33 protein-coding genes and 1 tRNA gene are annotated in these 57671 nt (G+C 43.0%); 28 read left to right on the top strand and 6 right to left on the bottom strand.

The features are described 5' to 3' along the window. Positions 1–190: 190 nt before the first annotated feature. The 23 genes from Q1W14_RS02990 (at position 191) to Q1W14_RS02880 (ending at position 40970) form a co-directional block, all read left to right on the top strand. Entirely contained in the window at positions 191–3712 is a 3522-nt protein-coding gene (locus Q1W14_RS02990) for a TonB-dependent receptor (protein WP_300699157.1), read from the top strand. Positions 3713–3725: 13 nt separating this feature from the next. After that, positions 3726–5549 carry a RagB/SusD family nutrient uptake outer membrane protein gene (locus Q1W14_RS02985; RefSeq protein WP_300699155.1) on the top strand — a complete coding sequence of 608 codons (1824 nt, stop codon included), beginning with the start codon at positions 3726–3728 and terminating at the stop codon, positions 5547–5549. 134 nt (positions 5550–5683) lie between these two features. Continuing rightward, positions 5684–6331: a hypothetical protein gene (locus Q1W14_RS02980; RefSeq protein WP_300699153.1), complete on the top strand. Its 648-nt coding sequence runs from the start codon at positions 5684–5686 to the stop codon at positions 6329–6331. 118 nt (positions 6332–6449) lie between these two features. Then, positions 6450–7772, top strand: a complete 1323-nt coding sequence (locus Q1W14_RS02975) for an ATP-binding protein (protein WP_300699151.1) — start codon at positions 6450–6452, stop codon at positions 7770–7772. Between the two features lie 415 nt (positions 7773–8187). Continuing rightward, entirely contained in the window at positions 8188–11583 is a 3396-nt protein-coding gene (locus Q1W14_RS02970) for a TonB-dependent receptor (RefSeq protein WP_300699149.1), read from the top strand. Between the two features lie 22 nt (positions 11584–11605). Beyond that, complete coding sequence (locus Q1W14_RS02965) at positions 11606–13291, top strand: RagB/SusD family nutrient uptake outer membrane protein (protein ID WP_300699147.1); 1686 nt, start codon at positions 11606–11608, stop codon at positions 13289–13291. Between the two features lie 131 nt (positions 13292–13422). After that, positions 13423–14715 (top strand): M57 family metalloprotease, encoded by a 1293-nt coding sequence (locus tag Q1W14_RS02960; protein ID WP_300699145.1) that lies wholly within the window; start codon positions 13423–13425, stop codon positions 14713–14715. Positions 14716–15687: 972 nt separating this feature from the next. Continuing rightward, entirely contained in the window at positions 15688–16965 is a 1278-nt protein-coding gene (locus Q1W14_RS02955; RefSeq protein ID WP_300699144.1) for a metallophosphoesterase family protein, read from the top strand. A 28-nt stretch (positions 16966–16993) separates the two neighbouring features. Further along, positions 16994–18772, top strand: a complete 1779-nt coding sequence (locus Q1W14_RS02950) for a hypothetical protein (protein WP_300699142.1) — start codon at positions 16994–16996, stop codon at positions 18770–18772. Positions 18773–18924: 152 nt separating this feature from the next. Beyond that, positions 18925–20091: a DUF1343 domain-containing protein gene (locus Q1W14_RS02945; RefSeq protein WP_300699140.1), complete on the top strand. Its 1167-nt coding sequence runs from the start codon at positions 18925–18927 to the stop codon at positions 20089–20091. A 60-nt stretch (positions 20092–20151) separates the two neighbouring features. Next, positions 20152–21624 (top strand): sodium:solute symporter, encoded by a 1473-nt coding sequence (locus Q1W14_RS02940; RefSeq protein WP_300699138.1) that lies wholly within the window; start codon positions 20152–20154, stop codon positions 21622–21624. Between the two features lie 9 nt (positions 21625–21633). Further along, the gene (locus Q1W14_RS02935; protein WP_300699136.1) at positions 21634–24738 is read left to right on the top strand and encodes a xanthan lyase; all 3105 of its coding nucleotides are present in this window, start codon (positions 21634–21636) and stop codon (positions 24736–24738) included. 24 nt (positions 24739–24762) lie between these two features. Continuing rightward, positions 24763–26622 (top strand): PQQ-binding-like beta-propeller repeat protein, encoded by a 1860-nt coding sequence (locus tag Q1W14_RS02930; RefSeq protein WP_300699134.1) that lies wholly within the window; start codon positions 24763–24765, stop codon positions 26620–26622. Between the two features lie 22 nt (positions 26623–26644). Beyond that, positions 26645–28108 carry a glycosyltransferase family A protein gene (locus tag Q1W14_RS02925; RefSeq protein WP_300699132.1) on the top strand — a complete coding sequence of 488 codons (1464 nt, stop codon included), beginning with the start codon at positions 26645–26647 and terminating at the stop codon, positions 28106–28108. Positions 28109–28151: 43 nt separating this feature from the next. After that, positions 28152–29087, top strand: a complete 936-nt coding sequence (locus Q1W14_RS02920; protein ID WP_300699129.1) for a DUF4922 domain-containing protein — start codon at positions 28152–28154, stop codon at positions 29085–29087. Positions 29088–29098: 11 nt separating this feature from the next. Continuing rightward, entirely contained in the window at positions 29099–30451 is a 1353-nt protein-coding gene (locus tag Q1W14_RS02915; protein ID WP_300699128.1) for a SpoIID/LytB domain-containing protein, read from the top strand. Between the two features lie 16 nt (positions 30452–30467). After that, positions 30468–31790 carry an MFS transporter gene (locus tag Q1W14_RS02910; RefSeq protein ID WP_300699126.1) on the top strand — a complete coding sequence of 441 codons (1323 nt, stop codon included), beginning with the start codon at positions 30468–30470 and terminating at the stop codon, positions 31788–31790. Positions 31791–31806: 16 nt separating this feature from the next. Beyond that, positions 31807–33045, top strand: coding sequence for a DUF1343 domain-containing protein (locus Q1W14_RS02905; RefSeq protein ID WP_300699124.1), 1239 nt, complete (start codon positions 31807–31809; stop codon positions 33043–33045). 245 nt (positions 33046–33290) lie between these two features. Continuing rightward, positions 33291–36194, top strand: coding sequence for an FAD-binding and (Fe-S)-binding domain-containing protein (locus Q1W14_RS02900; RefSeq protein WP_300699122.1), 2904 nt, complete (start codon positions 33291–33293; stop codon positions 36192–36194). Positions 36195–36212: 18 nt separating this feature from the next. After that, positions 36213–37397 carry a DUF5009 domain-containing protein gene (locus tag Q1W14_RS02895; protein WP_300699120.1) on the top strand — a complete coding sequence of 395 codons (1185 nt, stop codon included), beginning with the start codon at positions 36213–36215 and terminating at the stop codon, positions 37395–37397. A gap of 4 nt (positions 37398–37401) precedes the next feature. Continuing rightward, the gene (locus Q1W14_RS02890; protein ID WP_300699118.1) at positions 37402–38262 is read left to right on the top strand and encodes an ATPase; all 861 of its coding nucleotides are present in this window, start codon (positions 37402–37404) and stop codon (positions 38260–38262) included. 18 nt (positions 38263–38280) lie between these two features. Beyond that, the gene (murQ, locus tag Q1W14_RS02885; protein ID WP_300699116.1) at positions 38281–39096 is read left to right on the top strand and encodes an N-acetylmuramic acid 6-phosphate etherase; all 816 of its coding nucleotides are present in this window, start codon (positions 38281–38283) and stop codon (positions 39094–39096) included. 14 nt (positions 39097–39110) lie between these two features. After that, entirely contained in the window at positions 39111–40970 is a 1860-nt protein-coding gene (locus Q1W14_RS02880; protein WP_300699114.1) for a serine hydrolase, read from the top strand. Between the two features lie 43 nt (positions 40971–41013). Here the strand turns inward: Q1W14_RS02880 and Q1W14_RS02875 are convergent, their stop codons facing one another. From Q1W14_RS02875 to Q1W14_RS02850, 6 genes are all read right to left on the bottom strand, one after another. After that, complete coding sequence (locus Q1W14_RS02875; RefSeq protein ID WP_300699113.1) at positions 41014–41652, bottom strand: HU family DNA-binding protein; 639 nt, start codon at positions 41650–41652, stop codon at positions 41014–41016. A gap of 465 nt (positions 41653–42117) precedes the next feature. Beyond that, a complete protein-coding gene (locus Q1W14_RS02870) occupies positions 42118–42750 on the bottom strand; it encodes an FKBP-type peptidyl-prolyl cis-trans isomerase (protein WP_300699111.1) in 633 nt (210 codons plus the stop codon). A gap of 26 nt (positions 42751–42776) precedes the next feature. Then, the gene (locus Q1W14_RS02865) at positions 42777–44318 is read right to left on the bottom strand and encodes a glycine--tRNA ligase (RefSeq protein WP_300699109.1); all 1542 of its coding nucleotides are present in this window, start codon (positions 44316–44318) and stop codon (positions 42777–42779) included. A gap of 94 nt (positions 44319–44412) precedes the next feature. Beyond that, positions 44413–45537, bottom strand: coding sequence for an OmpA family protein (locus Q1W14_RS02860; protein ID WP_300699107.1), 1125 nt, complete (start codon positions 45535–45537; stop codon positions 44413–44415). A 179-nt stretch (positions 45538–45716) separates the two neighbouring features. Next, positions 45717–48584, bottom strand: a complete 2868-nt coding sequence (locus tag Q1W14_RS02855; protein ID WP_300699105.1) for a hypothetical protein — start codon at positions 48582–48584, stop codon at positions 45717–45719. Positions 48585–49042: 458 nt separating this feature from the next. Next, positions 49043–49990, bottom strand: a complete 948-nt coding sequence (locus tag Q1W14_RS02850) for a site-specific integrase (RefSeq protein ID WP_300699103.1) — start codon at positions 49988–49990, stop codon at positions 49043–49045. Between the two features lie 446 nt (positions 49991–50436). On the opposite strand from Q1W14_RS02850, the gene Q1W14_RS02845 reads away from it, so the two are divergent. The 5 genes from Q1W14_RS02845 (at position 50437) to Q1W14_RS02825 (ending at position 57542) form a co-directional block, all read left to right on the top strand. Then, positions 50437–52623 (top strand): cation:proton antiporter, encoded by a 2187-nt coding sequence (locus Q1W14_RS02845; protein WP_300699101.1) that lies wholly within the window; start codon positions 50437–50439, stop codon positions 52621–52623. A 125-nt stretch (positions 52624–52748) separates the two neighbouring features. Then, entirely contained in the window at positions 52749–55427 is a 2679-nt protein-coding gene (locus tag Q1W14_RS02840; protein ID WP_300699100.1) for a DNA gyrase/topoisomerase IV subunit A, read from the top strand. Between the two features lie 22 nt (positions 55428–55449). Beyond that, on the top strand, positions 55450–56343 hold the full coding sequence (locus tag Q1W14_RS02835) for a DUF3316 domain-containing protein (protein WP_300699098.1): 894 nt from the start codon (positions 55450–55452) through the stop codon (positions 56341–56343). A 31-nt stretch (positions 56344–56374) separates the two neighbouring features. Continuing rightward, entirely contained in the window at positions 56375–57385 is a 1011-nt protein-coding gene (locus tag Q1W14_RS02830) for a S41 family peptidase (protein WP_300699096.1), read from the top strand. 75 nt (positions 57386–57460) lie between these two features. Then, positions 57461–57542, top strand: a tRNA-Leu gene (locus tag Q1W14_RS02825). The last annotated feature ends 129 nt before the right edge of the window (positions 57543–57671 follow it).

Below are 57671 nucleotides of genomic sequence, written 5' to 3'. Positions count from 1 at the left end.
ATTAGTACCACGAGAACTGGCAGTCCAAAAAGAGTAGAGATATTACAGAATAAGTTATCAACCTTTAATAAGCAGAATGCCTATGATGAAAAACAGTTTAAGAATGTGATAGTTATAACTATACTAATTCAATTCGCCTCTAGTACTAATTTTTAGAGAAACCTAATTTAATTAAAATCATCTATCATTTATGAATGAAGAACGCAAAAGACGAGGATTAGCGAACAGCAAGTTCCTCACGGCAGTGGCAATAAGTTCACTGTTATTAAGCAGTGGTAATATGATGGCTACCCAAACCGCTCCAAGTGATATTCCTGGAGTCACAGAACAGCTACAATCCATTACTATTACAGGTACTGTTTTAGATCCAACGGGTGAGCCGGTTATTGGTGCCAGTGTAGTAGAGAAAGGCACAACTAATGGTGGTATTACTGATTTGGACGGAAAATTTAGATTGAATGTAAAATCGGGATCTACATTAAAAATATCCTATGTAGGATATCAGACCCAAGAAGTTAAGGCAACTAAAATGATGAAAATCATTTTAAAAGAAGACAGTGAATTACTGTCCGAAGTGGTAGTTGTGGGATACGGTTCGCAAAAAAAAGAGAATCTATCTGGTGCAGTTTCTTCGGTCAATGTACAAAAGACTCTGGAAGGTCGGCAGATAGCCGATGTCGGTCGTGGTTTGCAAGGTACCACACCTGGTTTGTCAGTTGTTATCCCAAGCGGTGAAATCGGTTCTGATCCAACTATAAAGATACGTGGACAAATTGGTTCTATTGATGGTAAGACTACCCCACTAATTTTGTTAGACAATGTGGAAATTCCTTCTTTACAGATGGTAAACCCGAATGATATTGAATCTATTTCTGTATTAAAAGATGCAGCATCGGCTTCTATCTATGGTTCAAAAGGTGCTTTCGGCGTTGTATTGATTACCTCTAAGAAAGGTGCCAAGACCGAAAAAGTGGAAGTTTCTTATTCCGGAAACTTCGCTTGGCAGAATATTTCCAAGAAAATGGAAATGGCAGGTGTTGATGGGATCCAATATAGAATTGATGCGCTGAAGCGTTCTAGTGGTACCATATTAGGTGCATTCTGGTATGTGGATGAAACCAGTTTGGAGAAAGCTAAAGAATGGGACAAGCAATGGGGTGGAAAACTGGGCGTTAATGATCCGTTTGTTTATGGTCGTGACTGGTACGTTGATGCTTCTAACCGTAAGTTTTCCATGCGTACTTTCGATCCATATGATTACATGATTCGCGAATGGACACCTTCTCAGTCACATAACATTTCATTGAACGGTAAAAGTGGTAAAACACAATTCAGTATCGGGTTAGGCTATTTGGATCAAAATGGTTTGATGAAAGAAGCCAAGCATGACGACTATCGTCGTTGGAACGGTTCGGTACGTTTAACCACTGAAGTCAATAAATATATTACTGCCCGTGCAGGTGCTAATTACTCAAAACGTAACAAGCGCTACGCCTATGCCACAAACTCCACAACGGCTGACCCGTGGCTTTACTTGTATCGTTGGGATACGACTTATCCGATGGGTTATGATGAAAATGGGAATGAGATGCGCAGTCCGGCTTTTGAGGTTCATAATGCCAACACGGCCAATAAGGAGGATAATTATTTGAGTTTCAATGTAGGTACTACCATTAACATAACTAAGGATTGGAAGGTTGACGTTGACTACACGTATGCCAGTGAAGACCAAGTCTGGAAAAAGAACGGTACTAAGTACACAGGCGCCGATACTTGGGCTGCTGCAGTCAAGAGAATAGATGAGAATGGCAATCAAATTTATGTAAATAACATGGGGCAAACCGTGCCTGCAGGTACTGAAGGTGCTATGCTAGCATATGACCTACCCTACCGTCAATACACAGCAGACAGTACTAACCCCGACCACATACGCCGTGAAGTAACAAATGCAAAGCGGCATACATTGAATATCACAACCAATTATAACTGGCAGATCAACGAATCCAATAACTTGATAGCATTGATTGGTATGAACCGCGCTGATTGGGAATCGGAAGATAGTTGGTCGCAAATTACGAATCTGACAGACATCAATAACCTCAGTTGGGACAAGACACTTGGCACACAGACAGCCAGCGGCAACCTCTATTGGGATGGTCAGCTAGGTTTCTTTGGTCGCCTTAACTATTTTTTGATGGATAAATATATATTGGAAGCCAACCTTCGCTACGACGCTTCTTCAAAATTCCCTGGTTACCTGCAATGGCGTTGGTTCCCCTCTTTCTCTGCAGCATGGCGCATTAACGAAGAAAAATTCATGGATTGGGCCAAACCGGCTCTTTCAGCTTTGAAGCTCCGGGGTTCTTGGGGTGTAGTTGGTGACCAAACTGTTTCCAGTTCTCTGTACGTACCTACTATTGCACAGGGACAGACGAGTTGGCTCGATCCAAGCGGTAATAAACTTATTTACGCTGGCTCTCCAGCAGCTGTCGATCCCAGTATCACTTGGCAAGATATTGTTTCTTTAAACTTTGGTTTTGATGCACGCTTTTTCAATGGCGAACTGGGTGTTACATTCGATTGGTATCAGCGCGATACCAAGAATATGATTGTACCAGGTGAAGGCGTAACATATACATACGGCGCCGGTTCACCCAAAGGCAACTTCGGCTCTTTGAGAACACAAGGTTGGGAACTTGCTATTGACTACAATCACCGTTTCAGAAATGGATTGGGGGTAAATGGTTCATTTACGTTGTCCGATGAAAACGGAAAAATCACTGAATATGGTGATACCAAAAGTATTGATAGTTGGTATGTAGGTAAGACTTATGGTGAAATATGGGGATACCGCACTGACCGACTTTACCAGAAAGACGATTTTGTTTACAACAATGGTCAATTGGTCACAACTTGGGCTTTGAATGGAAAAGAAGTAGCCGCCGATACTCCGGGAGCTAAAAAGATGAACAAACTAAGCGATCCGAATGGTGTATATCAAGACTATTTTCAATCAGGAACGATTGCTTTCGGTCCGGGCGACGTGAAGTATAAAGATTTGAATGGTGATGGTAAAATTGATAATGGTTCTAAATCAGTAGCTATTATAACAGACAAAGATGATCCGAATTATGGCAAACGTGATACCGGTGATATGGAAGTGATCGGCAATTCTACTCCGAGTTTCCAATGGGGACTTCGTCTGGGTGCTGACTACAAAGGCATTGATTTCTCAATCTTTTTACAAGGAGTAGGTAACCGCAAGATTTGGGGTGCAGGTTTCCTTGCTATTCCAGGTTTCAACACAGGTGACGGTTCGATGCCTCAAACCTTCGCCGGCGATTATTGGAGAGAAGACCGTACAGATGCCTTCTATCCGGCTGCTTACAATATGGGCGGTTCAAATGAAAGTTTTAATTTGCAGAAACAAGACCGTTATTTACTCGACATGTCCTACTTCCGCATTCAAAACATTACTTTAGGCTACACGCTCCCTGCTGTATGGACTAAAAAGGCTATGATCAACAAAGCCCGTATTTACGTTGCTTGCGAAAACTTCTTCACTTTCGACAACCTGCGAGGTTTGCCTATTGACCCTGAAGAAGTTTCAGGATTCTCAATGTTCAATTCCGATAATTATAATAGCGGTCGTACGGGTGTAGGCACTCCTACCATGAAAAATATGTCTGTAGGTATTCAGTTAAACTTCTAAATAATACATTTATATGAAAAAATATATATTTCTCATACTTTCCGTGGTAGTTTTAGCATTCGCTTCTTGCGATGACGTGCTAGATCGTCCGCAGTTGAACACACCCACGGATGGCACTTTCTGGAAAAGTGAAATGGACGCCCGTATGTTCGCTAACGGATTTTACCGGAACTTCTTTGTTGGTTATGCCGACAATTGGGCAACTGCATATACTCCTTTGCGTAGTCAGTCTTTCTCTGATGATTTAGCGTCCTCAGGTAAACAAAGTTCATTCGAGAATTCGCTTCCTAGTAGCCGCGGTAGTTCAAGTACAGATGATTTGGCTGGATTTCTAACTCAGTATTCCGGTCCTAACTGGAATTTTACGTGGATTCGTAAGGCGAATATATTTATGGAACGCCTGGAAGTCAATATGAAGGGAAGTGTATCTGACGAGGCATACAAACACTGGCACGCAGTAGGTGCCTTCTTCAAGTGCTTTGCTTATGCCCGTATGGTTAGCGTATTTGGTGATGTACCCTACTATGATACCACTTTTGCCAATAGCGATAAAGAAGCCATGTATAAAGATCGCGACAGCCGGGTGGTTGTTATGGATAAGATACATGATCTGTTGAAAAATGAAGTGTTGGTCAATTTGCGTAAGGATGACGGAGCTAACACACTAAATCTATATGTTGCTGCCGCTTTCGCTTCCCGATGGATGTTATTTGAAGGCACTTGGCAGAAATATCATGGCGGTGACCAAACGGCTGCCAACAGATACTTACTGTTGGCCAAAGAAGCTGCTGACATTGTAATCAATAGCGGTAAATATGCCATTGACACTCCTTTCCGTGAAGTGTTTGGATCTCAGGATCTGAAGGGCAACAAGGAAGCTATCATGTATCGCCATTATACATTCGAGATGCTCAAGCACCACATAGCTTCTTATTCCAATGGCGTAGAAAGTCAGGCACCGGCCCCAAATTTGGCATTGGTAAAATCGTTCATTTGTCAAGATGGCAAAGTTTATCAGCAATCAAACCTTGAAAGCGCAAATGTATTGAGCATTGCTAATCTGATAAAGACTCGCGACCCACGTTTTGAAGCCACATTTGTTGATCATGTAAACAATAACTCCGTCACACTGCTCTATGCATGTAAGTTTATTGACCGTGAGGCATTGGCTATGGATAATCCTAAAAACAATCCTATTTATGACTCCAATACCAATACTAACGATGCTCCGGTTATCCGCTATGCCGAAGTACTGTTGAACTGGATCGAAGCCAAGGCAGAGCTAGGAGGTGTAACACAGGAAGATATTGACAATTCGATAAACAAGCTGAGGCAACGTCCGCTGGATGCTACAGCTGAAGCAAAGGGTATGAAGAATACGGTTGATATGAAATTAAGTGATATAACTGCCACCTTCGACCCTGCTAGAGATGCTGATGTTGATCCGCTTATTTGGGAAATTCGCCGTGAGCGCCGCATGGAAATGTTTTATGAGCCTTGCCGTTTGCACGACATTAAGCGCTGGAAGAAACTGGACTATATGAATAATGAGAAATATCCCGATACAATGGTAGGTCCTTGGGTAGATATGCCAAAAGAAATCCCGGCTTACTTGGCGGATGAATATATTGGTAAACGTCAAGTAAAGAAAGAAGACGGAACAATCGTTACTTTCGATGGAACAAATGCTGCCGACATGGTAGGTTATTACATTCCCACAAATGCACAACCACGTGATCTCTTCACCGACCGAAGCTATTGCTCGCCTGTAGGAGAACAAGAGGTAAATTTATATAAAGAAAAGCACTTCAAATTGACCCAAACAACGGGGTGGTAACCACTATCGAACTAAAATCTGGTAAGCGAATCGGATTCCTCTTTTATTTGGATTTATGAAAGAGAGATAGCGCTTGCCTGTTTATATTTAAATTAGGCAGGCGCTATTATTTAACTATCAATACCTTAAGAGTTATGAAATACTTTTTCCTTTTATTTAGTCTGATTTTTTTTGTTATTTCTGCCAATGCACAAAGCAAGGCAGGTTCTCCTTATCTATTTGAAGATTTCCAAGACGTAACAGTCTTCTTCAAAGATGGCTCGCAATATCATGAAAAGATGAACTATAACCTGTTGACTGAAAAGTATTACTTTATTGATCGAGTTGATAAAAAAGTAAAAGTACTAAGTAATCCGCAGGATGTACAAATTATCAAGTTCGGTAATCGGGTTTTCTACACAGATGGGGAAAAAGGCATCGAAATCTTGCCTACTAATCCGGTGCTGTATGTACAGTACAAAGGCAATATGCGCAAAGAAGCTTCTAAAGGCGCCTACGGACAAACTTCGGAAACATCTTCCATAAGAACTTATGGAGGTACTTACGGAAGTCGTGGAGAGCGAATTGATTTCGATGCCGAAAAGCTGATACTCGGAAGCCGTTACAACATCTATTGGATTGAATGGAAAGGAAAGAAGAAGCCTTTCAAGAACTTCAAGCAATTCCTGAAACTTTATTCCAAACATGAAGAAGAATTAAGAGACTTCATTAAAGAAAATGGGGTAGATTTTAATGATGTGCAGCAGATGTCAAGACTCTGTATTCATGCAGGATCATTATAAGTCTACAGATAATCTAGTTAAAAAGAAGAATACTATATGAAAAAAATGCATTACTAAAGAATTTAACTAACTTTGTAACCGCCGTAACTGTTACGGATGTAACTAAAATAATGAGCTTATGAGATTTTATGATCGTATCAATGAATTAGCTGAGCTACAGCGTATTCAAAAGTTGTCTTTTAATGATTATTCCCGTCTGACGGTGGTAACGGGTAGAAGACGTATCGGTAAAACAAGTCTGATAATGAAGGCAGTCGAAGGCATGCCTACGGTGTATCTATTTGTAGGGCGCAAGAATGAAGCAACACTTTGCTCCGAGTTTATTCCTGCAATACGACTGTCGCTCAATTGTTATTTTCCCGAAGAAATCAAAACATTCCGTTCACTTTTTCAATATTTGATGGAGCTGGCAACCAATACGTCGTTCAATCTTGTGATTGATGAATTTCAGGAATTCTATAATATCAATGAATCCGTGTATAGCGATATGCAAAATATTTGGGATCAATATCGCAAGAAATCCCGGATGAATCTGATAGTGTCCGGCTCCATTTACTCACTGATGCAGAAGATATTTCAGAATTCAAAAGAACCTTTGTTTGGCAGGGCAGATAATATCATTAAACTTTCCGCTTTCGATTTATCCACGTTAAAGGAAATTATGCACGATTATCATCCCCAATATATCAATGATGATTTGTTGGCACTTTATACTTTCACAGGGGGAGTACCCAAGTATGTGGAATTGTTCTGCGACAACGGTACATTGAGTGTAGATGAAATGATCTCTTTTATGGTCAGAGAAAACTCTCCGTTTACCGATGAAGGTAAAAATATGCTGATAGAAGAGTTTGGCAAGAATTATGGAACTTACTTTTCTATATTAAGCTGCATTTCCGGTGGAATTAATACTCAATCAGAAATAGAAGTTGCACTGGGCGAGAAGAGTATAGGAGGACAGATAAAAAGATTGATTGAAGATTACAATATTATCGCCCGTCAGCGCCCTATTCTAGCTAAAGAAGGAACTCAAACCATCCGCTATGAAATAACGGACCACTTTATACGTTTTTGGTTTAACTATTTCGACCGTTACCGTTCATTGATTGAGATTAAGAATTTCATTGGATTGCAGTCTATTGTTAAAGCGGACTATCCTACTTATTCGGGCAGGCTGCTGGAAGCTTATTTCAAGCAACAGTTTGCAGAAAGCTATTGTTACCGGGTTATCGGTTCATGGTGGGAATCCAAGAACAATCAAAATGAGATTGATATAGTCGCCTTGAAGCTTGAAAAGAATCGTGCAGTAGTGGCTGAAGTAAAACGACAAAAGAAGAACTTCAAGCCTGAATTACTGGCAGCAAAAGTAGAACACTTAAAAAAGAAACTATTACATAGATACCAAATAGAAACAATCTGCCTGTCACTGGAAGACATGTAGGCTTAATCATAATATCATAAAGCGTATAACTATCATCATCGCAGCAATGAAGCCGGTCCAATGACAACTACTCGGTACCAGTTCTAGCAAAGAAGAATAAAGTTCTGATCGAAAACGAATTTATAGCAAAACTATAAATTCGTTTTTTTTGTAGTTTATCTGAATTTGAGATACACGAGTGTTAATATGAATTATATTGAAAATGAGCAATTTAACAATGTGTAGTTCCACGAGAACTTGGTAATTGTAAGAAATAAAGAGATAAATATATAAAGTTATAAACCTTTTAATAAAGAAAAACGCCTATGATGAGAAACTAGTTTTAAAAGAGATAGTTGCAGCTATTTCAGTTCAATTACCCCTTACCCTGATTTTAAAGAACCCTTTTAAATAAACAACAAATCATCAATTATTTATGAATGAAGAACGCAAAAAACGAGGATTAGCAAATAGCAAACTCCTCACAGCAGTAGCTATTAGCACACTGCTTTTAAGTAGCGGTAATGTGATGGCTAACCCAACTACTTCAGATAATTCTTTGGGAGTAACCGAGCAACTGCAAGCACAGACAATTAGTGGTCTGGTAGTAGATGCAAACGGCGAGCCTGTTATTGGCGCCAGCGTAGTAGAAAAAGGTACTACCAACGGCGGAATTACTGATATAGACGGTAAATTTACATTGAACGTAAAACCCGGTGCAACACTGAAAATATCATTTGTAGGCTACCAGTCTCAAGAAGTAAAAGCGCAACGTACACTGCGCATCGTTCTGAAAGAAGACACAGAAATGCTGGATGAAGTTGTAGTAGTAGGCTACGGTACGCAGAAAAAGGCAAACTTGACGGGCGCAGTTACTACTGTGGATTTGAATAAAACCATGGCTGGTCGTCCACAACAAGACGTTGCAAAAGCACTGCAAGGCGCAGTTCCAGGCTTGAGCATCTTGTCAACAAGTGGTGCCATCGATGAAACAGCTTCCATGCGCATCCGTGGCTTAGGTACTTTAAGTAACAAAGAAGTCAGCAATCCATTGATTGTAGTAGACGGTGTACCGATGGATGACATTTCTTTTCTTAACACGCAGGACATCGAAAGTGTCTCAGTATTGAAGGACGCATCCGCTTCTTCTATCTATGGTACTCGTGCAGCCTTCGGTGTGATTCTAATTAACACCAAGAGTGCAAAAGCAACCGAAAAGGTTACTATCAACTACAACAATAACTTCGCATGGGATCAGTCCACCTACCTGCCTAATTATCCCGATGTACCGACGCAGTTGAGGATGGGTATCGAAGCCAGTATGAACGGCGGTGCCGGTATGCCTGAATTGTTTGGTATGTATTTCGACAAGTTGTTGCCTTATGCCGAGAAGTGGCAACAACAAAATGGTGGTAAGACAGGTTATCGCCCTATGAATCTTTACCAAAGTGACAGCAACGTTGGTGATTACATCATGATAGATGGTTCTCCTTACTATTATGCCGACTGGGATGTACAAGACATCTACTTTAACAAGGCAGCTCCTTCTATGAGTCACAACGTATCCATCCAAGGAACATCCGGAAAGACCAATTACTACCTTTCTTTCGGCTACAACGAAAAGCAAGGACAGATGAAAGTTCATCCTGACGAACTGAAAAAGTATAATGCCTCAGTGAATGTCACAACAGATGTTTACGATTGGTTACAGATAGGTGCCCGCTTCAACTACAGCCGCAAAAACTACAAACGTCCCGATACATGGGCTAGCACGTACCAGTACCTATGGCGTTGGGGCTCCTACTTCATTCCGTCAGGTACAATCGATGGTTACGATACACGCGTGATGTCAATGCAGAAACAAGCTGCCGATCGTGAAGTAACAACAGATTTGACCCGCATGAACACATTTTTGAAAGCTGAAATAATTAAAGGATTGACCCTCAATGCAGACTTTACATACTCTATTGAGAATATGAACAGCGGTTCGCAGGACAACGCTGTTTATGGCATCAACTGGAGCGGAAAGCCCGTACCCTCTTACATCGTCACCAAAGGTAATAGTGGCATTTGGAGAGACTTCTCCAAACAAAATACATGGACAGCCAACGCATATGCAAACTACGCCAAGACATTTGCCAAAAAACACAATCTGAACGTAATGGTAGGTGTCAACGCAGAAGAAGAGGAATACAAATACTTGTATGGCACACGCAATGTGATGTATGACCAAGATGGATATCCCGAACTAAATTTGGCCGGAAAGGATGGGCAGGATTTGAAATGGAATCACACTTCACGTGCTTCTGCCGGCTACTTCGGTCGTATTAATTATGACTACAAGGGCATCTATCTGGTGGAACTGAACGGACGTTACGACGGTTCTTCCCGCTTTCCACATACTGACCAGTGGGCTTTCTTCCCCTCTGCATCTATTGGCTACCGTTTCTCTGAAGAAGTTTACTTCGCCTCATTGAAACACATTGTCAGCAATGGTAAGCTACGTGCTTCTTTTGGAGAAATCGGTAACGAAGCTGTAGGCGACTACATGTTCGAACAGTTAATCAGCCAGCGCTTAAACAACAAAAGTACCGGTTATATTTATTGGGCTGAAAACAATAATGCCAACTCCAGTCTCCTGACCATGTATAATATGCCGGATTTAGTATCAAGCAGCCTGACTTGGGAGCGCATCCGCACCCTCAACATCGGTCTTGACCTGGGTTTCCTGAATGACGAACTGACCGTTGGCTTCGATTGGTTCCAGCGCGAGAACCGCGACATGTTGGCACCGGCGCAAATATTACCAAACACACTGGGTGCTACTGCACCATACCAGAACGCCGGTAATCTACGGACACGCGGATGGGAATTGAACCTGAACTGGCGTCACACTTTTGGCGAATTCGACGTGTATGCCAACTTCAACATCGGCGACTCCAAGACAAAAGTATCGAAGTGGAACAACGATTCCAAACTACTCAGTTCTTATTATACCGGCAAGACCTACGGCGACATTTTCGGTTTTGAAACAGACCGTTACTTCGAGGAAAAAGACTTCACCGGTCAAAATACAAATGGTTCATGGAATTATGCAAAAGGTGTTGCAGACCAATCCGGTCTAGAATCGGGTAACTTCCATTACGGCCCGGGCGACATCAAATTCAAAGATTTGGACGGCAATGGTAAGATTGACGGCGGAAAAGGTACGGCAGACGATCACGGTGACTTGAAAGTCATCGGAAACTCCATGCCACGCTACGAATATAGTTTCCACTTGGGTGGAGCGTGGAAGGGCATCGATCTCGACCTCTTCTTCCAAGGTGTAGGCAAGCGTGAGGATTGGACGACTTCTTCTTTGAATCTTCCTGCCATGGTACACGCCGACGTAGCTATCTACTCTCACCAGACAAGTTACAATAAAGTGATCTGGAATTCAGACTATACTGCCATAACCGGCTACGAAGTAAACCAAAGTAACCGTTATCCACGTCTTTTCCGTGGTACAAATAATGGTGCAGGTACTGTATCGGGTATAGCTAACGGAAGTAACAACTATTATCCTCAATCTCGCTATTTGACAGACATGTCTTATCTTCGCTTAAAGAACGTAACTTTGGGTTATACCCTTCCGAAGGATTGGACACGCAAAGCTTTCATCGAGAAAGCCCGTATCTACTTCAGCGGCAGCAACCTCTTCCTGCTCCACAAGGGAAACAACCTTCCGGTTGACCCAGAAATCAGTACAGGAGACGGACTTACAGCCGGTGGATGGGGACGTATCGCTCCTATTACACGCACGTTCTCATTCGGTGTTCAGGTAACATTATAATAACCTCAAAAATTTAAGAACAATGAAGAAATTATTTATATATGGGGCTACGGTACTGGCAATATTAACCAGTTGCAACGATTTCCTTGATAAGTCCCCCTTGGATACCTTCACAAATACTCCGGCATACTGGAGTAACACTGACAACTTGGACAATCAGTGCAATACTTTCTATAACAACTATAACGGTTATGGTAACGGCTCCAGTGCGGGATGGTTCTACTTCAAGACCTTGACCGATGATCAAGTGGATGCAGAAAGTCATACTTGGACTAATGTCAATACGGTAGCATCTTCCACAAACTGGTCAGACCCTTTCACAGAAATCCGTCGTGCCAACTATATCATTGCCGGTGTGCAATCCTCTTCCCTTGATGAAGCAACAAAAGCTCATTACGAAGGTATTGTCCGTATGAACCGTGCATGGGAATACTATCAGTTGGTGCGTATGTACGGTGATGTACAGTGGATTGACAAGGTTATCGACCCATCTGACAGCGAAGTCCTTTACGGACCACGTACCGACCGAGATGTGGTAATGGACAATGTGTTGGCTGACCTCGACTATGCGTGCAAGTACATCACTGCAAACAGCAACCGCCAGCGTTTCAGTAACGATATGGCGTATGCTATGAAGTCAGACATCACGCTATATGAAGGTACATACTGCAAATATCGTACTCAAGCCGAGAACGGCAAAGCCGCTGATGAAGCCCGCGCCAGCAAATACCTACAAGAGTGTGTATCGGCTTCCGAGCATCTTATGGCACAAGGTTACTCTTTGAGCAACAGCTATAAAGCCAACTACAACTCCGTCAACTTGGGAAGCAATCCGGAAATGATTTTCTACAAGCCTTACGCACAAAACTCGTTGATGCACTCCACTATAGACTATACGGTCAACACAAGTGGTACGCATGGTTTATCAAAAGATGCATTCGACAGTTTCCTTTTCACTGACGGCAAACCGCTAGCAACGACCTCAAAGGAGAAGAATGATGCAGCCGTATTAGATGCAGATGGAAACTACTCGATAAAAGAACTTTTGACTGTACGCGACAAGCGCCTGACTGCTATCCTTGATCCTGTACTCTCTTTCAGAGGTCATGCTTACAGTCGTGCCGGTGTAGCCGCCTTTACCACATCAACGGGTTATGGAATCGCCAAGTTCGACAATCCCAATGAATTGAGCGTGGATGATCGAAACAACATAGGTAAACAATACACCGATTGTCCGCTCTATTGGATTTCAGTCATTTATCTAAACTTTGCAGAAGCTAAAGCAGAGTTGGGTTCCTTGACACAAACCGACCTCGACAACTCCATAAACAAGCTACAAGCTCGTGCCGGTTTGCCGGACATGACCACCACTCCGGATGCCGACCCCGCCAACAATATGAAAGTAGGCAATTTGATTTGGGAAATACGTCGTTGCCGCCGCTGTGAACTGATTATGGATAATTGGTACCGATATTGGGATTTAATCCGCTGGCATCAGCTAGATAAATTAGATTCTACAAAGTACCCGAACATCATGTTGGGTGCCAACGTGAGCAATGTACCAAATTGTGAAGAAACCGTCAAAAATGGATACATCGATGCTTCCGACGCCCAAATACGTACTTACGAATCAAGACAATATTTCTACCCGATCCCGACCACACAGTTAACTCTTAACCCAAGTATGAAGCAAAACCCGGGTTGGTAACGGATACTAAATTCTAGATAATAGAAGCATTTTTTCTAAGATTTGATTAAGCGCTCATCCACTTTATGTTCATTACATAAAAAAGGTGAGCGCTTATGTTTATAAGTGTCGGATATAAAAACGAATATGTTATGAAAAAAATTGCTATCCTATTTAAGCTGATGTTTGTACTATCAGTACCAATGATTGTTTCCTGTGAAGATAATGACTCTATTGATAATCCTCAATTTTCCGAAGTTCCTAATATCAAAACAGATCTTTATATAATATCTTCATTAGGATTTGATACTGCCGGGATTGTAATGACCGACTCCTGTTATGTTATTGAAGGGGATATTGCTATTAGGAAAAGTGTAATTCAGGAGTATCTCAATAATGATTTAAAAGTAGCTACTACACGAAAAGCCTATATCTCCCTCCTTGTAAATAACACCTATGTTGGGAATATTAAATTTAAAATAGACGCTTCGCTATATAACACTTCTAATTGGAAGGACGCTATTTTACAAGCCGCCTCTGAATATAATAATATAGGCAGTAGTATTCATTTTGTAGAAGTCTCCTCCAATTACGATGTTCTAATTAAAGAAGATACCAGTCTAGCCCCATCTACGCTAGGACAAGGCACGTGGCCTTCTAATGGAAGAGCCGGCAATTTAGTCAAAATAAACACAAATTACAACTACCTCTCGCTTTCACAAAAAATCTTTCTCTTGGTACATGAGTTGGGACATAATCTAGGGCTAAGACATACTAATTGGAGTGGATTATCAGAATCAACAGGCATCGGTGTTCCTGGAACCCCTAATTCTGGGACCAATCCTGATCCTTCTTCAGTAATGAATGGTAATGTCGGAGGAAACAGCTGGACTGGTTTCTCTAATTATGATACTGTAGCTATCAGGGTTCTTTATAATGCGTGCTATATTTTTGGTCCTGATGACATCTGTGATACTTCAGAACAAACATTCACCTTAATAAATGTTCCTCCTGGTGCCAGTGTTACTTGGAGTCATACCGGATACAACCATGAGTCTTATTTATCACCAAGTTCATTTACAGGTAATCCTTACATTGTCAGGAATATATCGGATACAGACAAACTGATTGTACTATCAGCAACAGTAACTCTCCCTGACGGTTATAGTTATAATACGACAAACCGTAATATTTATTTGTATAATCATTACAATCCGGGACCCTATTTTGAGACTTTGGATAATACAGACTTCTCTTTGAGAAACTATGAAGATTCAAAAGCTCATGATTTTCAATGGGAAGTTTCCGATGGAGTGGTTTATATGCAGGGGCGGAGCTATACATTAATTGATTTTGCAAGTGGTGTGGGAGCTTATACGGTCAAATGCCACTATACAAATGGATGTGGAGAGAGAATTACAATAGTAAAATTCATAACATTATAAGCTTCTACATGCGAATTTACCAATGTCGAGAATCTCATTGTTTGACAAACTAAAGACACTTCATAACTCACAACAAGATTGCTTTCTGAGCAAATAAGTATGAATTTATTACACAAAAAACCGGCAAGCGAACCGGACATTTCTTTTATTTGGATTTAAAAGAAAGATAACGCCCACCCGTTTGTATCAAAATAGATGGGCGTTATTATGTACTACTAAATTATGAATTATCATCCAAAGACCGCTTGTATGAAAGCCCTCAGATTTTATACTCAAACAGAATTGAATTGCAAAAGCCTGATCTATTTCTTTCGTTCAGGGTTATGAATGAAAGAAACGAGTGCATAATCTTTACATATAAGTCCATAAATATATCTCCCGGCAAAGAGTTCTTATCTCACTCACTGAATGAACCGGATTCAGTCAGGGACTGAAAGGCTTTCACTCAAGGACTGAATGCCTTTCAGTCCCTGAGTCATTACCTCCCCTCTCAGAAGGTATTCTAGAAGGGGTAAAAGAAAGTATGAGTAACTGGAATGACAATGGTAAATAAAATACACTTCCTATGAACACTCTTTGTGCATATCTCACAGGGGTATGAGCAAAATGGAAATTCAGTTTATTTCTGTATCTAAGAAAACAATGTGATAATGTATTTAATCAAACTCTCTTTCTTATGAACCATCCCTCGTCAGAGTCCCCTCTGACAAGGGTACTTCTCCGACACCGAGGAAGGAAGGGTTCGGCACCGAGGAACCCCTTGCTCGACACCGGGGAACAAGCCCTTCCTCGGTGTCCGAAAAACAAGGATAAGCATGCCTGTTTAGAATGTAACCTATTCATATTTTAAGTTCAACGAGAAGAATACTATATAAAGAACATTATATTCCTAAATATATTCAAATATATGTTCTTGATATTAAAAACAAAATCTATCTTTGTTGCTACTAATTCCTTCTTAATCATAATATCATGAAATGTATATCAATCATCTTCGCAGCGATGGTCTTAAGCATCGCACACACAGCTTCGGCACAAAATAACCAACAGAGCATTACTGATAGCGCATACACAGTAATAGCCAACCCCGGAGAGTCCGCAACCCATTGCGTCCGCATAAACTGGCATACAGACCTGAACAGCAGAAAGAGTTACTGCATTTATACAAAGCGTAGTGACATCAACTGGAAGCAAGCTCGAAAAATAAAAGCAAAGCAGGAACTTTGCACGGCTTACGATAGTCTTTTCTCTAAAAAAGCTTCCGGTGAGGACTTTTATGAAAACGTGCGCTTCTTGCGTAATACAGTCGAATTGAAAAACCTTGAGCCGGGTACAGAATATATGTATAAGTGTGGTACCGGCAATACAGGAAAAGTCCGCTACTTTAAAACAGCTCCATCCTCAGGAGAGTGGAGTGCTGCTATCATTTCTGATTTTCATGCATACACTCCTCTCCCAAAGCGTGTTGAATCGGCTATGGAAATGCTAAGGACACTTGAAAAACGTAACAACGATGATTTCGATCTCATTTTGCATGTGGGCGATATCTGCGCTTGGGGCGGCAGTTATTCTTTCTGGCGGGATTTGTATGGCCAATCCTTTTTTTTAAAATACATGTGGGCAGGTGTAAACGGCAACCATGACAATATGGACCGCAAATCAACCCGACTTTCCAACGACTACTTTCACTACGCCAACAACAATCCCGAGAATGGTTATAAAGGCGAAAAGGGAGTTTGTTACTACTTTAAATACAGTAACGCATTGTTTATAATGCTCAACAACGAGAGTATGCGTAGTGAAGAGGGACTTGCCGCCGCACAAGCCTGGGTAAAGAAAACAATAAAGTCCAATCCCAGCAAGTTTATCATCGTCATGGAACACTATCAATGGTTTTTCGCAACCGATGGCCGGACATCACAATACGAACGCTGGAACCACCTGTTCGATGAATATGGCGTCGATTTAGCCATCAGCGGAAACAACCACATTTATGCACGTACCAATGCACTTTATAAAGGAGCCGAGACTGACGGAAGCAAAGGAACCGTTTATATACAGACACCCTCATCGGACAACGAACGCGGACAAGAGCTCAAAGAATGGACGGACAACAAGGATTTGATAAAATTCCGGTGGTCTGAGGGAGCCCGGACAGTGGGCGCCTTGTTATTGAAAGCTAACGACAACCAGTTACAGCTTACATTATACGACCGCCATGGAAATGCGCTGGATAATGTTAAACTTTAAATATGGATCAAGGAGGACTACCAATAACATGAAAAGAATCTTATTATTAATCCTTATAGGATGTTTTTCTTTTATCAGCCAGGCGCAGGAAGCCGCTGGATTATCTGGTTTTGTAGTCAGCCCCTATTTTGAAGAACAAATCATGAATTTTGTTTATACGCCGGGAGTCAAGATTCAAATCAATGCCCCTTCGAGGGCTGACTTCGATAAGGATAAACCGACGAAGCTTGTATTATATGCATTGCCAAACGGCAATAGCACTGACTGGACCATCGGAAAATTGCCTGCAAAAGGAGATGACTGGCACTACCACATTCAGCATATCGGAGCACAAACACGATACATCAGAAAGGTAGACCAGTCATGCAATTGGGTGACAGTCTATTTGGAAGCCAACACCAAAAGTTGGGGCAGTTGGAGGAAAGCCGAACCGGAGCGGGATCGGAAAATAAAAGAAGTAGTGGAATACCTGCTTGAGTTGTTTTCGGACTACAATCCCCATATAGAATTAAACAGTCACAGTGGAGGAGGAAATTTCATCTTCGGCTTTATGGATGCTAGTTCCGAAATACCAACCTATGTAAAAAAAATATCTTTTATTGATAGTAATTACAACTGGGATGATATACGATACGGAGAAAAGTTAAAAAAGTGGTTAGCAACTTCTGCCGAAAACAAGCTATTTGTAGCTTGTTATGATGATGCCAATGCCTTATATAACGGAAAGCCATTTGTCTCGAAGAAAGGAGGAACCTGGCATCGCACTTTTTTAATGAGAAAATACTTGAAAAAAAATCTGAAACCGCTTAAATGGAACAGAACGAAAAACGACAGCATCATCTATTATACAGCGGACAATCGGCGAATTCAGTTCTATTCCAGGAAAAACCCGGAACGTAAAATATATCACACGGTACTGGTAGAGCGGAATGGATATATACAATCAGTGCTTTCGGGAACAAAATATGAAGGTGACGGTTACCGGTTCATGGGAGAAAAAGTTTATGACGCTTATCGGCAGGATTCAGTAGTAGTACCTTCTGTGTTCCAGTTTCCTCCTCGAAAAAAAGGAGCTGCCACCGGTAGCCAGTTTGTTCATCAAGTAATGGATATGAGCGCAGAAGAACGTGACTCTGCTATTTACAAGGAAATTACAGATGGAAATCTACCGAATTCATTCAGGCAGCCTACTTATTTGACAGATAGTTTGCAAGACGCTGAAGGAATATGGCACAAGGTTACTTTATGTGTACTACCAGATTTCCTGGCAATCGGCACTGATACGGATTTCCTTCGTATCCCTATGCTACCAAGAACTGCTCAAAAATTAGCGGAGTTGTACGGAGCAATTTTACCTACCCGGAAGATGTCCGACTTTATCCATTACCATAGCCGGATTAAACTCACCCCTCACCCCATGACTCCAGACTCTACAATGACTACCATACCGATATTTGCCTGTCACGATTCTATCATAGAATCCGCACGACAAGCCTCCGGAAAACCTTTGTACACTCTGATATCCGGACACAAAAAGGATATTGTGATAACCAACCGAATTACTAATGAACCGGGTAGATTATTCATTTATGGTTGGCATTATCAAGATGGCAAGCCCATACAGCCATTAAGTGCGGCTCATGGCATCGGATATGTAGACTATAGTCATGGAGTACGACTGATTCGTGACGAAGTGTTGGTAGATGGAAAACAACATTCGCTAAAAGCTTTGTTGCAAGACCCTATACTATATAGATTATTCAGCGATGAAGCCGGTCCAATGACAACTACCCGGTATCAGCCCTGAAACAGATGCCTCTCTTTATATGTCAAAAGAACGCGCATTTGATAATTTGCAAATTAAAATTGATAATACTAAATTTTCCCAAATAAGTGTTTTTGATATTAAAAATAAAGCTTATCTTTGTTGCAGTTAATATTCTCCTTAACAATACTATTATGAAGAAACTGCTACTTTTGACATTAATTCTATGTAGTTCCTTATTTTGTCGGGCTCAAGAAGAACGAGTAATTTTAGGTGATGAACAGACTTCCGAGTATTTTCCTATCCTGAAAGGTAAACGAATTGCTATTTTTTCGAATCATACAGGAATGATCGGAAAAAAACATCTACTAGACATCCTGCTGGAAAATAAATTTAATGTAGTGGCTATCTTTTCGCCGGAACATGGTTTCCGAGGTGATGCCGATGCAGGCGAACATGTATCCAGTTCGGTAGATAAAAAAACAGGAGTTCCTATCCTCTCCCTTTACGATGGAAAATTAGGCAAACCCAGCGACACTTCCATGCGTAAATTCGATATCCTGATTGTAGATATACAAGACGTAGGTTTAAGATTCTACACCTACTATGCTTCCATGTGCAGGTTAATGGATGCTTGTGCCGAATATAACCGCAAAGTCCTGATTTTAGACCGCCCCAATCCAAACGGACATTACGTAGATGGTCCGATTCTGGATATGAAATTCAAATCCGGAGTAGGCTGGTTGCCCATTCCCATTGTACATGGCATGACTTTAGGTGAACTAGCACTGATGGTTAACGGTGAACGTTGGTTACCGGCTTCCCGCATATGCGACCTGACCGTTATACCTTGCAAAAACTATACACACCAAACGATGTACAGATTGCCCATTCCTCCATCTCCCAACTTGCCGAATATGACATCCATCTATCTGTATCCTTCGACTTGCTACTTTGAAGCAACTCCGGTCAGTTTAGGTAGAGGAACTTCGCTCCCATTCCAGGTATATGGCCATCCTAACATGACAGGATACAAGTATAGTTTCACGCCACGCAGCATTTCCGGAGCCAAAAATCCACCCCAGCTTAACAAACTCTGTCATGGTGTAAACCTCAGCACGATGAGTGATGAGGAGATATGGAAACGGGGAATCGATTTGAGCTACGTAATTGACGCATATAAAAATCTGAATATGGGTGATCACTTCTTCCGTTCATTCTTCGAACTGCTGGTAGGAACAGACTATGTACGTAAAATGATAGAAGAAGGTAAAAGTGCCGATGAGATCAAAGCAATGTGGAAAGATGACGTAGAAAAGTTCAAGGTACAACGCAAACCTTATCTTCTCTACCAAGAATAATTATTTCCTCTTCCCCTGCAATTTTTAATTATTAATTCTCAATTCCTAATTTAGAAGAACATGACTACAGCTTTGATCGTACTTGCGACTATCGCATTCTACTTTGCACTTCTTTTTGTAATCTCCTGGATTACGGGGCACAAGGCAGACAATGCCGGTTTCTTCACCGGGAACCGTAAATCACCGTGGTACATGGTAACCATAGCTATGATTGGTGCCAGTATATCAGGTGTGACATTCATCTCTGTGCCGGGTGCTGTGCTTGCAGGAGGATACTCTTACATGCAAATGGTTCTTGGATTTTTTGTAGGTGCTGTTGTCGTTGCGCTTGTACTTATACCGATGTTCTATAAGATGAACCTTGTTAGTATCTATGGCTATTTGGAGAATCGTTTCGGACTTTCTTCTTACCGCTCAGGTGCATGGTTCTTCTTCGTTTCTAAAATGCTGGGAGCATCAGTACGGTTCTTTGTAGTATGTGTAGTATTGCAAACACTGGTTTTCAATCCATTGCATATACCATTCTCACTCAATGTCGTATTAACGGTTGCACTGATTTGGTTATACTCTTTCCAAGGAGGTGTAAAATCATTGATTTGGACGGATTCATTAAAGACATTCTGCCTTATTTTATCAGTGGTTTGCTGTATCATATTTATTGCGAACAGCCTCAACTTGAGTTTCTTCGAATTACCGGCAGCTGTAGCCAGTCATCCTACCAGCCGAGTATTCTTCTTCGATGATCCTAATAATGGGCACTATTTCTGGAAGCAGTTCATTGCAGGTATATTTATGATTGTAGCTGCTACCGGACTGGACCAAGACTTGATGCAACGTACGCTGAGTTGTAAGAACTTCCGCGATTCACAAAAGAACATGATACTCAGTTCTTTTATACAAATCTTTGTAATCGGTCTATTCCTTGTATTAGGAACATTACTTTATATGTATGCTGATACTCATCTGGCAAATGAAGGAAAAATAGCAGGTGATGCGCTCTTTGGAAAAATAGCCTGGAGTGACGGCTTCCCCTTGTTTATCGGCATCATATTTATCATTGGACTGATAGCCGCTGCATATTCTGCTGCCGGTTCTGCCCTCACTGCCCTTACTACCTCATTTACCATTGACATACTGAAAGCCAATGAAAAGCAAAAGGATGAAGACCTGACCCTGACACGTAAACTCGTTCATTTCGTAATGTCACTACTAATGGTTATCGTCATTATTATTTTCTACGAAATGAACGACGATAGCGCAATCAATGCTGTTTATAGCCTCGCCGCCTATACCTACGGTCCTATCTTAGGTATGTTCATTTTTGGTATGGCTTGCAAGCAACCTGTGTATGACCGCTGGGTACCTATCGTTGCAGTAATGTCCCCCATTATCTGCTACATTCTACAAAGCAATAGCGAAAAATGGTTCAATGGTTACCAGATTAGCTTTGAACTACTTATTATTAATGCACTAATTACCGCATTCGGACTTTGCCTATTGATTAGAAAAAAGAATAAAGAACAATTAACTTAATGCATCATCATGAATGTAAGACGTCTTTTTTTACTTTGTTTGCTCGCCACCTCCCTTCTCCCCCAAATGGGAGGTGCGCAAGAGCTTCCGACGGAAACCCGCCAGGAAATCGGGAGATTTTTGGATGCCACCGCACGAAAGGAAATTTCTGTAGGACGTATAAAGATTGACTCTGTAGCTGTAGAAGGGAACACATTGCAGTTGTTTGCCAATATGAACTGTGCATATATTCCTTTTCGGGAAGATAATGTTGCTGATATTTACAAGGGTGTAAGTTCTTTACTCCCTACCGAATTTGCCAAATACAACCTGCAAATCCGTACAAACGATCACTCCATTGAAGAACTGATTCCCCAAGCTTTACGCAGCAAAAAAGACAAGAAAGTCAAAACATTCAACCCTATTACAACAAAGCCTTTAGTGACGGAAATTTCTGCACCCTATGCCCCCACAAACGGGTTACAGAACCGTCATATAGCTTTGTGGCAGAGCCATGGCTATTATTATGAACCGAAACTTACGCGTTGGGAATGGCAACGTGCACGTATCTTCCAAACAGTAGAAGATTTGTATACTCAAAGTTATGTATTACCATTCCTTGTTCCGATGTTGGAAAATGCAGGCGCATACGTATTGCTACCCCGTGAGCGCGACAGCCAGACAGAAGAAATTATTGTAGATAATGACGGTTGCCTCAACAATCATTCCATCTATACAGAAAAGATTGCCGACAAGGTATGGATGCAAGGTAACGGTAATGGCTTTGCGCACTTGCGTAACCAATATGTCGATTTTGAAAATCCGTTCAATGAGGGAACGTTCCGCACTATCGAAACAATCAAGAAAGGAAAAGAAAGTACTGCCGAATGGATTCCTGAAATTCCGCAAGCCGGTCAATATGCAGTGTATGTCTCCTACCAAACACTTCCAAACAGTGCAGACGATGCGCTTTATACAATTCACCACAAAGGTGGAGTAACCCGGTTCAAAGTGAACCAGCAAATGGGTGGTGGTACTTGGATTTATCTTGGAACTTTCGGATTCAATGCAGGAAAGAATGATGAATGTAAAGTAACTCTAAGCAATCTTTCAGCTAAAGCCGGTCAAGTTGTTACTGCCGACGCCGTAAAGATTGGCGGTGGTATGGGAAACATTGCCCGATCCATATCCAGTGAAGGTGCAACGGAGAATCTGAAAAGCTCTGACACCCAGAACCTGACAGGCGAAGGCAGCGCAGCCCATTCTCAACTTTCAACTTTCAACTTTCAACTACCGGAGGTAAGTGGTTATCCCCGCTTCTGCGAGGGTGCACGTTATTGGTTGCAATGGGCTGGCATGCCAGACAGCGTATATTCCGATAGCCACGGTAAGAACGACTATACAGATGATTATAAAAGTCGTGGTATTTGGGTAAATTACCTCGCCGGCGGTTCATCAGTCAATCCTACTGAAAAAGGGTTGAATATCCCGGTGAATATGGCTTTTGCTTTCCACTCCGATGCAGGTACCACATTGAATGATTCGATTATCGGAACACTCGGTATCTATTATACAGATGCATATAATAAAGTTTTCTCCAATGGAGCATCACGTTATTTATCTCACGACTTGACGGATTTGATCCAATCTAATATCGTACGGGATATCCGCACACAATATGAGCCGAGCTGGACCCGTCGTGGCATGTGGAACCAATCTTATTATGAAGCCCGTGTACCTCGCGTGCCAACCATGTTATTGGAACTGCTTTCCCACCAGAATTTTGCAGATATGCGCTATGGATTGGACCCGCGTTTCCGCTTCACCGTAAGCCGTGCCATCTATAAAGGCATGCTGCAATTCCTTTGTTCACAATACAACATGGAATACGTTGTTCAACCACTTCCTGTAGATCACATGGCATTACGCTTGATTAATGAAAATGAAGTGGAACTGACTTGGCAACCGGTAGCCGATCCTTTGGAGCCTACCGCCACCGCAGAAAAATACATTGTATATACTCGCATTGATGACGGAGATTTCGATAATGGGGTATTAGTAGATAAGAATAGCTACCGTGCCATTCTTCCGTCAGGTGTTGTATGCAGTTACAAAGTAGTAGCAGTCAACAAGGGCGGTAAAAGTTTCCCTTCTGAAATGTTATCAGCCGGACGTGCTTTCAATACAAAGGGTACAGTATTAGTGATAAATGGTTTCAACCGCATCAGTGCACCGGCAGATTTTGTTGCAGCCGCGCCTGCTGATACTTTACTTGCAGGTTTCCTGGATGATTTAGACCACGGTGTGCCCTATGTCAAAGATATCAGCTATATCGGCAAGATGAAAGAATACCGCCGTTCCATCCCCTGGATGGATGATGACGCCTCGGGTTTCGGAGACAGTTATAGCAATTACGAAACACAGGTTATTGCAGGAAATACATTTGATTATCCTGCCGTACATGGTTCCGCTATCTTAAAAGCCGGTTACTCTTTCGTATCCTGTAGTGATGAAGTTGTAGAGAAAGGACAGGCTATTTTAAATGACTATAAGTACATCGACCTTATCTTAGGTAAAGAATGCCAAACCAAGATGGGTAGAGGTGGAGTCAAGTCGTTAGAGTTCAAAACCTTTACCCAACCTATGCAAGATGCCATTGCCGCTTATTGCAATCAAGGCGGAAATATCTTTGTATCAGGTGCATTCGTGGGAACAGATTTGTGGGATAACCGTCTTGCCAAAGCTGAAACAGCCGAGCAAAAGGCAATAGCCGACACCGACAAGAAATTCGCCACAGACATACTGAAGTATAAATGGCGTGTAGGTCAAGCTGCCATTATGGGTAAAGTGAAGTGTGTAGCTTCTCCATTCGCTACCCTTACCGGTAATTACTCCTACTACAACGAATTAAATCCTAACTCATACGTAGTAGAAGCACCGGATGCGATTGAACCGGCAACCAAAGATGCATATACCATTATGCGTTATTCCGAGAATAATCTAAGTGCCGGCGTAGCATATAAAGGTGCATACAAGACTTGTGTATTAGGTTTTCCCTTCGAGTCCATCCGCACTGATTCTGAAAGAGACGCTTTAATGAAAGCTGTATTAACGTTCTTCAACGAGAATAAGTAACATCTATAAAACCAATCATCATCTATGAATCGAAGACTGTTAATAATCATCCTGATTGCTTGTCTGCTTCCCCTCGGGGTGCAGGCACAGCATGGGAAATTCCGTTTTGCCCAATTGACGGATATCCATTTCAGCCCGAACAATCCGAATCCTACAGAGGATTTATTGCGTTCGGTAGCACAAATTAATGCAACCGACAGCATTGATTTTGTTCTGGTTACGGGAGACCTTACGGAAGAAGGCGACCGTGCCACTATGGAAAGAGTTAAGTCATGCCTTGACTTACTGAAAACGAAGTATTATGTAGTCCTTGGAAACCATGAAACGAAGTGGAGTGACTCAGGATGTACCGCATTCGGAGAAATCTTCGGCAGTGAACGCTTCGAATTCGAACATAAAGGTTTCTTGTTCCTCGGGTTTAATTCCGGTCCGCTGATGCGTATGGCTTACGGGCATGTAGTTCCTCAAGACATCCGCTGGATGACGGAAGAAATGGAAAAAGCCGGGAAAGACAAGCCGGTGATACTGGTTACCCACTACCCCCTAATGGATGGCGATGTAGACAACTGGTACGATGTAACAGACGCTATTCGCCCCTATAACATTCGCCTGATGATTGGCGGGCATTATCATAGTAACCGTGATTTGCGTTATGACGGTATCCCCGGTATTCTGATGCGCAGTAATCTGCGAGATAAAGATGACAAGCCAGGATATGGCATTTATGAAGTAACCAACGATTCTATCTTAGTTTATACCCAACGTATCGGGGAACCGAAAAAACAATGGGCGGCTTTCTCTTTGACTCAGCCTTATTATGATCGTAATGGTAAAGCGGAAAAATACCCGGACTTTACTGTAAACAAAACCTATCCGCAAGTAAAAGAACAGTGGATTGTTCAAACCGGTGCCGGTATATATTGCTCGCCTGCCATAGAAAAAGACAAAGTATTTGTCGGCGACGATATGGGACACTTGACAGCCTATACATTGAAGAACGGCAAAAAGTTATGGAGCTTTGAATCCGGCAAACGCATTGTAGGAACGCCGGCTGTAAGTGAAGGTATTGTTGTATTCGGCTCTGCCGACCGCCACATCTATGGACTGAACGCAAAGGACGGAAATCTCCTGTGGAAAGTAGAAGCTACCGAACCGGTATTGGGAGCTGTAGCCATTGAAAATGGTATCGCTTATATCGGTGCAAGTGACCATACATTCCGTGCGATAGATATACATACGGGAAAAGTCATTTGGGCTTACACAGGTGTAAAAGGCTATATCGAGACTAAGCCATTGATTACCGAAGATAAAGTAATCTTCGGAGCATGGGATAATACACTGTACGCGCTGAACAAAGCAGACGGAAAAGAACTGTGGAAATGGACCGGCGGACTGACCCGTATGCACTTCTCTCCCGCTGCCGTATGGCCGGTAGCCGCCAATGGGAAAGTATTCATTACAGATCCGCAACGTGCCATGACCGCCATCGACCTAAAGACAGGTGATACCGTTTGGCGCACCTTCCAGTCTATGGTACGTGAAACAATCGGTTTGTCCGAAGACCACGAACGTGTTTACAGTAAAACGATGAACGATAGCATTGTCTGCTATTCCACTCAAGGTGACACCCCGAAAGAGTTGTGGGCAGCCAATGTAGGTTTTGGTTACGAGCATGCTCCTTCCATGCAAGCAGAAAAAGACGGTGTAATGTTTGGCAGTACCAAAGAAGGACTTATCTTCGCACTGGAAGCCAAGACCGGCAAGGTACTGTGGAAACACAAAATAGGAAATTCCCTTATCAGCACGGTAGTTCCACTAAATGGACGGGAGGTCCTTTTCACGGCGACAAGTGGAGAGGTGGGACTTTTAAGAATTAAGAATTGAAAATATAAGAAATAATACATATATGAAAAAGATCAGTTGCTTTCTTCCTTATGCAGGAAAAGACCAGGTAGAAAAGACAGTAAAAGGACTTCAATCTACAGAACTCGTAGAAGAGATCCGTTTAATAACCACCAGTGGTTCATTGAAATCGGAGTTTCCGGATTGCGAAGTGCTGTTTGTAGACATGCCTAACAGTAGCGCGACTATGCACGCGATTGCAACAGTAGCCAAAAGTGATTATATATTGCTTTATACCAAAGAGACAACCCTTGAAATGGGCATGTTCGCTTTGGAACGCATGATACATATTCTTGAAGATTCCAAGGCAGGTATGGTGTATGCCGACCATTATCAAATAGCAGATGGCAAGCAAACCAATGCACCGGTGATCGATTATCAATTCGGTTCATTGAGAGATGATTTCAATTTCGGTTCCGTACTCCTGTTTGACGCCAAGAAGTTTAAAGAAGCTGCCGGAAGGATGAAATCGGATTACGACTTCGCCGGTCTGTATGACTTGCGTCTGAAATTGAGCCAGAAAGCAGACTTGGTACACATCAACGAATATCTGTACAGCGAAGTAGAAAATGACACTCGCAAGAGTGGTGAGAAGATCTTCGACTACGTTGACCCGAAGAATCGTAATCGTCAGATTGAGATGGAACAGGCATGTACCGAACATTTGAAAGAGATAGGTGGCTACCTGGCACCTGAGTTCAAGAAGATTGAATTCTCAGCGGGCAACTTTGAGTATGAAGCCTCTGTCATCATTCCGGTACGCAACCGTATCCGCACGATTCGTGACGCCATCCAATCCGTATTGAACCAGAAGACGGACTTCAAATACAATCTTATCATCATCGACAACCATTCTACAGATGGCACCACCGAGGCTATCGACGAATTCAAGAACGACGAAAGAGTCATCCATATTATCCCCGAACGCAATGACCTGGGTATCGGTGGTTGCTGGAACATGGGTGTGCACCATCCTAAGTGCGGTAAGTTTGCCGTGCAACTGGATAGCGACGACGTATATGCCCATGACCAAACACTGGCTATCATGGTTCGCGCCTTCTACGAACAGAACTGCGCCATGGTGGTAGGTACTTATATGATGACTAATTTCCAAATGGAAGAGATCGCTCCGGGCATCATCGACCATAAAGAATGGACTCCGGAGAACGGACGCAACAATGCGCTTCGTATCAATGGTCTGGGTGCTCCCCGTGCCTTCTACACACCGGTATTGCGTGAAGTGAAAGTGCCCAACACTAGCTATGGCGAAGACTATGCACTGGGATTGAACTTCTCACGCCAGTATCAGATAGGACGAGTTTATGAGGTAATATATCTCTGCCGCCGTTGGGACGATAATTCTGACGCTTCACTGGATATTGTGAAAATGAATGGTCACAACTTGTACAAAGACCGCATCCGTACCTGGGAACTCCAAGCACGGGTAGCGATGAACCAAAAGAAGTAACTCCAATCGTACATCGTAAATCGTTAAATCGTAAATAAATAGAATGAATCAAACGATAAACCATCTTCTGACCGAACAGCTGGCTTCCTGGGAAACGGCGCGCGACAACTATGCCGCTCTCTCGGGAGTAAAGGTGAAAGAATTGAATGTAAACGGCATCCCTTATAAAGTACAATTCAACCCTGCCCGCATTGTATCTTCCGGTGCCAAGGTAGATAGCAAGTCTATCCGGGAAAGGAAATGCTTCCTCTGCCCCGCCAACTTGCCGCCTGTACAGAAAGGGATTCCTTTTGACGGACATTACAATATTCTGGTCAATCCATTCCCCATCTTCCCTCGTCATCTGACGATACCGGAGATGGAACATGTAGACCAACGTATTGCCATTCGCTTCGGAGATATGCTGGACTTAGCACAAGCCTTATCGGACTATACCATCTTTTATAATGGTCCCAAATGTGGTGCTTCCGCTCCCGATCATGCACACTTCCAGGCAGGAAACAAAGGCTTTATGCCCATCGAGAAAGATTGGAGAAGCCAGGTAGCAGGAAAAATTGCCGATTATGGAAAGGCGGAGCTTTGGTATCTGAATGATGCCCCCCGTGCCACACTGGTCATTGAATCTGCCGATAAGAATGCTGCAAAGGAGTTGTTCGACATCATTTACCGCTCGATGACCGTGAAACCCGGTGAAGAAGAACCGATGATGAATGTGCTTGCGATGTATGAAACAGATAAATGGATTGTATTCGTCTTCCCTCGTGCCCAGCATCGCCCTGCCTGCTACACGGCCGAGGGTGAAGCCAATCTGCTGAGTAGTCCTGCTTCCGTCGATTTAGGTGGTGTGTTTATCACTCCGGTAGAAAAGGATTTCCTGAAGATTACTGCTGAAGACATCCAACGGATTCTTGGTGAAGTTTGCCTTTCGGAGACTGATTTCCACCAGTTGAGACAACATATAAAAGAACAGATTAAATAAAAACAGATAGTATGAAAGAGCCCAAAGTACATGTAGGCATCCTATTCGAACCTCAGATAGAGTTCGTCCTGCTGAATCCGTATCTCATGGATGGAACGGAAGTCAGCGGCAAGCAAGTAGTGACCTATGATGAAGGTAAAATTCTCTGGAACGGACGTCGGTATAATGAACTTCTGTTTGAACCTCTGCATGAAGCCACAGATGCTTTTGAGCTGTTAGATGTTACCATCGGCATCAATTTCCACTGGGAGCGCAAGGAAGACCAGCGCTTCTTGGGTGCCTTGAAAGTAATTGTTGAAAATGGCAAGCTCACCGGTATCAATGTTATCAATGTAGAAGACTATCTGACCAGCGTCATTTCTTCTGAGATGAGTGCAACCGCTTCTTTAGAACTTCTGAAAGCACATGCCGTTATTTCCCGTAGTTGGTTGTTAGCGCAAATTCAAAAGAATAAAGAAATCGAAGCAGCACAAACCGTTTATTCAGCTATGACGCAAACGGAAGAAGAACTCATCCGTTGGTACGACCGTGAAGACCATACCCGTTTCGACGTTTGTGCCGATGACCATTGCCAACGCTACCAAGGCATTACACGCGCTTCGACCGAGATCGTGAAACAAGCCATCGCCGCCACACGCGGACAGGTGCTGATGTCTGATGGAAAGATTTGCGATGCCCGTTTCTCCAAATGTTGCGGCGGCGCTTTCGAAGAATTCCAATATTGCTGGGAAGATGTGAAGTATCCTTACTTACAGAAGCAAAGAGACTGGAAAACGGAATATGGAAAGAGGAAATATAACAGTACTGTGCAACTGCTCTTGCCCGACCTCACCGTAGAGAGGAATGCAAACTGCTGGATTCGCATCGCACCAGAATCCTTCTGCGATACAAAAGATAAGAAGATACTTTCTCAAGTGCTCAACAATTACGATCAGGAGACTACGGACTTCTACCGTTGGAAAGTAACTTATACACAAGACGAGCTTTCAGCCCTCATTCTGAAACGTTCGGGTATCGACTATGGACAAATTATCGACCTTATCCCTATAGCCCGCGGTACCTCCGCACGCATTTGGAAATTGAAGATTGTCGGCACCAAGAAGACACTTACCATTGGAAAGGAATTGGAAATCCGTCGCACGCTTTCCACCTCACACCTTTATAGTTCCGCTTTCGTGGTAGACAAGGAAGATGTTTCGCCCGAAGGAATCCCCGGACGCTTCATCCTTACCGGAGCCGGTTGGGGACATGGCGTGGGATTATGCCAGATAGGCGCTGCAGTGATGGGCGAAGAAGGGTATAAATATGATGCGATTCTTCTGCATTACTACATCGGAGCGAGCATTGACAAGCTATACAACTAATTAACACGCCAATATCATGAACAACCTAAAAAACATATCGCCCTGGGCATGGGTACCGACTCTCTATTTTGCACAAGGTATTCCCTACTTTATCGTGAATAACATCTCAGTACTGATGTTCGCCAAGATGGGAGTTCCCAATGGTGAGATGGCGTTATTTACCAGTTTGCTGTATCTACCTTGGACTATCAAACCGTTTTGGAGTCCCTTCGTCGATATCATCAAGACCAAAAGATGGTGGATTCTCTCCATGCAGATACTGATGTCGATTGCATTCATCCTGCTTACACTGTCTATTCCGCATCCCGATGAAGCGACCATGGCAGCCGGACAAACACCTATCAGCCTATTCACAATAACGCTGCTGCTGTTTATCATCACAGCCTTTGCCTCGGCTACACACGATATTGCTGCTGACGGCTTCTATATGCTGGCGCTGAAGCAAAGCGACCAAGCGGCATTTGTCGGCATCCGAAGCACCTTCTACCGATTGGCATCCATTTTCGGGCAAGGAGTGCTCGTAGCAATTGCCGGTGCCATCGAACTGAAGTATGACAATATCCCGTTATCATGGACTATCACGATGCTGGTTACAGCCGTCATGTTTAGTGCAGTGACCTTCTATCACCTCTTTGCCATACCCCGGCCGGCTGCCGACAAGTCCACCCTGGCAACAGGCACAGCTAGTGCAAAGGCTATCTTCGTAGAGTTCGGACGCACATTTGCCACCTACTTCACCAAACCGGGAGCGATACTAGCCATTGTGTTCATGTTGCTTTACCGCTTGCCCGAAGCATTCCTTATCAAGATGTGTATGCCTTTCCTTGTGGCAAGCAAAGAATCAGGAGGTTTGGGACTTTCTACAGCGGAAGTAGGTATTGTATATGGTACTATCGGCGTGATATTCCTTACGGCAGGCGGTATTCTCGGAGGATTGTTCGCTTCGCGCATTGGATTGAAACGCTCTATCTGGTGGATGGCGGGATGTATGACGTTGCCTTGTCTGACATTCGTCTACTTGGCCATCGGTCAACCCGAGAACTTGTTTGCGATCTCAACAGCCATTGCCATCGAGCAATTCGGTTACGGATTCGGTTTCACTGCTTATATGCTCTACATGATGTACTTCTCTGAAGGAGAGTTCAAGACATCCCATTATGCCATCTGCACCGCATTCATGGCGCTGAGTATGATGATTCCGGGTATGTTCGCAGGATACATTCAGGAAGCGGTAGGCTATATCAACTTCTTCTGGTTGGTAATAGTGTGTTGCATTGCTACGGTGATCGTTACTATCTTTGCAGATAGGAAGATAGATCCGGAATATGGGAAAAAATAGTGATTAGTGATTTGTTATGAAGAAATATATAGTATTGGCGCTACTGGGCATGCTTTGTATGGGGATGCAGGCGCAAAAGATAAGAATAAAGACCGGTATCGAAGTCCTGAAAGAGCAGAATTTCAAGTGCCTGGAAGGTAAGCGGGTAGGATTGATTACAAACCCGACCGGGGTGGATAATAATATGCGGTCGACCATCGATATTCTGCACGAAGCGAAGAATGTGAACCTGGTCGCCCTTTACGGCCCCGAGCATGGTGTGCGTGGCGATGTACATGCCGGCGACCATGTTACGGACATCAAAGACGCCTCCACCGGACTGCCCGTCTATTCTCTTTACGGAAAGACACGCAAGGCTACGCCGGAGATGTTGAAGGACGTCGATGTATTGGTATATGATATTCAGGACATCGGTTGCCGTTCCTTTACCTACATCAGTACAATGGGGTTGGCAATGGAAGCTGCTGCCGAAAATGGCAAGGAGTTCATCGTTCTGGATCGCCCCAACCCTGTAGGCGGACTGAAGATAGAAGGCAACCTGACAGAAGATGATTGCGTTTCTTTTGTCAGCCAATTTAAAATTCCGTACCTTTACGCGCTCACTTGCGGTGAGTTAGCATTGATGTTGAACGGAGAAAAGATGTTGAAAGATGGAGAACAATGCAACTTACAAGTCGTAAAGATGAAAGGTTGGAAGCGCCGGATGGATTACACACAGACCGGACTGCAATGGGTTCCCTCCTCTCCCCACATTCCACATCCACATTCAGCATTCTTCTACCCCGTCAGTGGTATTCTTGGTGAACTGGGCTATATGTCTATCGGAGTAGGTTATACTATTCCGTTCCAGATGTTTGCCGCACCTTGGGTAGAGGCAGAAAAGCTTGCCAATAACCTCAACGGACTGGGAGTTCCGGGAGTGGTATTCAGACCGATGTATCTGAAACCCTTCTACAGCGTAGGTCAGGGAGAATTGTTGCAAGGCGTACAAGTACACATCATGGACTTTGGCAAAGCACCGCTGAGTGATATTCAGTTCCTGGTGATGCAGGAAGTAGCCGCACTCTATCCGGACCGTGCCGTCTTCGACCATGCAGACAAGGGACGCTTCTCGATGTTCGACAAAGTGAGTGGCTCGAAACAGATACGCGAACGCTTCTCGAAACGTAATCGTTGGGAAGATATACGCGACTATTGGTATAAGGATGCAGAAGACTTCAGAAGATTGTCGAAGAAGTACTATCTATATAGATAAGAATTAGGCAGATTTTCTGACACCGGAGTAGGTGGTAAAAGACATACGTATCTCACTGGTCATGACATACCGTATCTCATGGGTGATGACATACTGTATCTCATGAGGTATGACATACGGTATCTCATAGGTGGTGACATACGTATCTCACTGAGGCCTTCTCCAATACTGCCCTACAGATACTTCTGAGAGGGCATACAGGGATAGGAAAGAAAATATATAAGAAAAAGGAAGGAGTATTTATCATGGTAAAAAGCAGTTACACAGATTTCCTGCAGGAAGCCCGGAAATTCATTCCGCAAGAAAGGATTTACACCGACGAACTTCGCCGGCTGGCATGGGGTACGGATGCAGGATTCTACCGTCTCATCCCCCAGATAGTAATCCGTTCGACGGAAGAAGGTGAAGTCTCCGAGCTATTGAAGCTTGCCGACCGTTACAGTCTGCCCGTCACCTTCCGGGCGGCAGGAACCAGTCTATCCGGTCAAGCCATCAGCGATTCTATCCTTATTGTAGCCGGCAAGCACTGGGAAAAATATTCCATTTCTGACGATCACGAACAAATCACCCTTGAACCGGGTATTATCGGGCAACGGGTAAATGAACTGCTAGCACCCTACGGACGTAAATTCGCACCGGACCCTGCCAGTGTAAAAAGTGCTATGGTAGGAGGTATCGTCATGAACAATGCTTCGGGAATGAACTGCGGCACGCATGCCAATAGTGACAAAGTACTCCTCTCCGCCCGTATCGTACTGGCGGACGGTACCCTGCTGGACACCGGTAACCCCGTCAGTCGCGCCTCTTTCGAAGTGACCCATCGTGACTTCATCCGTCATATCTGCAATCTTCGCGACCAAGTACGTGCTGATGAGAAACTGGCAGAACGCATCCGTTATAAATACTCCATTAAAAACGTTACCGGACTCAATATCCTGCCTTTCGTGTGTTTTGACGATCCGTTCGATATAATCACTCACCTCATGGTAGGCTCGGAAGGAACCTTGGCTTTTCTGTCGCAAGTCACCATGAAGACTGAATACGACTATCCCTGCAAGGCAAGCGCCATGCTCTATTTCAAGAGTATTAAAGATGCCTGCCGTGCGGTAGTAGCCCTCAAGAAACTGACCAATGAGAAAGACGAGTGGATTGTAAAAGGTGCCGAATTGCTTGATTACAAAAGCCTTTCCTCCGTCAACGACCCCATCTTCCTGCGTTACAAAGGCGAAGTTGCCTCATCCGTCCTCCCCGGCGTAGAACCGGGCGACGAAACCGGATTAACCGCCATACTGACCGAAACCAAGGCTTGTACCCCGGATGAACTAAAACAGAACATTGCCGCAATAGAAAGCACATTAAATGCTTTTGAAACCTATATTCCCGTACATTTCACAGACAAACCGGAGGAATATTCCAAATACTGGGCTATCCGTTCCGGTATCTTCCCCTCAGTGGGCGGCACCCGCCAACCGGGAACCACTTGCCTGATCGAAGACATCGCCTTCCATATAGAAGACCTGCCCGAAGCTACGGCAGAACTGCAACAGCTCATAGCCCGTCATGGCTACGACGATGCCTGCATCTACGGACATGCCTTGGAAGGCAATTATCACTTTATTATCAACCAATCTTTCAGCACGCCGGCCGAAGTGAAACGCTACGAAGATTTGATGAACGACGTCAAGACCTTAGTAGTTGACAAATACGACGGCTCCCTGAAAGCCGAACACGGCACCGGGCGCAACATGGCTCCATTTGTCCGCTATGAATGGGGAGATGCTGCTTTTAATGTTATGAAAGCCGTCAAGGATCTTTTCGACCCCAAAGGCTTACTGAATCCGGGAGTCATCTTCAATGACGATCCTCAATGCCATATCAAGAACTTCAAGCCGTTGCCACTTATTCCTCTGAGCGATAATAGTCCGGCAACCAAAGTCAATCGCTGCATTGAATGCGGCTTCTGCGAAGTAAATTGCCTCTCCTGCGGATTCACATTATCCTCACGCCAGCGCATCGTATTGCAACGTGAGATTTCACGTCTGAAGCAAAGTGGCGATGACCCGCAACGCCTCGCCCTACTGGAGAAACAATACAACTACCCCGGCAACCAAACCTGTGCGGGAGACGGATTGTGCTCGATGTCATGTCCCATGGATATCAACACTGGTGACCTCACTCACGTCATCCGACAAGAAGCCCTGCCTATCAATAGTCTGGGTTACAAAGCAGGAAACTACGCCGCCAAGCATTTTGCCGGTATCAAGAGTGTACTCCGCCCTGTACTGACCCTTGCCGACTTCGGTCACAGCATCCTCGGCACCAAAACCATGAGTAGCATTACAAAAGGTATGCACAATGCTCTTGGTGTCCCTCTATGGACTCCCGCCATGCCGAGAGCCTATTCAATGAAGAAGGAAGAAATTCCTCATTCTTCATTAAACAAAGTTGTCTATTTCCCCAGCTGTATTAATCAGACAATGGGTCTGCCCAAGAAATCGTCTGTAGAACAGCCATTGGTCAATAAGATGATTTCTTTATTGCAGAAAGCCGGTTATGAAGTAATCTTCCCAAAGAATATGGAAAACCTTTGTTGCGGCACTATCTGGGAGAGCAAAGGTATGCTGGATATTGCCGACTGCAAATCGGCCGAGCTGGAAGCTGCCCTTTGGGAAGCCAGCGAACAAGGCAAATATCCCGTGTTATGCGACCAAAGCCCCTGTTTGCACCGCATGCGCGAAACCATCAAGAAGATGAAGCTTTATGAGCCCGCCGAATTCATATATACCTTCTTGCGGGATAAGTTGGACTTTACCCCGTCTGACCGTACCATCGCCCTACATATCACCTGTTCCATGCGGAAAATGGGATTGGCAGATACCATTATCGCCCTTGCCCGTCTCTGTACCAGCCATGTAGTTATCCCCGAAGAAGTGGGTTGCTGTGGCTTTGCCGGTGACCGGGGTTTCACCTATCCCGAGCTTAACACATACGCCTTACGTAAACTTCGCCCCCAAATAGAAGCAGCACGAATAAGCATCGGCTACTCCAATAGCCGTACCTGCGAAATCGGACTGACCACCAATTCGGGCATTCCATACGTATCTATCGTCTATCTGGTAGATCAATGTACAGTAGCAAAATCTAAATAACTAACACACCAAAGCCTCATGAACAGTCCAAAAACGAACAAACGCCTACTCGCCCTCGATATCCTTCGAGGTGTAACCATCGCAGGCATGATTCTGGTTAATAACCCGGGATCGTGGGGACATATCTATGCTCCCTTAGAACATGCCGAATGGATAGGATTGACCCCCACAGATCTGGTTTTCCCCTTCTTCATGTTTATTATGGGTATATCGACCTACATCTCACTGAAGAAGTACAACTTCGAATTCAGTCACGCCGCCGCTATGAAGATACTGAAACGTACCATCGTTATATTCATCATTGGTATGGCTATCGGTTGGTTCTCACGGTTCTGCTATTATTGGAGTTCCGCCCCCGAAGACCTCAGCTTCGGTGAAAACCTTTGGGCGTCCGTATGGACTTTCGACCGCATGCGTATATTGGGTGTCATGCAACGTCTGGCACTGTGCTACGGAGCAACTGCTATCATTGCACTGACCCTCAAGCACCGATATATCCCCTACCTCATTGTAACTTTGTTATTGGGGTATTTCATCCTGCTGGTATTCGGCAATGGCTTTGCTTACAATGAAACAAATATCCTGTCTATTGTCGATCGTGCCATCCTTACCCCTGCACACATGTACAAAGACAATGGCATTGATCCGGAAGGAGTATTAAGTACTATTCCCGCTATCGCACATGTTTTGTTAGGCTTCTACGTAGGACGCTTGATGCTGGATGGCAACAAGTCGGAAGACCGTGCCACTTTCCTCAATTCACAACTCATCACATTATTCCTGGTAGGTGTTATCCTTACCTTCTCCGGTTTTTTGCTGAGCTACGGATGCCCTATCAGTAAAAAGATATGGTCACCTACCTTTGTACTCGTCACTTGCGGTCTTGCATCCAGCTTCCTGGCACTGCTCATCTGGATCATTGATGTGAAAGGGTACAAGAAGTGGTGTATCTTCTTCGAGTCATTCGGCGTAAATCCGCTGTTTATGTACGTACTGGGTGGCGTACTGAGTATCCTCTTCGGAAGCATCAGTTTCCCATGGGAGGATGGAAGCATCAGCATACACGGCTTCTTTTACAAGATACTCCTCACACCTTTATTTGGTGATACGGGTGGTTCGCTGGCTTATGCCTTACTGTTCGTCGCCATCAACTGGTGTATCGGTTATCAACTTTACAAACGGAAAATATATATAAAGATATAGTGATATGATTCTAATAGCAGACAGTGGCTCTACTAAAACCGATTGGTGTTTAGTAGAGAACGGAGTACCTCTCCAGCAGATTTTCACAAAAGGAACAAATCCATTCTTCCAGTCGGAAGAGGAAATCAGTAATGAGATAGCAACCGCACTTCTACCTCAGTTAAAATCAAACGAGTTGGACGCCGTCTATTTTTACGGAGCCGGCTGTGGATTCCCCGATAAAATAGGAATGGTGCATCGCGCCATAACCAAACACCTCAAAGTTAAAGGTGAAGTGGAAGTTAGCACCGACATGCTGGCAGCTGCACGCGGACTATGCGGACATAATGCCGGTATTGCCTGCATCATGGGCACAGGCTCCAATTCTTGTTATTATGATGGAAAAGAGATTGTGACCAATGTCTCCCCATTAGGTTTTATATTAGGAGACGAAGGTAGTGGTGCTTGCCTGGGTAAGCTATTGGTAGGCGATATCCTTAAGAATCAGACGACACCGGAACTGAAAGAAAAGTTCCTGACCCAGTTTAATCTGACTCCTGCCGATATCATCCACCGTGTGTATCGCGAGCCGTTCCCCAACCGCTTCCTGGCAAGTCTGTCTCCATTTCTTGCACAGAACCTGAATGAGGCTTGTGTACGCATACTTGTACTGAATAGTTTCAAGGCTTTTCTGAAACGCAATGTCATGCAATATGATTATCAGCACAATAAGGTACACATGATCGGTTCAGTAGCTTTCCACTACAAGGAAGTGTTGGAGGAAGCCGCACAGGAAATGGGCATCCAGTTGGGCACCATCATCAAAAGCCCGATGGAAGGACTGATAAAGTATCACAGCCAGGCCTCACAAATCACTAATCACTAATCACTAAATCATTATTCTATGGCATTCGAAAAAATCTCAGAGCAACCTTCGCTCTACACTGACTTGGAAAAGAAGTCTGTACATGAAATTCTGGAAGATATCAACACAGAAGACCAGAAGGTGGCACTTGCTGTGCAGAAAGCAATCCCTCAAATAGAGAAGTTAGTAACCCAGATTGTCCCCCGCATGAAACAAGGTGGACGTATCTTCTATATGGGTGCCGGCACTAGCGGTCGCCTCGGTGTTCTCGATGCCTCGGAAATACCACCTACATTCGGCATGCCTCCTACATTAATCATCGGTCTGATAGCAGGTGGCGATACCGCCTTGCGCAACCCTGTGGAAAATGCCGAAGACAATGTCACTCGTGGCTGGGAAGAACTGGTAGAGCGCAATATTACGGACAAGGATACGGTGATCGGCATCGCCGCTTCCGGAACGACTCCCTACGTAATCGGAGCCATGCATGAAGCACGTGAACACGGAATACTTACCGGATGTATTACCAGCAATCCCGATTCGCCAATGGCAGCCGAAGCAGACGTACCCATCGAAATGATTGTAGGACCGGAATATGTAACCGGAAGCTCACGTATGAAGTCAGGTACAGGTCAGAAGATGATTCTGAATATGATTACGACTTCTGTTATGATTCAACTGGGACGTGTGAAAGGCAACAAGATGGTTAATATGCAACTCAGCAATCAGAAGTTGGTAGACCGTGGTACTCGCATGATTGTCGAGGAACTCGGACTGGATTATGGCAAAGCGAAGGCTCTGTTACTCATGCACGGTTCTGTAAAAAAAGCATGTGATGCTTATCGAGGTAAATAATACAATTAAATAGTATGAAACACATTCTCTCCACTTTGATTCTTTTTGCACTTGCCTTGCAAGCCAGTGCACAGCCCTTGCAACGGGTAGCCCCGGAACAAGTGGGTATGGACTCACGTAAACTGATGTATGCCGACAAAGCCATTGAGCAAGCCATTGCCGACAAGAATATCCCCGGTGCCGTACTAGCTGTAGTGCGAGGTGGCAAAATGGCATACCTGAAAGCATACGGCAACAAACGCATCTACCCTAACGTAGAGCCAATGACTGTCAGCACCATCTTCGACATGGCTTCTTGCAGCAAGTCAATGAGCACAGCTGTCTGCACTATGATATTGGCAGAACAAGGCAAGCTCCGCATGCTCGATCCCGTCAGCATGTATATCCCCAACTTCAAAAGTTGGGAGAGTGAAGACGGAAAGTCTAAGAAAACCATCCGCATTGCCGATTTGATGACACACTCCTCCGGCTTGCCTCCATACGCTCCCGCAGCAGAGTTGGAAAAGAAATACGGTTCGCCCAATCCTGACGGCCTAATGGAGTACATTGCCACTTGCAAGCGCGACTTCGAACCGCAAACCGACTTTCAATACAGCTGTTTGAACTTCATCACCCTGCAACATATCATTGAAACCATCAGCGGAAAGTCTTTACGTGAGTTTGCCCGTGAAAACCTCTTCGATGTGCTTGGCATGGATCACACCGATTACTTGCCTTGCCAACGCGACAAATCCGGAAAATGGAGCAATACCGCCGATGCTCACTGGGCAAGCCTGACCGAAGGCGACTGGCATAGCCTCATTGCCCCAACAGAGAAACAACCCGACGGGCAAGTCCTTTGCGGACAAGTACACGATCCGTTAGCGCGTGTATTGAACGGCGGTATCAGTGGTAATGCCGGTGTATTCTCTTGTGCTGAAGATATTGCTGTTCTTTGTGCCGCCCTGCAAAACGGTGGCGAGTGGAACGGTCATCGCATTCTCAGCCCTCTCGGTGTAAAAGCCATGCGTACAGTACCCCGTGCTACCGCAACTCTAGGACGTACCCTTGGCTGGGATAACTTCACTGCCTACGCCTCGAATAATGGAGATTTATTCAGTCCGAATACTTACAGCCATACCGGATATACAGGAACTTCTATCGTTATCGACCCTGACAACGATACTTCTGTTATCTTCCTGATTAATGCCGTACATCCAGAGGACGGACATAGTACTGTACGCTTGCGTTCACTGGTTGCCAATGCCGTAGCTGCTTCTATCTATCCAACTCCGCATATATACACCGATCATTATTACAAACGCTTCCTTCAATTCATGGACGAACCCGCCATCACGAGCAAAGATATCGTTATGTTGGGCAATAGCCTGACCGAAGGCGGAAAAGATTGGGCAGAACGCCTCGGTAACAAGAACGTTCGTAATCGTGGCATCAGTGGCGACAACGTAATGGGCATCTACGATCGCCTTCATCAGATATTACCCGGTCATCCCGCAAAACTCTTCTTACTTATCGGCGTGAACGATATTTCACAAGACTCCACCACGAACGGAATTATCAACAACATCGGCATGGTAGTAGATCGCATTCGCAAAGAGTCGCCCGATACCCGAGTTTATCTGCAAAGCCTGCTACCCATCAATGAAAGTTTCGGTCGCTGGAAGAAGCTGGAAGGTAAATCAGCCATGATCCCCGAAATCAATGCCGGACTAGAAGCATTAGCCCGTGAGAAAGGCATCACCTTCGTCAATCTCTTTCCGCTTTTCACCGAAAAAGGAACAAATGCACTTCGCCCTGAACTTACCAACGAAGGGCTGCACCTGAATGAGGAAGGGTATAAAATTTGGGCCAAGGAGTTGAAGAAGAAAATATAATCCTTAAGAAGTTATGAGTTATATGTTATAACTCATAACTTCCTTACTGCCCGGGAACCACATCGTGCGATACACCGTAATAACCCGGCATCGGCACATAGATGGGCTGTGTTCGTAGTCCGATATTCTTCAGTTTTCCCGCTTCACGCAACTTGCGCAGGCGGTCGGCGGCAGTCGTTCTAGTCAACTTGCAAAGACCTTGAAAATCTCTTCGCGTCAATACCTGATTGGTGCTGAAATACTCTTTGAGCCGCACATCTATCTCTTCTTCAGTCAAATTACCGGAATGCCTTGAATACTGGCTATGGCGCAACTTCACCGGACCGATGGAATCTTTTAGTTGCTGGTCCGAACGGAACTGGATAGCTTTCAGTTTCACCTTTTCGTTGCGCCGTGGCGTATCAGGGGTTATTTCTTCCGTACATTCCAGCGAGGGATAGAAGTAACCGATACCATCCAGATGCACCTGCCGCCCTTCGCGAAGTTCATCGCCCATAACGTCGCTCAACGCCTCAAGCACCGCCGATACATCAGCCTCCGACAGCGAACTGCGTTTCTGAATAATCGACTTCAAATCTTTTGTCTCCACTTTACCATTCAGTATGATACGTGCATGGAGTCTTTTCTCCTTCGGCTGATGCGGTGCCACCGGATTTTCATACCATTCAAAGAGTATAGCCATAGTCTATTGATTTATCAGATACATACTATTATCCCGTTACACACAAAGGATTATCCTGTTAAACATAAGGGATTATCACATTATACACAAGCAATCATCACCGTTCGACCATGGTAAAGAGATTTTCCAACCATCGCCGGACGTTCGTTCAACCTTCGTCGGAATATCATTCAACCATGGTTGAACGTTATCAATCACTTATGCAAAAGTAGTGAAAAGATAATGGATAATCTCATAAAAGCTTATGTTAATCGCGATAGCAGATAATTAATTACTTCTTCATGAATAGTTTGAAAACGGTTATCCGCATGTAGCCACTCCGTTGCAGAATATTCACTAAAACAACCAAAGCTATAGTACAAAAAAAGAAATGCACCTCAAAAGTTTTATAATCAACTTTTGAGGTGCAATTCTTTAGGTAACTTCTTCTTTATAGAAGCAGTTACCATTATAAAGACCGAGTCTTTAATTAATGCCTTTCAATATCAAATCGAATGTTAATACAGAATAACCCGGTATCGTTTTTGTCGAACCATACGGAGTATAATCTGACGTACCATATCCGCTTTCCCATGGAATATACAGCATCCAACGTTCGCCTACCCGCATATACTGCAAAGCTGCAGTCCAGCCTGCAACTACCTGATTAACCGCAAAGGAAGAAGTTGCATCAAACGGAGTCGGCTCTTTCAATGGTTTTGTAATAATCCGGTCGAGTGCTCCATAGCCTTTGAAACAACCATCGAATTCATCGCCTGTAATGTAAGTACCATAATAGTATGTGGTTACATTACTTGTATAAATAGGAAGCTCACCAGTAGTATTTGACACCAGTTTCTTACAATAGACATATTGACGTCCGTTACTTGTACCGGCTGTAGTTTCAATAGCAAACAGGTCACCTTCAGGAACCTTCTTTAAGTCCTCCATTGTAGCCACATACATATCACCCGTTTCATGCTTTATTGAGTCAATAAACGCTTGATTACGTTCTTTCCAGTTATCATACTTACCTACTTCCTTCACTTCTTCACAAGAAACGAATGTACCTGCCAAGAATAACAAGAAAGGCAAAAACAAAAGGATGGTTTTCTTCATCTAACTATTAATTTTGATATTATTTATTATTGCAACGTTTTCAGCAACGATGTGATGCTTACACGGTCTGCAATGATATTGTTCAGTTCAGAAATAGCTACGCGTTCTTGCTCCATCGTGTCACGGTTACGCAAAGTCACGCAGTTATCTTCCAGAGTCTGGTGGTCTACCGTTACACAGAACGGAGTACCAATGGCATCCTGACGACGGTAACGCTTACCAATAGAGTCTTTCTCATCGTATTGGCAATGGAAGTGGAACTTCAAGTCGTCGATGATCTCGCGCGCTTTCTCAGGCAGACCATCTTTCTTAATCAATGGCATAACAGCCAGTTTCACCGGTGCCAGTGCAGCAGGCAATCTCAATACTACGCGAGATTCACCGCTTTCTAATTGCTCTTCGCAATAAGAAGCAGACATGATACTGAGGAACATACGGTCTACACCGATAGAGGTCTCAATAACGTACGGCACATAGCTTTCGTTGGTTTCAGGGTCGAAATACTTGATGTTCTTTCCGGAGAACTTCTCGTGTTGAGACAAGTCAAAGTTCGTACGGCTATGAACACCCTCCACTTCTTTGAAACCAAACGGCATCAAGAATTCAATATCTGTAGCAGCATTGGCATAATGAGCCAATTTATCATGATCATGGAAACGGTAATGGTCATCACCAAAACCAAGAGCTTTATGCCATTTCAGACGAGTTTCTTTCCACTTAGCAAACCAGTCGAGTTCAGTTCCCGGTTTTACGAAGAACTGCATCTCCATCTGTTCGAACTCACGCATACGGAAGATGAATTGGCGTGCCACGATTTCATTACGGAATGCTTTACCAATCTGTGCAATACCGAAAGGTATCTTCATACGACCGGTCTTCTGTACATTCAGGTAGTTTACAAAGATACCCTGTGCAGTCTCCGGACGAAGATAAATCTTCATAGCACCATCGCTGGTAGAACCCATTTCTGTAGAAAACATCAGGTTAAACTGACGTACTTCCGTCCAGTTCTTTGTACCACTGATAGGACAAACGATTTCTTCATCAACAATAATTTGACGAAGTTCGTCAAGGTTGTTGTCGTTCAAAGCCTTGGCAAAACGTTCGTGCAAAGCATCGCGTTTAGCCTGGTGTTCCAACACACGTCCGTTTGTATTGCGGAACTGAGCTTCGTCAAAAGCATCACCAAACTTCTTAGCGGCTTTAGCAACTTCCTTATTTATCTTGTCATCATACTTAGCAAGCTGATCTTCTACCAATACATCGGCACGATAACGTTTCTTAGAGTCTTTATTATCAATCAAAGGGTCATTGAAAGCATCTACGTGTCCGCTGGCTTTCCAGATAGTGGGGTGCATAAAGATAGCTGAATCGATGCCGACAATGTTTTCGTGCAGCAGCACCATACTTTGCCACCAGTATTGCTTGATGTTATTTTTCAATTCCACACCCATCTGACCGTAGTCATATACGGCTCCCAGTCCGTCGTAAATATCACTACTAGGGAATACAAAACCATATTCCTTGCAATGCGATACGAGTTTCTTAAAAACGTCTTCTTGTGCCATTTTCTGTTGTATCTAAATTAATTTGAATCTTATTTTTAGCTAAAAAGCGCCACAAAGATAGGGATTTATATCATAAATGGGACCGATGAAGGTATTAATTTATCTTATCGGTGACACAGATAGCTACGCGGTTCTCTTCGATCACTGAGAATGGTTGAACTGTATCGCCCTTAAAATCGAGTATAATTCTATCGGATGCAATGCCGCTATTCTTCAATACCTTTACCACAGCTTGCGCACGTTCTTTAGACAAGCGCATATTAATAGCAGGCGTACCGGTAGCCTTATCCGCATATCCGCATACAGTAACTTTCATCTCCGGAGTTTTCTTTAGGAAAGCTATCAGGTTCAATAGCTTATTCTCTTCGGAGGGACGTATTACAGCTGAATTTATTTTGAAAAAGACATGCTCGGTCCACGGTTTTATCTCTTCTTTTACTTCTATTTTCTTCTCTTCGACCGGTACAATTACCTCTTCTTTAACCTCTCTTACCACTTCTACGGGCAACGGAGCCGTTTCATAACGCACAACATTGGTTCTTTTTGTGGTTTTTCCAAACTTGAAAGTTAATCCCGCCAATGCATTGAATTGCCAATCCGGATTATCCGCTTTCTTAGAGTTGAATTTATCAGAGAGGACGTTCGCATTTACTTCGATGTTGAAAGATACACAGTTACTTAAGCGCATGTTTGCACCCAATCCGCCTCTGCCGGCAAAAAATACTTTTTTACCCTTCCATAAATACTCCCCGCTGTAACCGGCATTATCTAATGCAATGGCATCATCGTTATTGAACGCTCCGTTAATGCCCGCACCCAAGAACATATAAGCATTAAAAAAGCGCTTGCAGTTATAACGGCAAAACAGATTACTCAAATCGAGTGTTGCATCTACATTCCCTTGCAGAAAGTTGAACTTATAAGCATCCGGAAGAACTGCCCACGTGCCTTTTGCTTGCCATCCACTGATACCCGCACGTATTCCCCACAGGGAAGTGAACTTGTATCCGGCTGAAAGAGCTGCCGCTGGAGAGATAAGTTTTTCAAGTCCGGTTTCACCCACTGTCTGTGCGGCGCCCGCTTGAACTTGCATATACCAATGCGGAGTAAAAACAGTTTCTTCATCCCCGTTAATCTGTTTTGAAGAAGCAGTTTGCCCTAAAGCAGCCAGAGTACTCAGGCTTAAAGCAAAAAGCAAAAGATTTCTTTTTAATTTCATAATCAATTATTTTTCTAAGTAATGAATATTGCAATCTGAAAAAGCAAGATCATGAAAAAAGAGGATGCCCCCGCTTGGGACATCCTCCATCATAACATGTTTTACTTTTCACGATTGTGAAAGTGAGACCTATCTTCACAGACGAGTTTCTTATATTACTGGTTATTTGAGATCCAGAATTAGTTTCCTTCAGTTTTCTTGATTTCCATATAAACTGCAGTCTTCACAGTACCCCACTTATAAGTAACGATTACAGGAATCTTAACCTTGAATGCCTGAACGTTATTAGTGTTGTTTGTGTAAGTAATTGTACCGTAAGGATGAGCTGTAGCACCTGTTTGATCGATAACGATCTGATCAGTTACTTTCGCTAACTTCTGAGTTTCGAGGTCACCCTTATTCAAGTCACAAGTTATGTTAGCCTTGTCAATTGCGATAGATTGTACACCATAGTAATTATAGTAAGTAGTTCCATCGTAATCAGCAGTCTTTTCGAACTTGTAATCTCTCCAGTCAGTCAAGTAAACCAAGTCAAGCATCTTCACTGAAGAACCGGCATCTTTACCATCAACGAAGTATTTGCCAGTGTTCGGGAATACGTTAACAGGACGCAAGAATGCTGCATCGAATTCACCATCAGTCATCGGCAAGTTCATGTCACACTTGTTAGTCAAGATAACATCAACCTTAGCGCTGAACGGAGTTTCGCTATGAGAGTAAGTATTCAAGATTGCTTTTGCAACAGCATTATCCTGGTATGCAATTTCACCAGTAGCCTGGTTAATCTTAGCTACATCTTTATAAGCAACACTACCCTTCGGAGCAGCCTGCAATAAAGTTTCACTTGCAACATGCAATACATAAGTTACACCGTCGTTACCCAAAGCTTCAACTTTTTCGTTCTTGCTAGCAAAGATATACTTGTAAGTTACATTCTTGATCTGGAAGTCTTCGCTTGCAGCATTGTTCAACTTGAATGAAGGTTTGTTGCCTACGAATACGTTATCCATATCAGAGATGAATGCACAGTCATTAGTCAATGTACCAGGAACTACAGTGTTGATTCTGATACCGCTCATGGTGTTATACCAGTATTCAGCGATCTTGCTACCAGCATCGAAGCTTGCAGAAGGAGAATTAACAACAGCAGTGAATGTGATAGTTACATTGCCACGAGAATCATCATTCTTCGGTTTGTAAGTAGCTGTAGCAGTTACTTTGCCTTCTTTCTTATTGATTGCGTTCAATGCATCAAACGGAGTCAAAGTCCACTTCAGACAGATAGTTTCACGATCTGCATCAGCATCAGTCAACGGAGATACAACACCATCATCAGTTGCTTTCAGTTTAGCATTTCCATTTACATCTACATCCAATTCATAGATTGCGTGGAAGTCAGCCTTAGTCAAACCAAGCTTCTGATAGATATTAATGTTCATTTCCATATACTGTACAGTGTACTTCTGATCGTTGCAGCTCAAGTTGAAGTTACCACAATCTTTAGTCCAGTTCAGACCGGCAACATCACCTCTTGTGATCTTAACCTTGATCCAACCAACATTAACAACTTCACCGTCAGAAATTCTTTGTAATTCTACGCGAACCAAAGGCATACGGCCTACAGCAGCGATAGGAGCTTCAGTTACACCTTCGATGCTTGCCACCAATACACTACCGTTCAATTTTGCGAATGAACTTTGGTTAGTCTTGTTTTCTTCACCCTGATAGTAATCAGATAAAGTGTAAACCAGCTTCAAACCGTAGTCAGCTAACTGAGCGTTGGTAAGTGTTTTTTCAGTACCAATTTGTTCACCTTGAGTCTTTTCTTTGTCGGCAAACTCTTTATAATGAGTTTCAACATAATCCTTCAAGTCAATACCCTTAGTATTGTCATAAGCAACTTCACACATCGGATCAGCCTTGATTGCATCTTCAGCTTTACCAATCAAATTGCGTTGGTTGTCTGCACCATACAAGTGTGCCTTATCAGGAGTAGCGATTGATTTAGCATTAGCCAAAACAAAGTCTTTCATCACTGTTTTGTAGATAGCAGCATAGTCAGACTGGATTGTCTTGCTTCCACCATTTACATTAACGGTAGCTTTCAAGTTCATCACAGTAATCTTAGAAGCATCTATTTTCTGGATAGATTCGCTGTTACCATTGAATACAACTCTCAACAAACCATCTTCGATAGAACATTTGCTCAGATCTACATCACCGATAGCAAAAGCAGCACGGGTACCAATGAAGTCTTTATCATCAGCAGTTAATACTAACTTAGAGATTTGTTTCATAGTAACGCCAATCGGACTTACATGATAGTAAGCAACCATATCAGGAGTAATATTGCTAGCTTTAGCAGCAGCAACGGGTGCTTGCCAAGTTTCACCAACAGCACTCAATGTATATGCGTTCTTAGCCCACTTAGTGTAAGTCAAGTTAGCAGCCTTCATAGCTTCAACACCGCTCAGATAAGCAGCCGGTTTAAATACCAAGCTTGTCAAAGGCAAAGCATCAGCTACATAGAAAGGATATTCTACACCGTTAATAGTAAAGGTATAGCCTACAACTGCGCCGTCTTTCTCTATTACGGCAATGCTGCTGGTAGGAACCTTAACACCTGTCTTAGCACCATCATACAATACTTCGCCTCCAGCATTTACAGTCAATTTTGCAGGATCGAATCCGGCAGTTGCTGCGGGAAGGTCTGCAGAAGAAACTTCCTGTCCACCCTTTTTCAGTACAACCTTACCACCAACTACTTCTATAGTATATTCCGGCAAATTTTGTGCAATCGTACAAGAAGAACTCTTATCGTTAGCATCAACGATAGTCAGCTTTCCAGTAGCTGCATCATAGGTTACACTTTTAATCCCATTGTTGCCAATAGAGGTTTTAAGTTCATCGAGGCTTTTGTTGATTTGGCCGATTTCGTTATCGATACGCTTGATGTCATCATCATAGTCTTTGCAGCTGATGAAAGACGTCGTGGTAGCGAGTGCCAATGCTCCAAAAAGCACCACTTTAACAAATCTTTTTCTCATAATTGTTTTTAAATTACATTAATAATATATTATTAAACACTCTGTCTCAAGATGTCTTGCAACTATTCATAGTTCTTACACGTTGACATGCCAATTTCTATTTGCATTGATTTACGTTCTTTCCGTTACTTTGCAGGTAACGGAAAAAGATAAAAGCAAACCATGCAAACACGAACCTCATTTCATGCCGGGAAGCAGTATGTGTGTAAATATGAATAACTTAGCTTATAGTAAGAGGTGGAGATTATGATTAAAAGATAAAATGATAACATGCATACAAAGGAAAATTCAGACAGTATGTTGAAAGGGATTTTAATGGAAATGTATAATGTACTTATTTACAGATTACTATTTTTTAAGAAATATCTACCAAAAGGTCAATATAAGCCCTCTCCTCAAAGCGTTTTGTTTGAAGAAAGAAAAATAGATGACAAGTCCAGTCTAAAGTATGCCGTCTTTTATTTTGTGTTTTCTGCGTCTTTCACAAAAGATATTACCATTTGATTTGCTTCGTCTATTTTCTTGTTATGGAAAGGTTTCAAATAAGTTTCCGTAACACTGATAGACGAGTGCCCCATTGCTTCCGATATAATGCCAGGATGAATTTCACAATAGTACGCCATAGTGGCCCACGTATGCCTTGCAGTATATGTACTGAGGCTTACCTTCATGCCTGTTTTCTCTTTTAAAGCAGTCAGCCGGTAATTAAAGCTACGTAACGCCGATTGATATTCGCGATAAGCAGCCTCAGAACCTTCTCTGCTATGCAATATAGGAAATAAATAAGGAGAATTTTTATTTGTATCGGCCATAATATGCACTAATTGCATAGCCTCAGGAGATAGTACCACAGTTAATATACGTCCTGTTTTGCGGCGACGATAAACTAAAACATTGCCCTGCAGGTCCTTTTTACGCAAATAAGCCAAATCAACAAAAGGAAGTCCACGTAATAAGAACATAAGTACAAACAACATTTTAGTCTTTTGCATATTCGAAGGTGATACTTTCCTTGACAAGTCCATTTTAGTTCCCCGGATCAATCCGCTCATATCCGAAGCCTCTAATGCCCTCTTTTTATCAGCACGCGTACCAGTGTACACATGTTCGAACAACCTGGGAATGTAATGCGTATACCTCAAGTCCACCGCGCGATTATAACAAGAACGAAGCGTTTTCATATAAGTGGAAACAGTATTCCAACTACAATCCCGTTGCCGCAAATAAACTTCGAATTGTTTTAGAATCGCAGGATTCAATTTACGGCAAGATAATTCACGATGGTTATTGAATGCAGAAAATACATTCAAAGTGGTTTGATAAATATGGGCTGTTCCCCATTGCCCATTTTCACGAAGCTCTCCAATAATAGTTGACAGCATCTCTTGTAAAGCAATCTCTTTCATTTCAATACAGTTAATACATTTTTAATTAGTAAATAGGTGTAAGCGTTTATGTTCTATGAATTCAACATACGTATAAATTCATTAATAATAAAGAGTATAAAAAGTCCATTAACAAAAATGTGGCTTTTAGCAGTGTTTTTTCGATTTATTATAAAAAAACTTCAGCTTTATTTGCTCATTTATAGAAAAACGCTTATGTTTGCACGGAAATTTCTTCCGTTACCTGCAAAGTAACGGAAAGAAATGAAAGCATTTTTTGTCAACAATATTTCCCTTTTCTATAAGTTGGGCAAAGATGATATATTTTGAGGATTTTATTTCTCTAATAAATTAAGATATCCCTATCCTAATCACAATAAATTTCATTTTCCTTAAACCATATTATCCCTTTATTTGTTTTAAATGAAATAGGCATCGGACATCTCTACAATATATATACAAAAAACATGAAAAGGTCCCAGAAGAACTACATCATTTACGTAATTATGTTGCTCCTCTTCGGAGCTTTGATTTATTTTGCCATTGATGAAGGCGATCGTTTTTCACATTATGCGGCAGGTACATTAGGCATGGTACAAGATTCCCCTTTCGAAATGTTCCGCCAATTCCTGACTGCTAATATTCACCATCCATTAACAATTTTACTTTTCCAGATTATCGCGGTGCTGCTGATGGTCCGCTTATTTGGATTTCTATTCAGTTATATCGGCCAGCCCAGTGTTATTGGCGAAATTGTCGCCGGTATCGTCTTGGGACCTTCCGTACTCGGTTTTTTCTTTCCGGATGCTTTTCATTTCCTGTTCCCTGCCAGTTCATTAACCAATCTTGAGCTTCTTAGCCAAGTGGGTTTGATACTTTTCATGTTCGTCATTGGTATGGAACTCGACTTCAGAGTTTTAAAAAACAAGATTAACGAAACGTTGGTCATTAGTCATGCGGGTATATTGGTTCCGTTCTTCCTTGGTATTTTATCCTCGTATTGGATTTACGAGAAATACGCCTCGTCTCATACACCATTCCTGCCTTTTGCCTTGTTTATCGGTATTTCTATGAGCATAACCGCATTTCCCGTACTTGCGCGTATCATACAGGAACGCAATATGACGAAAACTCAACTCGGCACTCTGACTATTGCCTCCGCAGCCAATGATGACGTAACAGCCTGGTGTTTACTTGCCATTGTTATTGCCATATCTAAAGCCGGTACTTTTGCTAGTGCTCTTTATTCCGTAGGACTGGCTATAGCTTATATTGTCGTCATGTTCTTACTAGTCCGCCCATTCTTGAAGAAAGTAGGGGAAGTATACGCCAATCGCGAAGCTATTAATAAAACATTTGTAGCCTTTATCCTGCTGATATTAATCATATCTTCCTGTATCACTGAGGTGATAGGCATACATGCCCTTTTCGGAGCATTTATGGCAGGAGTAGTGATGCCTTCCAACATAGGTTTCCGCAAGGTAATGATGGAAAAAGTGGAAGATATCTCATTGGTCTTTTTTCTTCCATTATTCTTTGCATTTACAGGGCTTCGCACACAAATAGGATTGATAAATAGTCCGGAGTTATGGGGCGTATGCGCATTGTTGATAGCTGTCGCTATTGCAGGAAAACTAGGAGGCTGTACTATAGCTTCACGCCTTGTAGGTGAGTCATGGAAAGATAGCTGGACAATAGGAACCTTGATGAATACTCGTGGTTTGATGGAACTTGTAGCTTTAAACATCGGTTACGAAATGGGAGTATTACCGCCTTCCATCTTTGTGATCCTGGTCATTATGGCATTAGTAACTACATTCATGACAACTCCCCTGCTCCATCTGGTTGAGCGCTACTTCACTCGGAGGGAACAGAAATTATCTCCTAAACGAAAACTGATACTTTGTTTTGGACGCCCCGATGCAGGTCGTAATCTACTATCTATTTATAATCAATTATTTGGGAAAGAGCTGAAGAAAGAACAACTTATTGCCGCACACTATACCATTGGAACTGATTTAAATCCACTGAATGCCGCTCAATATGCAAAAGAAAGTTTTACACCGTTGAACCAACGTGCTTCAGAACTTGGCATTTCTGTTGAAAACTACTACCGTGTTACGGATAAGCTCGTACAAGGTATGATTCAATTTGTGAAGAAAGAGCAACCGGATATGTTGCTTTTGGGTGCGCGAAGCCATATTCAACCCGACAAATTCGGTTCTCCGGGTACTATTCTTTGGCTGTCGTTATTACGTGATAAAGTAGACGAAGTGATAGAACAAGTAAAATGCCCGGTTGCAGTTTTTCTGAATCGTGGTTTCCAAGAGGGGTCTACTACCAATTTCGTTTTAGGAAGTACGGATATGTTTCTATTCCCTTTTATCGAAAAAATGCTCAGAAACGGGCAGCAACTAAAACTATACTTATTCAAAGATGATAATGAGAAACTCCAGGAAGTAAATAAACTACTAGAGCAGTATTCTCAGCAGTTAGTCCTTATTGACTACGTCGATCAGGAGGAACTAAAAAATGAGGACAAGAACGGTTTGTCAATTATGAGTTACGCCACTTACTCGAAATTAGTTAATGATGAAGCCATTATGGAGAACCTCCCATCACTACTTGTGATTCGCAGAGAAATTAAACAATAACGGATAAAATAAAGATTATAGAATGCTTTCTCTTTCTTCTTTGCATCTTTTCCCGATAAATTTCGTATTTTTGCGTGCAACTGAAAATTCAGTAATACCATAGAATAGACAATTCCCTGACAAATATGAGCGAAGATTTTGAAGCACCAATAGACGATTTGGATAAAGAACTCCCTGCACAAGGGAGCGAAGAACATTCAGATTACAAACCTGCGGACACAAAAGATGTCAACGTGAAGCATCAGCTAAGCGGAATGTACCAAAACTGGTTTTTGGACTATGCTTCGTACGTAATTCTGGAACGTGCCGTGCCTCACATCATGGACGGTTTGAAGCCTGTACAACGTCGCATTCTACACTCCATGAGGCGTTTGGAGGACGGGCGCTACAACAAAGTTGCTAATATCGTAGGACATACCATGCAATTCCACCCGCACGGTGATGCTTCTATTGGAGACGCCCTTGTGCAGTTGGGACAAAAAGATCTGCTTGTGGATTGCCAAGGTAACTGGGGTAACATCCTGACCGGTGATAGTGCTGCCGCACCGCGTTATATCGAAGCACGCCTCTCCAAGTTTGCCCTCGACGTGGTATTCAATCCTAAAACTACCGAATGGAAACTTTCTTACGACGGAAGAAACAAAGAACCGGTCACACTCCCGGTTAAGTTCCCACTATTGCTAGCGCAAGGTGTAGAAGGTATTGCCGTAGGTTTATCATCAAAGATATTACCACACAACTTCAACGAATTGTGTGAAGCATCTATTCAATATCTGCATCACGAAGAATTCAAATTATATCCCGATTTCCAGACCGGCGGCTCCATCGACGTTTCCAAATACAATGATGGTGAACGTGGCGGTGCGGTACGAGTACGCTCTAAAATAGAAAAGGTTGACAACAAAACACTTGCCATCAAAGAAATACCTTTTGGCAAGACTGTAGCTACCGTATGCGACTCCATTGTAAAAGCGAGTGAAAAAGGAAAAATCAAAATACGCAAGGTAGAAGACCTAACCTCTGGTAGCGTAGAAATCCTCGTGCACCTGGCACCGGGCGCTTCATCGGATAAAACCATCGATGCGCTCTATGCTTTCACCGACTGCGAAGTAAGTATTTCACCCAACTGCTGCGTCATCGACGACCAAAAGCCTCACTTCCTCACCGTCAGCAATATATTACGTAAATCTGTTGACAACACTTTGGCATTGCTTCGCCTGGAACTGGAAATACGTAAGGGGGAAATATTAGAGAGCCTGCATTTCTCCTCATTAGAGAAGATTTTCATTGAAGAACGCATCTATAAAGACAAAGAATTCGAGCAAGCCAAAAGTATGGATGCTGCCTGTGAGCATATTGACTCGCGACTGACTCCTTATTATCCGACTTTCATCCGTGAGGTAACCAAAGATGATATACTCAAGCTGATGGAAATCAAGATGGCACGTATCCTCAAGTTCAACTCCGAAAAGGCAGAAGAATTAATTGCCCGTATGAAGGGGGACATCGAGGAAATAGACCGCCATCTGGCAAACATCGTAGAATATACCGTAGACTGGTATCGAATGCTGAAAGAAAAGTATGGCAAAGGTTTCCCACGACGTACTGAGCTCCGCAACTTCGACACCATCGAAGCAACCAAAGTTATCGAAGCTAACGAGAAGCTATATATCAACCGCGAAGAAGGTTTCATTGGTACAGGACTAAAGAAAGATGAGTTTTTAGGAAACTGTTCTCCTATCGACGATGTCATACTCTTCTTCCGCGATGGTAAATATATCATCACTCCGGTTGCAGAAAAGAAATTTGTCGGAAAGAATATACTCTATGCCAGTGTATTCAAGAAGAACGACAAGCGCACCATTTACAATGTGGTTTACCGTGATGGCAAAGAAGGTACGCACTACATCAAGCGTTTTGCTGTAACTTCCATCGTACGCGACCGGGAATATGATGTAACACAAGGTACACCGGAATCACGTATCATGTACTTCACGGCTAATCCTAACGGGGAAGCAGAAGTGATTAAAGTTACTTTGAAACCGAATCCACGGGTACGACGCATTATCTTTGAAGAAGACTTCAGCGCCATCGGTATCAAAGGAAGACAAGCCATGGGAAATATCCTGACCAAGCTACCTGTACATAAGATAGCCCTGAAACAACGTGGAGGCTCCACACTAGGCGGACGTAAGGTTTGGTTTGACCGTGACGTGTTGCGCCTCAACTATGATGGACGCGGAGAATACCTCGGTGAGTTCCAAAGTGAAGACAGTATCCTCGTTGTTCAGAATAGCGGTGATTTCTATATCACCAACTTTGATCTGAACAATCACTATGATGACAGCATCCGCGTATTGGAGAAATATGATCCGAATAAAATATGGACAGCCGTACTTTATGATGCCGACCAACAGAATTATCCATATATCAAACGTTTTTGTTTCGAAGCTTCTCCACGTAAGCAGAATTATATCGGTGAAAACAAGAATAGCAGTTTGATCTTACTTACGGACGAATACTATCCACGCCTTGAGGTTATCTTCGGCGGACATGATAATTTCCGTGAACCACTGATTGTAGATGCCGATGAGTTCATTGCCGTTAAGGGATTCAAAGCTAAAGGTAAACGTGTGACCACCTTTACCATTGAAACAATCAACGAACTGGAACCAATCCGTCAACCCGAAACATCACAACCGAAAGAGCAGAATGACGAAGAGCCTGAGATACTAGACCCCGATCATGGTAAAAGCGAAGGAGATATAGTAGATGAAATAACAGGGCAAATGCAACTATTCTAAGTAATAAATGATCAGTGAATAAATGATTCAGAAACTATATAAAATAGGAATATTCCTCATCCTGCTATCAGGCAGCATCGGAGTGAAAGCTCAGGAAGGTACTGTTTTGCCAAAGCAGTATGCCGATTCTGTTTTTCAAGGTATACAAGCCACTTCTCCCGGTTTAGAGCACAATCGTATAATCACCCGTGCTACCATGTACGGAGCAGGTTTTACAAATGTATTCGATACCTATCTTTCTCCGCAGGAATACAGAGGCATTGACTTTCGCATTTCCCGCGAAAGCATGCGCATGACTAAATGGATGAAAGGGAATGTGTCTTTGCAGACTTTCTTTCAGGCAGACTTGGGATATACTCACAACAAGGTAGACAATAACAATACCTTCTCAGGGCTGGCAAATTGGAATTATGGGTTACATTACAACTTCCCTATCACAAGTAACTTCAAACTGCTTGCCGGAGGTGTAGGAGACTTTAACGGTGGTTTCGTATATAATCTTCGCAATGGGAACAACCCTGCCTCGGCTCGCGCCTTCATTAATCTTGCCGCATCGGGTATGGCTATCTGGAATCTGCGCATCAAGAACAGCCTTCTTACTTTAAGGTATCAAATCAACCTTCCTTTAATGGGCGTTATGTTCTCGCCAAACTACGGACAGTCTTACTACGAGATTTTCACATTAGGTCATTGGGATGGAGTCATAAAATTCACCTCCTTGTACAACCAGCCCTCCATGAGACAAATGCTGACTGCCGACTTCCCAGTAGGACGTGCCCGAATGCGATTTGGCTATATATGGGATGCACAGCAGTCCAATGTCAACAACATAAAGACACATACGTATTCGCATGTGTTCATGGTGGGATTTGTAAAAGAGCTATATTTATTTCCTAACAGGAAGTATAGTAAGTAAGAACCTTCGTTCCACATAATTAATAATGAATATGAGAATCAAAATATACCGCTTCTGTTTTTTACTCTTCCTGCTTCCTCTTCTTAGCGGATGTATTCGCGAAGAGGAATTCAACAATACCCCTCAAGGTAATTTTGAAGCATTGTGGCAGATTATTGATGAAAAATATTGTTTTCTTGATTATAAACAGATAGATTGGAATGCCATCTACAACAAATACCAGCCAAAAATCACTTCAAACATGAGTAACGACGGTCTGTTCGAAGTATTGGGGGATATGCTTGCCGAGTTGAAGGACGGTCACGTCAACCTGTATAATTCGTCTAACATGGCACGCTACTGGGACTGGTATTTGGATTATCCGCGTAACTTCAACGAAAGCATCATCGAGAAATATCTCGGACGTGATTATCGTATTGCCGGAGGCGCCAAATACACCATTCTGAATGATAATATAGGCTATGTATATTATGGCGATTTTTCCAGTCCCATTGGCGACGGAAACCTGGATGAAATACTCTCCTATCTAGCAGTTTGCAACGGAATAATCATTGATGTACGAAACAATGGAGGAGGCAATCTGACTTATGCTACCCGTTTTTCCGCCCGTTTCACCAACGAGAAGGTATTAACAGGATATATTCAGCACAAAACGGGTAAAGGGCACAATGATTTCTCCGAACCTGCCCCGATCTATCTGGAACCATCCAACAGTATCCGTTGGCAAAAGAAAGTTGCCCTCCTTACCAATCGTCATTCTTACAGTGCCACCAATGATTTTGTAAATTCGATGCGCTACTTCCCTAATGTAACCCAAATCGGTGACAAAACAGGTGGAGGTTCCGGACTTCCCTTCTCTTCAGAATTACCTAATGGATGGGGTGTACGTTTTTCTGCCAGTCCACACCTGGATGCAGCAAAACAGCAGATTGAATTCGGCATTGACCCCAAAATAAAGGTAGATATGACTAAAGAAGATGAAGCAAAAAACCTGGATACCATCATTGAGGAGGCAAGAAAACTACTGAAAGTTACTCCATAATCGACTTTATCCGCCAAACTGTTTGTCAGAATGAAAAATCTTTCTATCTTTGCCCTCGCTTTAGAGAAAAGCCACGCGGGTGTGGCGTAATTGGCAGCCGCGCCAGACTTAGGATCTGGTGCCGAGAGGCGTGTAGGTTCGAGTCCTATCACCCGCACTTTATATACTCTAAGACAAACAACTACAAGCAATTTAAAAACCTCTGAGAATAACATCTCAGAGGTTTTTTTATGAAATAATTAAAGCGTAATTATAAAATATAGCGTATATTTGTTTTTTAATAAAG

The sequence above is a fragment of the Bacteroides sp. genome (assembly GCF_030151085.1).
GTDB lineage: Bacteria > Bacteroidota > Bacteroidia > Bacteroidales > Bacteroidaceae > Bacteroides.
The sequence above is the reverse complement of the archived record's forward strand: the minus strand, read 5'-3'. Positions and strand labels throughout refer to the sequence as shown.

Coding starts and splice junctions, on each gene's coding strand:
- Q1W14_RS02860 (WP_300699107.1), bottom strand. CDS start 45,537: ATGAAATTAAAAAGAAATCTTTTGCTTTTTGCTTTAAGCCTGAGTACT.
- Q1W14_RS02840 (WP_300699100.1), top strand. CDS start 52,749: ATGAGCGAAGATTTTGAAGCACCAATAGACGATTTGGATAAAGAACTC.
- Q1W14_RS02975 (WP_300699151.1), top strand. CDS start 6,450: ATGAGATTTTATGATCGTATCAATGAATTAGCTGAGCTACAGCGTATT.
- Q1W14_RS02945 (WP_300699140.1), top strand. CDS start 18,925: ATGAAGAAACTGCTACTTTTGACATTAATTCTATGTAGTTCCTTATTT.
- Q1W14_RS02915 (WP_300699128.1), top strand. CDS start 29,099: ATGAAAGAGCCCAAAGTACATGTAGGCATCCTATTCGAACCTCAGATA.
- Q1W14_RS02925 (WP_300699132.1), top strand. CDS start 26,645: ATGAAAAAGATCAGTTGCTTTCTTCCTTATGCAGGAAAAGACCAGGTA.
- Q1W14_RS02880 (WP_300699114.1), top strand. CDS start 39,111: ATGAAACACATTCTCTCCACTTTGATTCTTTTTGCACTTGCCTTGCAA.
- Q1W14_RS02850 (WP_300699103.1), bottom strand. CDS start 49,990: ATGAAAGAGATTGCTTTACAAGAGATGCTGTCAACTATTATTGGAGAG.
- Q1W14_RS02895 (WP_300699120.1), top strand. CDS start 36,213: ATGAACAGTCCAAAAACGAACAAACGCCTACTCGCCCTCGATATCCTT.
- Q1W14_RS02935 (WP_300699136.1), top strand. CDS start 21,634: ATGAATGTAAGACGTCTTTTTTTACTTTGTTTGCTCGCCACCTCCCTT.
- Q1W14_RS02920 (WP_300699129.1), top strand. CDS start 28,152: ATGAATCAAACGATAAACCATCTTCTGACCGAACAGCTGGCTTCCTGG.
- Q1W14_RS02900 (WP_300699122.1), top strand. CDS start 33,291: ATGGTAAAAAGCAGTTACACAGATTTCCTGCAGGAAGCCCGGAAATTC.
- Q1W14_RS02950 (WP_300699142.1), top strand. CDS start 16,994: ATGAAAAGAATCTTATTATTAATCCTTATAGGATGTTTTTCTTTTATC.
- Q1W14_RS02865 (WP_300699109.1), bottom strand. CDS start 44,318: ATGGCACAAGAAGACGTTTTTAAGAAACTCGTATCGCATTGCAAGGAA.
- Q1W14_RS02830 (WP_300699096.1), top strand. CDS start 56,375: ATGAGAATCAAAATATACCGCTTCTGTTTTTTACTCTTCCTGCTTCCT.
- Q1W14_RS02875 (WP_300699113.1), bottom strand. CDS start 41,652: ATGGCTATACTCTTTGAATGGTATGAAAATCCGGTGGCACCGCATCAG.
- Q1W14_RS02905 (WP_300699124.1), top strand. CDS start 31,807: ATGAAGAAATATATAGTATTGGCGCTACTGGGCATGCTTTGTATGGGG.
- murQ (WP_300699116.1), top strand. CDS start 38,281: ATGGCATTCGAAAAAATCTCAGAGCAACCTTCGCTCTACACTGACTTG.
- Q1W14_RS02980 (WP_300699153.1), top strand. CDS start 5,684: ATGAAATACTTTTTCCTTTTATTTAGTCTGATTTTTTTTGTTATTTCT.
- Q1W14_RS02965 (WP_300699147.1), top strand. CDS start 11,606: ATGAAGAAATTATTTATATATGGGGCTACGGTACTGGCAATATTAACC.
- Q1W14_RS02910 (WP_300699126.1), top strand. CDS start 30,468: ATGAACAACCTAAAAAACATATCGCCCTGGGCATGGGTACCGACTCTC.
- Q1W14_RS02835 (WP_300699098.1), top strand. CDS start 55,450: ATGATTCAGAAACTATATAAAATAGGAATATTCCTCATCCTGCTATCA.
- Q1W14_RS02940 (WP_300699138.1), top strand. CDS start 20,152: ATGACTACAGCTTTGATCGTACTTGCGACTATCGCATTCTACTTTGCA.
- Q1W14_RS02970 (WP_300699149.1), top strand. CDS start 8,188: ATGAATGAAGAACGCAAAAAACGAGGATTAGCAAATAGCAAACTCCTC.
- Q1W14_RS02870 (WP_300699111.1), bottom strand. CDS start 42,750: ATGAAGAAAACCATCCTTTTGTTTTTGCCTTTCTTGTTATTCTTGGCA.
- Q1W14_RS02855 (WP_300699105.1), bottom strand. CDS start 48,584: ATGAGAAAAAGATTTGTTAAAGTGGTGCTTTTTGGAGCATTGGCACTC.
- Q1W14_RS02930 (WP_300699134.1), top strand. CDS start 24,763: ATGAATCGAAGACTGTTAATAATCATCCTGATTGCTTGTCTGCTTCCC.
- Q1W14_RS02845 (WP_300699101.1), top strand. CDS start 50,437: ATGAAAAGGTCCCAGAAGAACTACATCATTTACGTAATTATGTTGCTC.
- Q1W14_RS02960 (WP_300699145.1), top strand. CDS start 13,423: ATGAAAAAAATTGCTATCCTATTTAAGCTGATGTTTGTACTATCAGTA.
- Q1W14_RS02990 (WP_300699157.1), top strand. CDS start 191: ATGAATGAAGAACGCAAAAGACGAGGATTAGCGAACAGCAAGTTCCTC.
- Q1W14_RS02955 (WP_300699144.1), top strand. CDS start 15,688: ATGAAATGTATATCAATCATCTTCGCAGCGATGGTCTTAAGCATCGCA.
- Q1W14_RS02890 (WP_300699118.1), top strand. CDS start 37,402: ATGATTCTAATAGCAGACAGTGGCTCTACTAAAACCGATTGGTGTTTA.
- Q1W14_RS02985 (WP_300699155.1), top strand. CDS start 3,726: ATGAAAAAATATATATTTCTCATACTTTCCGTGGTAGTTTTAGCATTC.